Below are 40,466 nucleotides of genomic sequence, written 5' to 3'. Positions count from 1 at the left end.
GACGAGGACGCCACTGACCGGACCGGCCCTGACCAGGACGAACACGCCGCCTAACGATCACTGGCCCCTGTCTCATTTGACTTGACACCTTCCGGACCCGGCCCATCGACTGGGTGATGCCCAGCCGCCGGCAGACGGCCTGGTGGCGGGACGCGGTGTACTCGCTGCCGCGGTCGGAGTGGAAGATCACCCCGTCCACGTCACCGCCGCGCGTCGCCGCCGCCATCTGCAGCGACGCGATCGTCAGGTCCGCGTCATGGTGCTGCGACATCGCGAACCCCAGCAGTCGGCGGGCGAACATGTCCTCCACCGTGGCCAGATACAGCGGCCCCTCGCCGGTGTCGATCTGCGTCACGTCCCCGACCCACAGCAGGTCGGGGGCGACGGCGGTGAAGTTGCGGTGCACCAGGTCCGGGGCCGCCGCCCGCCTGCCCTGGCGGGTCAGCGACCGGCGCCTGCGCGGACCGGGCCGCCCGGCCAGGCCGAGCTCGACCATCCGCGCCGCCACCGTGTTCACCGACACCCGCCAGCCCTCCTCACGCAGATCATCGGTGACCCGCGGGGACCCGTAAGTGCCCCCGGACGCCTCGAAGGACCGGCGGATCGCCTCATCCAGCTCGGCCCGCCGCCGCTGCCGCCCAGTCGGCGCCTGGACCCCGATCCGCTGCCTCCACTTGTAGAACCAGGACTGCGAGACGCCCAGCGCCCGGCAGGCCACGGCGTGGGGGACGTCATGGACGGTCTTCTGGTCGGCGATGAAGGCCGCCACGCTCACCGGCCCTCCGCCTCCTTCACCCAGAGGACCACTGATCGCTTGAGGACATCACGCTCCATCTCCAACTGAGCGCGCTCGGCCTCCCACGCGGCGCGCTCCTCAGCATGCCGCCGGGCCATCTCGGCCTTCTGCCGGCGCAGCCGCGCCAGCTCCTCCCGCTCGGACTCACTCAGCCCCGAGCCCTTGGACGACTTGGACAGGGCGCCGCCTCCGTTCCCGCCAGAACCGGCCAGCCGATCCTTCTTCACCCAGTTGTGCAGCGTGTACTGGTTGATCCCCAGATCACGCGCCACCTGCGCAACCGGCCGGCCGGTCTCCTGCACGATGCGCACCGCTCCGGCTCGAAACTCCGGATCGAACGAGCGTCTCTCGGTATCCAACGACCCAACCTTCTCCCAGGTTCGGTCTCCACGATCTCAGGGGAAGCGCAAGTCCCCGCAGTGCTCGGCGTGCCAGATCCAGCACCGTGCTGCCGCCGCCATGTTGACCTGTCTGTGGAGGCGGCGGCCGGCAACTACGTACCAAGGAGGAGAGACGGGGAGGAAGCGCGTTTCTTAAGGTGTCCGAAGCGGGCCATACCGCTCCTGGTAAATGCGCTGTCCCTAGGATCCCGGTCATGTCCTCCCCGTTTGATCTTGTGGATGAACTCGCTGCGGGCTTGGAGAACGCCGATGCTGCGTTTCGGTTCATATCCCGCTACTGCGCTGCGTGGACGACTCCGTTGGCCAGGCCAGACGCGTACTCCCTGGGGGAGGTACAGGAGGTTGAGCGGAGGTTGGGGATCGCTCTTCCGGCGTCGCTGAGGGAGGCGTTGCTGCTCTTCAGCAGGCGGTATGTCGGATCCGTCGATCCGGACCGCAGCCTCATGCATCGCCTGATAGGGGTCGAGCGCTTCGACATCGATGCGGACCTACGGGCGTTGATGTACCAGGCGGAGAATCAGGGGGTCTGGGAGCGCTATGTGCGCCTGGAAGACATGCATCTGGACGACCCTCCGACGTTCCAGACTACGAACGACTACTCTGAGTTGCGACCGTTCACCGATCGGTTGTCGGTGGCACTCTTAGATCTGGTGCTGCGCGAACACTGGTGGCACGACAAGCGTCTGATCGTTTACGGCGAGCTCCGGCAGGAGCAGATCGCCGATCTGGCCGACCGTTTCGAGGAACTGGCACTGTCCTCGGTCGTGCCCTGCTACGACTGGATCGTCCCCATGTCGCCTGATCGCTGGTTCCTGGCCCCCGAGGTCCTGGTGCATCTCGAACACACCATGGTCACGACAGAGCAGGAGTGGCAGAACGATCCGTGGGGGAGACGACGTCCGGGAACCGCCGCCAACCTCACCTTGCGCGGACGCACCTCGGAATCACTCCATGCCCTGATGCCTACCTTGCCCGAGCAGTGGTTCGCCTGACAGCAGCTCCTTCCCGAGATGCGGGACTCGGGCGACGCCTCGCCCGCTGATTGCCTGCCGGACTGTGCAGGTGCGCCCGAAGCGTTCAGTGCGTCATCCTGTCGCAGGGGAGAGTTGGAGCTGAAAGACGATGCGGTCGACCGTGGGTCCGTCGTAGTCGGCGACGGGGCCGATGACCGTGAAACCCATCGCGGTGTGGAAGGCGATGGAACCGTAGTTCTGCGGGGAGGTGATTGCCTTGACCTTCGTGCGATGCTCGGCCGCAACTAGATCGAAAAACTGCTGGTAAAGGCGACGAGCCAGCCCGTTACCGCGAAGATGGGGTGCGATGCCGACGGCGTGGATGTAGGCGGTGTCAGGCATCGAATGGGACAGGAGCCCGACGAGGAACCCCGCCAGGCCATCGCCGTCTTCAACTACCAGGCTGGTGCGATGGAAGTGGTCCAAGTACAGCCGGGGCAGAATCGACCTGATCGGCCGCCCCCACCAGTCATCCACCACACCGACGATGCGGCCGTAATCATCCGGCTCAGCCAGCCGCAGATGCACCCCCTGGTCCACGACCATGATCGTCCCAGCAACGCCCATCCACTGTCCAGAGTCCTTGGCGACTCATTCCGTTAGGACCTCTTAGCGGGATGGGATCGCGACGCTCCAGAGCGTACACAGAACACTCCATAGTCAGGCGAACACCGCTGGACAGCGCGACGGAGTGGTGACCTCCGACTGGAAATCGCGCTGGACGTGTCCAAAATCAGGCAGGGCGCCGTCCAGTTACTTGGTGAGACAGGGGACCGGGCGACCATCACGGGTCACCCGACATGACCAGCACCAACAAGCCGAACCCGACACCCGCCAGCAGCGCGCGGCAGCTTCTGCCGCTGTCCGTCTGGCTCTGCCCGGACGACACCACCGACCAGCCCGCCCACGACGCGCAGCCCTGCCAGGGCCCCGCCCACCGGGCACCCCGCACCCGCGCCTGCGAACGGCACCAGGGCACCATCAGCTCCGGGCTCGCGCGCCACCTCATCACCACCGCCACCGGCGAAGGCGACGTCATCGCCGAGGCGTTCATCACGAACTCCGCCACCCTGCGCACGGCGGCCGAACTCGACCGGCGCGCCGTCGCCTGCGTCCCGCACTTCCCGCTCGCCCAGCACATCGGCGCGCAGCTACGCGCCCACCTTCCGCACGAACACCTTGCACGTGTTGTGATGCGGCCCTGTCGCGCCGACCAGATGCATCTCGGCCTGGCCGACTACTCCGGGCAAGTCGCGCTGGTCATCGCGGCACCACCCACCGTCGGCAGCCGCACCACCGACGCGAAAGCGACACGGGCCCGGGGTGCGTGCCCGGCGTGCTTGTCGGACGTCTTGACCAACAGTGCCTTCCACGCTCGATCGTTCCTGCCAGCCGCCTACAGGGTGCTGCGGCCCGGTGGCCACCTCGCCGTCGTGACCACCGCCCGACACCACAACGGGCACCTCATCGACCCCGCACCGGCGATCATCCGCGAGGCCCGCAAGGCCGGGTTCCGCTATAGCCAGCACATCATCGCCGTCCGCGTTCCGGTCGAGGGCGACACCCTGCTCATCCAGGCCAGCCCCGACAGCCTCGGGCAACTCCGCGACATCCGCTCCCGGGCCCTGCCACCCGCGGCCCGAGTCCACGCCGACGTCTGCATCCTCACGCGACCGGGCAACAGCGGCCAGGAAGGTGACCGATGAACACCAGCACCCACACCGAGACCCGCAGACTCGCGTCCGTACTCCTCACCGGCCAGCGGCCCTCACGCCTCCAGCGCAAGGGCCGCTACATGCCCGAGTCGATGACGCACCCGGCCAAGATGCTCCCCGCGATCGCCGCCAAGGTCATCGCCACCTACACCGAACCCGGCGACCTGGTGATCGACCCCATGTGCGGCATCGGAACCACCCTGGTCGAAGCCGTCCACCAAGGACGCGACACCACCGGCATGGAGTTCGAAGCGCACTTCGCGCAGATGGCCGCAGGGAACCTACGGCATGCCCGCACTCAAGGAGCCACCGGCACCGGACAGGTCGTCCACGGCGACGCCCGAAACATCGCCACCGCGCTCGCCGACCTCACCGGCACCGCCGCGCTCGTGCTGACCTCCCCGCCCTACGGGGCGACTACCCACGGGCAAGTATGCACCGGCCGAGACAACGGCGGTGGAAAGATCGACAAGTCCCACAACCGATACTCCACCGACCGCCGCAACCTCGCCCACCGCCCGACCGCCGAACTCGTCGCAGGGTTCGGACAGATCCTCACCGGGTGCGCGGCGCTGCTCCGCCCAGGCGGAGTCATCGCGGTCACTGTCCGCCCCTTCCGCGTCGCCGGCGAACTCGTCGACCTGCCGGGCCAGGTCATCACCGTCGCCGAAGACAACGGCCTGGTCCTGGCCGACCGTTTCGCCGCCCTGCTGTGCGGCCTGCGCGACGGGCAGATCGTCACCCGCGCTTCGTTCTTCCAGATGATCGAATCCCGCCGCCTCCGCGAACACGGCATCCCAGCCATGGCCACCGCCCATGAGGACCTGTTGCTGTTCCAGGTACGCACCGAACTGCGTCCCGGAGGCGGTTGGTGAAGCTCCAGCGTGGTTCCGGTGAGGAGCCGGACTGCTCGCCGAGCATATGGTCGCCGCGAAGCCCCACGGGCTTGACATGGCTTGACCTTGCCCAACGAGGTCGGGCTGGATCGACCAGCCGATTCCGGTTCGCCCGCGCCACCGGAACGTGCGGGGCGGTCACTCGATGAGTACCCCGGACAAGAGAAAACGACAGGTCCGGGTCTCGACGCCGGACGAGCCGCCACGGCTCACACCGGACGTGGCTCACGTCCTGCTGCGGATGGTGCTCAACGCACGCTCCCGCCCAGGCCCGGATCCCAAGCGCCAACAGGAGAACAACGAATGACAGTGTCGAATGTGCCGCTGCCGCAGGCGGCTGTCCAGCAGCAGGGGTTGAGGTTCGCCTTCTACGGGCGGGTCTCGACCGAGGACAACCAGGACCCAGCCGCATCACGCGCCTGGCAACTCCGCCGCGCGACGGGCCTCGTCGAGCCCAAGGGCGGAACGATCGTCGCCGAGTACTTCGACGTCGACAAGTCCCGCTCGATCCCGTGGGCCCGCCGCCCGCAAGCCTCCGCGCTGATCGAGGCGCTCAAGAACCCTGTCCGCGACTTCGACGCGGTCGTTGTGGGCGAGCCGCACCGGGCCTTCTACGGCAACCAGTACTCGCTCACGTTCCCGCTGTTCGAGCACTTCCGGGTGCCACTGTGGGTACCGGAGGTCGGGGGCGCGATCGACCCGGCCAACGAAGCCCACGACATGATCATGGGCGTCTTCGGTGGCCTGTCCAAGGGCGAGCGCAACCGCATCAAGATCCGCGTCCGGTCGGCCATGGCCGCGATCACCGCGACCGAGGGACGTTACCTCGGCGGCCGCCCGCCCTACGGGTACGAGCTGATCGACGCCGGACCGCACCCCAACCCGGCCAAGGCGGCGGATGGCAAGCGCCTCCGCCGTCTGGTCGCGCATCCGGCCTACTCGTTGGTGGTGAAGTGGATCTTCACCCAGTTCATCGGCGGGCGGGGCATCTTCGACATCGCCGAGGAACTCACCCGCGAGGGCGTCCCGTCCCCGTCTGCGGCCGACCCGACCCGTAACCAGCACCGGATCCAGGTGGCCTGGTCGAAGTCGGCTGTGCGGGTCATCATCACCAACCCGCGTTACACCGGCCGCCAGGTCTGGAACAAGCAGCGAAAGGACGAGGTCCTGCTCGACGTTGAGGACGTCGCGCTCGGCCACACCACCAAGCTGCGTTGGAACGACCGCGACCAGTGGGTCTGGTCAGAGCAGCAAGCCCATGAAGCGCTCGTGCCGGTCGAGGACTTCGAACGCGCCCAGGCCATCCTGGCCTCACGCGGACGCGGCCCTGCGACGCACAAGCCGCACCGGACCCGGCGCCCCTACGCGTTTCGAGGGTGCCTGCAGTGCGGATACTGCGAACGCAAGATGCAGGGCAACTGGAACAACGACCAGGCGTACTACCGGTGTCGGTTCCCGGCCGAGTACGCGCTCGCCAACAAGGTCGTCCACCCCAAGGTCGTCTACCTGCGCGAGGCCGAGATCATCGAGGACATCGACACCTGGCTCATCACAGCGTTCTCGCCGACCCGCATCAAGGCCACGATCGAGGCGATGACCGCGCAGGCCAGCGGCACCGAGAACACCGCCGCCACTCGGTTCCGCAAGCAACTCGCCACCTGTGACCAGCGCCTCAACCAGTACCGCGCCGCTCTCAACGCGGGCGCTGACGCCGTCCAGGTCGCGGCATGGATCAACGAGACCGAGCAGGAACGCGCTCGGCTGAAGGGCGAGTTGAGCGCCATCCCGGCAGACCAAGCGGTCTCCAGCGACGCGCTGGCCGAGCTGTTGCACCAGACCGGCGAACTCGCCCGCGCGGTCGTCCATGCCTGCCCCGACGACAAGGCGGACCTGTACGCGAAGCTCGGGCTGAAGATGATGTACTACCCGCAGAAACAACTAGTGGAAGCCAGGGTGGTCCCGACTTCCACATGTGCTAATGGTTTGTGTCCGAGGGGGGACTTGAACCCCCATGCCCCGTAAAGGGCACTAGCACCTCAAGCTAGCGCGTCTGCCTATTCCGCCACCCGGACCGGTTGCAGGCCGCAGCGTGGCTGCGGCCGGTTCACCATACCAAAGGAGACGAGTCGCGGCGAAGTCGATCGACGGGGCACCATGGGGGCCGACAGGTGAGGACGCGAGGCGCGAAGGTGATCACTGTGGGCCAGCAGCCGACCGCTGAGGACGAGGTCGTCCGGCTCTGCCAGGAGCTGATCCGGATTGACACGAGCAACCCGGGTGATCACTCGGGGCCGGGGGAGCGGGCGGCGGCCGAGTATGTCGCGGGAAAGCTCGACGAGGTCGGGGTGGAGTCGCGGATCTTCGAGTCGCATCCGGGGCGGGCCAGTCTCGTGGCGCGGATCGAGGGGGAGGACCGCGGGCGGGACGCGTTGCTGCTGCACGGGCATCTCGACGTGGTGCCGGCGCGGGCGGAGGACTGGACGCACGACCCGTTCGGGGGAGAGATCGCGGACGGGTGCGTCTGGGGTCGCGGGGCCGTGGACATGAAGGACATGGACGCGATGATCCTGGCCGTTGTGCGGCAGCGGCTCAGGGAGGGGCGCAGGCCGCCGCGGGACGTGGTGCTGGCCTTCCTGGCCGATGAGGAGGCCGGGGGCAAGTGGGGGGCGCAGTGGCTGGTGAGGGAGCATCCGGAGTTGTTCGAGGGGTGCACCGAGGCCGTGGGAGAGGTCGGCGGGTTCAGTTTGACGGTGCCCGGGGACCGGCGGATGTACCTCATCGAGACGGCGGAGAAGGGCATCGCCTGGATGAACCTGACCGCCAGGGGGACCGCGGGGCACGGGTCGATGGTGCATCCGGACAACGCGGTGACGGCCGTGGCGGCGGCGGTCGCGAGACTGGGGTCGCACGAGTTCCCGGTGCGGTTGACGAAGTCGGTGCGGGCCTTTCTGGAGCGGGCGTGCATGGCGTACGGGGTGGAGTTCGATCCGGAGCGGCCGGAGAAGTGCCTGGAGGAGATCGGGCCGCTGGCGCGGATGATCGGGGCGACGCTCAGGAACACGCTCAACCCGACACGGCTGGACGCCGGATACAAGACGAATGTCATTCCGCAGAGTGCCACCGCACAGGTGGATGGACGGTTCCTTCCCGGATATGAGGAGGAGTTCTTCGCGGTAGTGGACGAACTTCTCGGGCCGGACGTTCAGCGGGATTTCGTTCACCATGACCAGGCGATGGAAACGGACTATGAGGGTGCGCTCGTCGCCGCGATGGAGGCGGCGCTGACCTCCGAGGACGCCGGTGCCTTGCCGGTTCCGTACTGCCTGAGCGGTGGGACGGACGCCAAGTCGTTCGCGCGGCTGGGCATGCGGTGCTTCGGCTTCGCGCCGCTGAAATTGCCCCCAGAGTTGGACTTTTCCGGAATGTTCCATGGGGTCGACGAGCGCGTTCCCGTGGACGGTCTGCGTTTCGGCGTCAGGGTCCTCGACAAATTCCTCGACCGCTCCTGAATTTGCCATTGCCAATGCGCTCCGTGGTGGTATCGTCACCGTTCGTTGAAGATGGTGTGGCGGCAGCGGAGGGTGTCCGGTGGTGGGTGGCGCGGCGCGGCTTCGGGTGGATTCCGTCCAGCTGCGCCGCGTCGTCGCCGGACGGGCCTGCCGGCGGCTGCTCGTCCTCGGCGGGTTGCTGATCGCGGGCTGGCTCCTCGGGTGTGCGGCGCAGTCCGCACATGCCGAGGAGAGGCCCGTCGCGGGGGTCGTCGCGACGACGCCCGTGCTCGGGGACGCGGTCGAGACCGTCCACCGGCACGAACCGGTGCGCCGGGTCGTGCGGGCCGTGGCGGCGAAGACGCCGGAAGACGTGAAGACGCCGGAGGACGAGAAGGCGACGCCGGACGCGTCGCCCCCTCCGGAGGTCCCGGACGTTCGAGAAATCGCGCACAAGGCCCGTCACACGGCCCGTGTTCCGGCGGTTTCCGCGACCGATCCGGTGCCCGTGGCGCGTGAGCGCGCGCGGGCGGTTTCCAAGGTCGCTCAGTCGGCTCCGGCCGTCGGTCACGTGTCGCAGCGGGTCGATCGGCATCAGCCGTTCCAGGCGCACGACCGGCCGGACGGCAATTCGGCGTCCGGCGCTTCCTCCCCGCACGGTGCGACGGCGGGATTCCCGAACGTCGTCGCGTGGGCACCGGCCCCGCCCCGCGCATCGGTTGCGCATGTCTTCGGCGCCGTTCCCCCGGCCGTCCGCACCGCCGCCGACGAGCCGTCCTTCGCGCCTGACTAACACCTGATCACAGGCTCCGGACGCGTGCCCGTGCGGCTCGGGCGCGCTCGTCCGGTCACTCGCCGTGCCCTCCGCACGGCAGATCTCACGACGCACCGGAGAAACCGTGCGTCTCCCCCTTTAATGAACGGAGCATCATGCGAACGCGCGCAAAAGGCACATCACGTGCAGCGGTGTTCGCCGCGGGCTTTGTCGCCCTCGGTGTCACCGCCGTCCCCTCCAACGCCTTCGCCGACGTCACGAGCGGCGCCGGCGGCATCCTGAGCGGCAACCAGGTCAACGCACCGGTCTCCGCTCCCGTCGACGTGAGCGGCAACGGCGCCTCCCTGCTCGGTACCACGTATGCCACGTCCCGCGGCGGCACCGAGATCCGCGAGCGCGACGGTGCCGGGCAGGAGACGTCCGGTGAACACGGCGTCGCCTCCGGAAACCAGGTCGACGCCCCCGTCTCCCTGCCGGTGAACGTCTGCGGCAACGGCGCCGGCGTGCTCGGGTACGCGGACGCGGGCTGCGACGGCGGCGCGAAGGTCAAGGGCGGCGGCAAGAGCGGCCAGGTCACCGACGGGACGGGTGGCGTCATCGCGGGCAACCAGGTCAACGCGCCGGTCTCCGCTCCCGTCAACGTGTGCGGGAACGCGGTGGCGATCGCCGGTGACGCGGTGGCCGGCTGCGAGGGCGGCGCCGGCGTCAAGAACGGCGGCAGCACCGGGGCCGGACAGGAGACGTCCGGCGTGTTCGGCGCCGGCGGCGGCAACCAGGCGAACCTGCCGATCTCCATTCCCGTCGACATCTGCGGGAACGCGGTCGGCGGCGCGGCGGCGGCTGCCTGCGCGGGCGGCGCGTCCGTCCGCAACGGCGGCCACCGGACGGGCGGGCAGGCGACCGGCGGCGACTTCGGCGTCCTCGCGGGCGACCAGGCCAACGCCCCGATCAGCGTCCCGCTGACCGCGTGCGGCAACGCCGCGGCGCTCGTCGGGCAGGCGGGGGCGTTCTGCGAGGGCGGCGCCCACGTCCGCAGCAGCTCGGGCGGCGACCAGCACACGTCCGGGACGGCCGGGATTCTCGCCGGCAACCAGGGCAACGCGCCGGTCACGGCACCCGCGGAGGTGTGCGGCAACGCCGCCGCCGCGGTCGGCCTCGCGTTCGCCCTCTGTCAGGACGGATCGGGCCACGGCGGCTACCACCCCTACTACCGGGCGACCGGCGAGCCCCTCCCCGCCACCGATGGCGCCCCGGTAGTCGGCGGCCTGAACGTGGCCGACGGCCTGTTCACGGTGACCGGCCTGCCCGCGAGGAACGCCCGGCCATCGACGCCGGGTGCGGGTGTGATCGGGCCGGTGCGGCAGGTCGCGGCGGAGGAGACGATCGGCCCTGAGCCCACGGCCGGGACGACGTGGACGTTCGGCCTGGCCGCGTTGCTGGCCTTCGCCGCCGGGGTGTCGCGGCCGGCCCGCGGGATCAGGTTCGGGCGCCGCTGAAGGGCTGAGGCCGCCGCGGCGTGGTGCGGCAGCGGCGCGGCGGTGAGCGAGACGCTTCGCCCGTCCCGGACGGCGCGGTCCCCCGGGACGGGCGAAGCCCTGTCATCCAGGCCAGGTTGTTCGGCCCTGTCACCTGGCCTGTCACCAGGCAATACGTTCACGTTGCGTCATTTGGAACGTACGTAGTGCTACGCTCCGGGCGGCGGGGACGGCGTCAGAACGTTTCAGAACGTGCGGACCGCGCGGATGACCTTGCGGCGGAGCTGAATACGGCGGCGGCCGTCTGGGTAGAGGCGCAACCGATCGATTTCCCAGCCGCCGCGCTCCGCGTGCTCGGTCAAAATCTGCCGGGCGGTATCACGGGTGGTGCCGCGGGGCAGTGACAGGACGAGGTAGGTGTACTCCGCCATTGCGACCATTATTACTTGGTCTACCGGGGGTGCGGCACCGTACGGTGGCGACCCGGTCCGCGCGGCGCCCGGCGGCATGTCATCCTGTCTGGGGCGCGCGGCGGTGAGAATCCCGCCCCCGGGGCGGAACGACGGCGGTGAGGCGGCGGAAATGACCCGCGGGCATGAACGCGCCCTCATCTGACGTTGTAGCAAGCCGGTATGAAAGAGCCCGTGTAAGGCAACAGGACCAAGACAGCGAGGTTGGAGCGACTGTGCCAGCCAAGAACGGCACCGCGAACAGTGGCCGGGGCAACGGCGCCGGTACCCGCCTGGTGATCGTCGAGTCGCCCGCGAAGGCGAAGACGATCGCGGGGTACCTGGGTCGTGGGTACATCGTGGAGTCCAGTATCGGCCATATCCGGGACCTCCCGGGCAGCGCCTCGGAGGTACCGGCCAAGTACAAGGGCGAGTCATGGGCCAAGCTCGGCGTGAACGTCGAGCACGGGTTCGAGCCGCTCTACGTGGTCAACGCCGACAAGCGGCAGCAGGTCCAGAAGCTCAAGAAGCTGCTCGCCGAGGCCGACGAGCTCTACCTCGCGACGGACGAGGACCGGGAGGGCGAGGCGATCGCCTGGCATCTCCAGGACGTCCTGAGGCCGAAGGTCCCCGTGCACCGGATGGTCTTCAACGAGATCACCAAGGACGCGATCCAGCGTGCCGCCGCGAACCCGCGTGAGCTGAACATGCGGCTGGTGGACGCGCAGGAGACGCGCCGCATCCTGGACCGGCTCTACGGGTACGAGGTCAGCCCCGTCCTGTGGAAGAAGGTCATGCCGAAGCTGTCGGCGGGCCGGGTGCAGTCGGTGGCGACGCGGCTGGTCGTGGAGCGGGAGCGGGAGCGGATCGCGTTCGTCCCGGCCCACTACTGGGACATCGCCGCGCAGTTCGACACGGGCAAGGCGGAGGAGCCGAAGGTCTTCAAGGCCGGGCTCCTGTCCGTGGACGGCAAGCGGGTGGCGCAGGGCCGTGACTTCGCGTCGGACGGCACCCTGAAGTCGCGGGACGTGCTGCACCTGGACGAGGAGGCGGCGCGGGGCCTGGCGGAGCGGCTGCGGGGACGGCCGTACGAGGTCAAGTCCGTCGAGCGCAAGCCCTATACGCGCAAGCCGTATCCCCCGTTCCGGACGACGACCCTCCAGCAGGAGGCGAGCCGGAAGCTGAGCTTCTCCGCGAAGTACACGATGTCGGTGGCGCAGAAGCTGTACGAGAACGGCTTCATCACCTACATGCGAACCGACTCGATCACGCTGTCGGAGACGGCGATCACGGCGGCGCGGCGGCAGGCGGCGGCGCTGTTCGGCGGCGAGTACGTCCCGGACAAGCCGCGCGTCTACGCGTCCAAGGTGAAGAACGCGCAGGAGGCGCACGAGGCGATCCGCCCTGCGGGCGACACGTTCCGCACGCCGGGGGAGACGGGCCTGTCCGGTGACCAGTTCCGGTTGTACGAGCTGATCTGGAAGCGGACGATCGCGTCCCAGATGAAGGACGCGGTCGGCCAGTCGGTGTCGATCCGCGTGACGGGCCTGTCGACACGGAACGAGCGGGCCGAGTTCAACGCGACCGGTAAGACGATCACGTTCTACGGGTTCCTGAAGGCGTACGTGGAGTCCGCGGACGACCCGTCCACGGACCGCGACGACCAGGAGCGGCGGCTGCCGAACCTGGCGGAGGGCGACCCGCTGACCGCGAACGCCGTGGACGCGGAGGGCCACTCGACCCGCCCGCCGGCCCGCTACACCGAGGCCAGCCTGGTCAAGGAGCTGGAGGAGCGGGAGATCGGGCGCCCGTCGACGTACGCGTCGATCATCGGGACGATCCTGGCCCGCGAGTACGTGTTCAAGAAGGGCACGGCGCTCGTCCCGTCGTTCCTGGCGTTCGCCGTGGTCAACCTGATGGAGCTGCACTTCGGCAACCTGGTCGACTACGACTTCACCGCCCACATGGAGGACGGTCTCGACGAGATCGCCCGCGGCGAGGCGGAGCGCATCCCCTGGCTGTCCAGGTTCTACTTCGGCGACAACGGCGAGGAGGGCCTGAAGGAGCTGGTCGGCGACATCGGCGACATCGACGCCAAGGGCGTCAGCTCCTTCCCGATCAAGGGCTCCGACATCATGGTCCGGGTCGGCCGGTACGGGTCCTACCTCGACCGGGACGGCGAGCGCGTCAACATCCCCGACGACATCGCGCCGGACGAACTGACCGCCGAGAAGGCCGAGGAGCTGATCGCGCAGCCGTCCGGCGACCGGGAACTCGGCACCGACCCGGAGACCGGGCACACGATCGTGGCCAAGTCGGGACGGTTCGGCCCCTACGTCACCGAACTCCTTCCCGAGGCGGCCCCACCCGCCGAGGGGGAGAAGAAGCGGACGAAGAAGGCCGCCGCCGCCAAGCCGCGGACCGGTTCGCTCCTCAAGTCGATGTCGCTCGACACGATCACGCTGGACGACGCGCTGAAGCTGCTGTCGCTGCCGCGCACGCTCGGTGAGCTGGACGGCGAGCCGGTGACCGCGCAGAACGGGCGGTTCGGCCCGTACATCAAGAGGGGCACCGACAGCCGTTCGCTCGCCTCGGAGGAGGATCTGTTCACCGTCACGCTGGAGCAGGCGAAGGAGCTGTTCGCGCAGCCGAAGCAGCGCGGGCGCCGCGCCGCGGCGGCCGCGCCGCTGCGGGAGCTGGGCAAGGACCCGGCGAGCGGGGAGCCGGTCGTGGTGAAGGAGGGCCGGTTCGGCCCGTACGTCACCGACGGCGAGACGAACGCGAGCCTGCGCAAGGGCGACGAGGTCGAGTCGATCACCATCCAGCGCGCGGCGGAGCTGCTCGCTGAGCGGCGGGAGAAGGTGGCCGCGGGTGGCGGGAAGAAGAAGCCGGCGAAGAAGACCACAACGCGCCGCCGAACCTCCGCAAAGTCCGGCTCATAGGGACATCCACGCCGATACCCTGACCGACATGACCAGAACGGGCGCACCCCGGCCGCACCCCGCAGCGTCACCGCCGCCGGGCGTTTCGTCACATTCGTCGATCGGGCCGTTGCGGCGGCTCCGGTTCGCACTGTCGCTGTCCGGCCTCGGCCTGTGGCTCGCCGTCCCGGCACTGACCGCGACGGCCGTATCTCTGACCAGCGACGACGACGCCGCGACGCGCGCGCAGGCGGTCGGCGGCGTGCTGGCGCTGCTCCTGCTGCCGGCGGTGCTGCTCGCACCGCTCGGCGGCATGCTGGCCGCCCGCGCCGACCGCCGGCTCATGCTGATCATCGCCGATGTGCTGCGGCTGGTGGTCGTCGTGACGGTGCCGCTCGTGGACCTGCTGCCGTGGACGTTCGCCGCCGCGTTCCTCGTCGCCTGCCTGAGCCTGCTGTGGACGCCGGCGGCGCGTGCGGCACTGCCCGCGATGGCGCCGGACGAGGACCAGCGCGCCGCCGCGCGCCGGTCCGCGACCCGTGTCCTGTTCGGCCCGGCGCCGGTCGCGGCGCTGCTGTTCGCCGTCCTCGCGCTGATCGCGGACGGGACGCTCGGCCGCGGCTCCCGCGCCGACCTCGCCCTGTACGTGACCGGCGCCGTGTTCCTCGTCTCCGCCGCCGCCGTCGCGATGATCCCCGAGATCCCGGCGACGTGGCCGAACCCCGTCCCCGCGCCGCTGAAGTCGATCTTCCAGGGGCCGGGGACGGCCGCCGCGCGCGGTCTCGGCATCGCCGTCGCCGCGGTGTCCCTGACGGCGGGCGCGGTCGTCGCCGTCGCCCGGGTGCACACCGGCGGGCTGGGCGGCGGGGACGCCGGCTACGGCAGTGTCCTCGCCGGGCTCACGCTGGGGCTCGGCTTCGGGATGTTCCTCGGGCCGCGCGCCCTCGTCCCGTTCAGCCGCCGCCGGCTGCTCGGCCTCGCGGTGATCGCCGCCGCGCTCACGCTGATCGTCATCGCGCTCGTGCAGAACCTCGTCGTCGTCGTGTTCATGACGGCGTTCCTCGGGATGTTCGCCGGGGCCGCCTGGTCGAACGGCGTCGCCGCGGTCACCGACCCGGACGCGCCGGACGACACCCGCCCGTCCGCCTACCTGCGGTCGGTCGTCCTCGTCACCTCGGTGGTCACGGTCGCCGCCGTCCCGCTGATCGCCGGTGCGGCCGGCTCGCACCGCCTCGAACTCGGCGGCGGCGTCTACGACATCGACGGGCCGGGCATCGCGCTGCTCGGCGCGGCCGTCCTCGCCCTGCTGACGAGCCTCGTCGCGTACCGGCGGCTGGACGACCGGCGCGGCATCCCCCTCGTCCCCGACCTGCGCGCCGCCCTGCACGGCGAGATCTACACGCTGCCGGAGCAGGCCGCGGCGCTTCCGCAGCAGCCCGCCCACCGCGAGCGCGGCGTGTTCATCGCGTTCGAGGGCGGTGAGGGCGCCGGGAAGACCACCCAGGCGCGGCTGGCCGCGATCTGGCTGCGCGACCACGGCTACGACGTCGTCACCACGCACGAGCCCGGCGCCACCAAGATCGGTATGCGGCTGCGCGCGATGCTGCTGGACCGCGACACCACCGGCCTGTCCAACCGCGCCGAGACCCTCCTGTACGCCGCCGACCGCGCCGACCACGTCGCCAACGTGATCAAGCCGGCGATGGAGCGCGGCGCGATCGTGGTCAGCGACCGGTACGTCGACTCGTCCCTCGCCTACCAGGGTTTCGGGCGGCAGCAGGCCGTCGAGGACATCGCCCGCGTCAACGCGTGGGCCACGGGCGGTCTCGTCCCCGACCTGACGGTCCTGCTGGAGGTGCCGCCGCAGACGGGCCTGAACCGGCTGTCGGCCCCCGCCGACCGCATCGAGTCGGAGTCGCAGGACTTCCACGAGCGTGTCCGCGCCGGTTTCCACGCCCTCGCCGAGGCCGACCCGGACCGCTACCTGATCCTGGACGCGAGCCGCGCGCAGGGCGAGCTGAGCCGCGAGATCCAGTACCGCATCCGCGAGATCCTCCCCGACCCCGTGCCCGCCGGCACCGAGGACGCCACGAGCACCTTCCCGGCCATCCGGGACTTCTGACCCGGCTAGCCTCTTTCCCATGAGCGTGTGGGATGACCTGGTCGGGCAGGAACCCGTCGTGGCCGAGCTGTCGTCGGCCGCCGGCGGGACGGGCGGCGGCCTGGCGCACGCGTGGCTGTTCACGGGACCGCCCGGGGTGGGGCGGTCCGCGGCGGCGCGGGCGTTCGCGGCGGCGCTGCAGTGCGAGGAGACGCCGCGCGGCTGCGGGCACTGCGCGTCCTGCCACCAGGTTTTCCAGGGCACGCACGCCGACGTGGAGGTCGTCCGCCCGGCCGGCCTGTCGTACGGGGTGAAGGAGACCCGCGCGCTGGTGCTGCGCGCGGCGTCGTCGCCGAGCATGGGCCGCTGGCAGGTCGTGTTGTTCGAGGACGCCGACCGTGCCACGGAGCAGGCGGCGAACGCGCTGCTGAAGGCGATCGAGGAGCCCCCGGCGCGGACGGTGTGGCTGCTGTGCACGCCGTCGCCGGACGACCTGCTGGTGACGATCAGGTCGCGGTGCCGGCTGGTGACGCTGCGGACACCGCCGATCGCCGCGGTCTCGGACGTCCTCGTCCTGCGGGACGGCGTCGACCGGGAGACCGCGGACGTGGCGGCGCGGGCGGCGCAGGGGCACATCAGCCGGGCGCGGCGCCTCGCGACCGACCCGGAGGCGCGGCGGCGCCGCGCGGAGGTGCTGGCGGTCCCGCGCCGGCTGACGTCGGTGGGCCCGGCGGTCATGGCGGCGGAGGCGCTGGTCAAGGCGGCCGAGGCGGAGGCGAAGACGCAGGCGGAGGAGCTGAACGAGACGGAGACGTCCGCGCTGCGGCAGGCCCTCGGTGAGAGCGCCAAGGGACGGATGCCGCGGGGGACGGCGGGTGCGCTCAAGGAGCTGGAGGACCGGCAGAAGTCGCGCGCGACGCGCGTCAAACGCGATGCGCTCGACCGGACGCTCCTCGATCTGGCGTCCTACTACCGGGACGTGCTGACGCTTCAGCTGGGGGCGGGCAGCGACCTCGTGAACACCGAACTGGGCCCCGAGCTGCGGACGGCGGCGGGCGGCGGGCGTCCCGAGGACACCCTCAGGCGGCTGGACGCGATCATGGCGTGCCGGGAGCGGCTGGACGCGAACGTCAACCCCCTGCTGGCCGTGGAGGCGCTCACCCTCGCGTTGCGCACCGGGTGATAAGGGGCCTTACAGGAGCTCTGCTCATTCGTTACATTCTCGTACACGACTCTCAACAACAACGCGAGTAACGTCGCGTGGCTGATCAACAACCGACCCGGGCTATCCCCCCAACGGCCAGGAGGTCTGCTTTGCGGCGAGCCTTGATTTCCGCCGCGTGCGCCGTCACCACAGTGACGGCCCTCGCGTTCCCAGCGTCAGCGGCACCGAATCCCGAACAACCGAAGGGTGAGGTGTCGGAGTACGTCGTCCTTTACAAGGAGGGCGTCTCACCAGGCAGAGCTCACCACGCGGTGAGAGAGGCCGGAGGCAAGGTCGTCCACGAGAACCGTGACGTGGGCGTCGCGACCGTCCGTTCGGACAATCCGGAGTTCATCCGCGCCGCGATGCGCGAAAGGGCACTGGAGGGCGTCGCGCACAACCGGATCATCGGCAAGGCGCCGAAGAAGCCGAAGAAGAAGGCCGCGAAGGTCGAGGAGACCGTCGGGACCAAGGCGAAGGTGTCCCTCACCGGGAAGCCGTCCAAGGACACCGAGCCGCTCGCCGACCTGCAGTGGGACATGAAGCAGATCCACGCGACGGCGGACGGCTCGTACAAGAAGGAGCCCGGCGACAAGCGCGTGCTGGTCGGCATCCTCGACACGGGCGTGGACGGCGACCACCCCGACATCAAGGCGAACTTCAACCGACGCCTCAGCCGCAACTTCACCAAGGACATCCCGACCGACGCCAACGGCAACGAGGTCGACGGGCCCTGCGAGTTCACGTCGTGCGTCGACCCCAACGACTGGGACGACAACGACCACGGCACGCACGTCGCGTCCACGATCGCGTCGCCCCGCAACGGGATCGGCATGGCGGGCGTCGCCCCGAACGTGTCGCTCGTCAACCTGCGCGTCGGGCAGGACTCCGGCTACTTCTTCCTGCAGCCGACCGTCGACGGCCTCACGTACGCGGCCAAGCACGGCATCGACGTCGTCAACATGTCGTACTACGTGGACCCGTGGCTCTGGAACTGCGGCAACAACCCGGCCGACAGCCCCGAGGCCCAGCTGGAGCAGCGCACCATCATCAAGGCCACGCAGCGCGCGCTGGACTTCGCGCACGAGCGGGGCGTCACGCTGATCTCCGCCGCGGGCAACGACTTCGTCGACTACACGAAGACGAACACCGACTCCGGCAGCCCCGACTTCCCGTCCACGCCGGGTGAGGAGCCGTACGAGCGGACGATCCCGGCGAGCTGCGTGTCGATGCCGTCCGAGGGCGACCACGTCATCCCGGTGTCGTCGACGGGCCCGAGCGGCCGCAAGTCGTACTACAGCAGCTTCGGCGACGGTTACGTCGCGGTGGCCGCGCCCGGCGGCGACAAGGTCGACACGCCGGACCAGCGTCCGGACGACCGCGCCGGCATCTGGGCCGCCTACCCCGAGCGTCTCGCGAAGGCCCGCGGCGAGCTGAACGCCGATGGGACGCCGAAGGTGCCGTACCTCATCCGCAGCTGCGAGGGCGACGACTGCGCCTACTACCAGTCGATCCAGGGCACCTCGATGGCGTCGCCGCACGCCGTCGGCGTCGCCGCGCTCATCGTCAGCAAGTATGGGCACCGGGACCGGCGGCACGGCGGCCTCACCATGAGCCCGCGCCACGTGGAGGGCGTCCTGCGCGGCACCGCGACCGCCAAGGAATGCCCGAGCCCCCGGACCGTCGAGTACGTCTGGTACCGCAATGTGGACGGCGAGTGGGTGAAGCAGACCTCGACGCAGACCTGTGAAGGGTCGAAGGGGCAGAACGGCTTCTTCGGCAACGGCATCGTGGACGCGTTGAACGCCGTCCAGCGCTGACCCACCCCAGGCGCGGCTCCCGACCGGCGACGGTCGGGGGCCGCGTTCTTTCCATCAAGGCCGTGCCGTCGCGGGGTCGGCCATCATGGAGGCATGTCGTACCGAGTCACGTTCGTCTGCACCGGCAACATCTGCCGCTCACCGATGGCCGAATGGGTTCTGCGCCACCACGTCGAGGAAGAGGGCCTGGACGTCGAGGTGGACAGTTCGGGTACCGGAGGCTGGCATGTGGGCGGTGACGCCGACTCCCGGACCGTCGAGACGCTGCGGCGGGCCGGCTACCGGTCCGCGCACATCGCGCGGCAGTTCGAGGAGGGCTGGTTCGGCCGCTACGACCTGATCCTGGCGCTGGACGGGGGGCACCTGCGGGCGCTGCGGTCGATGGCGCCGGACGAGGAGGCCCACGCCAAGATCAGGCTGCTGCGCGAGTTCGACCCGGACGCGGGCCCCGACCTGGACGTCCCCGACCCCTACTACGGCGGCCTCGACGGCTTCGACTTCGTCCTGGAGCAGGTGGAGGCGGCCATGCCGGGCCTCCTGGAGGAGATCCGCACCGCGCTCAAGGGCGGCTGAGCGCGTGCGGGGCAGGCTTGAGCGGCTGCTCGGAACGCGGGTCGACGGCGTGAGCGACCTCGGTTCCAGCCATGCGTGGACGCTGCACCGGGCGTCTCTGGCCGACGGCCGCGAGGTGTTCGTGAAGGCGGCGGCCGGATCGTCCCAGGGAGACGGCGCCCCGGATCCCCGGGTGAGCGCCGCCGAGGCGGGCGTGTTCGCGGCGGAGGCGGCGGGGCTGCGGTGGCTGGCCGAGGCGGGTCCCGGAACGCCCGTCCCCGAGGTGGTGGCGGCCGGCGACGACATGCTCGTCCTGCCGTGGCTGCCGTCCGCGTCGCCGACCCCGTCCGCCGCCGAACGTCTCGGACGCGAGCTGGCCGCCCTGCACACCGGCGGCCGCCCGCCGTCCTACGGGGCGTCCTGGGACGGCTTCATCGCCGACCTCCCGCTCGACAACACGCCGGACGAGCGGGACTGGCCCCGCTGGTACGCCGAGCGCCGCCTCGAACCGTTCCTGCGCCTCGGCGCCCGCCACCTGTCGTCCGGCGACGTCCGGCTGATCGAGCGGGTGATGGCGGACGCCGAGGCGCTCGCCGGCCCGCCGGAGCCGCCGAGCCGCATCCACGGCGACCTGTGGTCGGGCAACGTCCTGTGGACCGGCGGCCGGGCGATGCTCATCGACCCGGCGGCGCACGGCGGCCACCGCGAGACCGACCTGGCGATGATGGCGCTGTTCGGGACGCCGCTTCTGGAACGTGTCCTCGCCGCGTACGACGAGGCCGCGCCGCTGGCGGACGGGTGGCGCACGCGGGTCGCCCTGCACCAGTTGCATCCGCTTCTCGTCCATGTGGCACTCTTCGGTGGGTCGTATCGTGCTTCCCTGGTGGAGGCCGCTCGGACGGCGCTCGGCTGACGCGGACCCGGCTCGCCGCGTGCGGCTCCGCCGGATGCCGGAAACTTCGCATTCAGGGATGTCTGTGCGGTGTGGATGAGGTAGAAACGACTGGTCACGGGTCATGGACAACAGAAGGCAGGTGTAGGGCGACCCCATGGACGACAGGCGCGATGACCCACCCCGCGGGACACGTCTCGGCTCCTGGAGGGGCCTCGTCCCCATCGGCGTCGCCGCGGCCGCCGCGCTGTTCATCGGCGGGGGCGTGGACGTCGTGCACCGCCAGCAGCGCGCCGACGAGAAGCCGCACGAGGCCCAGGCCGCCGCGGAGGCGAAGAAGACCGAGCCCCGGTTCGTCGTGGGCGTCACCACGTCCGGCAGCGCGCTCATCGTCCGCGACATCGAGACCGGCGCCGACGTCGGCCTTCCCGTCGCCGCGCCGCAGGGCGGCCGCTTCCACCGCGTCGCGGCGGTCAAGGACGGCTCGTACATCGCCGCGTCGTACGCCGACCGCAAGGTGACGTTCCAGCGTCTCCTCCTGGAGGACGACGGACGTCCCAAGGACCTTCAAGACCTGCCGAAGGCCACCGTCCCGGGCGTGTCCACCACGTGGTCGGAGCTCGCCGTGAGCCCGGACGGCGACCAGATCGCCTACGTCACCTACAAGGGCGACCGCGGCCGCGTGGACGTCGTCTCCGCCGCCTCCGGGGCCCACAAGGTGTGGACGACGAAGTCGCCGGGCCGTGTCGGCAGCCTCTCGTGGTCCGGCGCCACGCTCGGGTTCGTGTGGAGCCCCGTCCGCTCGGGGGGCGGCGACGTCAGGGAGACCGGTCACCAGGTCCGGACGCTCGACACCGGCGGCGCCGCAGGCGACCTGAAGCTGAGCAAGGCCGTCCTGGCCCTTCCCAAGGGCAGTACCACCGCGATCCTCACCGGCAGGACGATCGTCGCCGGAGTCGTGAAGGACTCCCAGCTGTCCCTCCAGGCGTACACCCTGGCGGGCAAGCCCACCAAGGTCCTGTGGCGGCAGAAGGTGAAGGGCGAACTGACCGGCCTCGACGCCGCCCACACGGGCAAGGGACTCCTGGCGACCGCCGGCGACCTCTACGCGAAGGACGGTCCCACCGTCCCCGGAGAGGATCTCGCCGACGCCGCCTGGTGAGCCACCCCACCCGGACGGCCTAGAGTGGACCGTACAAAACCGGGCGAACGGAGCGAAACCGTGGGCATGGTGATGGCAGTCAGCTTCACCCGGTACGGCCGCCTCTACTATCTCGACCCAGGTCCGCACACGCCGCAGGTCGGCGACAAGGTCCTCGTCCCCACCGACACCGAGCCCGAAGTCGCCGAGTGCGTGTGGGCGCCCCAGTGGGTGTCCGACGACATCGGCGGACTTCCCGAATGCGCCGGCCCCGCCACCGACGAGCACCTCGCCCGCGACGAGGCCAACCGCCGCCGCCGCGCCGAGGGCCGCTCGATCGCCAAGCGCCTCATCCGCAAGCACGAACTCCCGATGAAGGTCATCGGCGTCGACTACCTCGACACCGACAACGTCTTCAAGATCTACTTCACGGCTCCGCACCGGGTCGACTTCCGTGCCCTCGTCCGCGACCTCGCCCGCGGCATCAAGGCGCGCGTCGAACTGCGCCAGGTCGGGCCCCGCGACGAGGCCCGCCTCCAGGGCGGCATCGGCCCGTGCGGCCGCGACCTGTGCTGCGCCACGTTCCTCAAGGACTTCGAGCCCGTCTCCGTCCGCATGGCGAAGGACCAGGACCTCCCCGTCAACCCGCTCCGCATCGCCGGCGCCTGCGGCCGCCTGATGTGCTGCCTCAAGTACGAGCACCCGCTCTACGTCAAGGCGCACGAGAGGATGCCGGCCCTGGGCTCCCGCGTGGACACCCCGAACGGCCCCGGCCAGGTCGTGGGACGCAACGTCCCCTCGGACAAGGTCACCGTCCGCCTCAACGGCGGCGGCCGGTGCTCCTGCCCGTCCGCATCGGTCTGCTCTCCCCGCCGCCAGCACGACGCCCTGTACAACGACGGCCCGGACGACGACGGCTGAACCGCCGCGGCCGCCGCACGCGGCGAACGCCGCACGCGGCGGCGATGCCCCGCCGAGAAGGAGCGGGGAATGAGCGGAGCTAGCGAGGCAGCAGACCCCGGGTGATGAACCCGTACATCTGCTCGAACACCTCGGGCGGGACCTCGCGCGGTTCCGGCCCGTTCCACAGGATCCAGCGCATCCCGATCAGCTCGCCGACCCCCATCAGCGCCCAGGCGAGCACCTCCGGATCGGCCTCGACCACGTCGCCTGCGTCCATGGCCTCGCGCAGCCCCGCGATGTAGCCCTCGGCGATCTTGGCGTAGTGGTCGTGCAGCGCGGCGGGGGAGACGAACTCGGCCTGCCTGATGATCCGGTACAGGGCCGGATGTTCGGCGGTGAACCGGAAGAACGCCGCGAAGCCGAGCCGTTCGCTCTCAGCCCGGGTGGTGCCCTGCGCGGACGCCTCGTGCATCGCGTGCCGGACCCGGCGGTTCAGGTCGCCGACCAGCTCGTCGAAGATCTCCTGCTTGCTCTCGAAGTAGATGTAGAAGGTGCCCTGCGAGACCTGGGCGGCCTCGGTGAGCTTGACGATCGAGGCGTCGTAGTAGCCCAGCTCGGCGAAGACCCGCTCGGCGGCGTCGAGCAACTTGCGGCGGGTGCGCTCGCCCCGGCTGGACAGCGGCGTGCCCCGGGCGCTGGTGGGTGTCTCGACGGCGCTCATGACGTCAAGATAACAGGTGAATCACCTCTCATTCCACCCTTGACGGGCTGACCCGGGGCTGCGTACCTTCCAGGTGACTCAGGTCTCATGTTCGCCACGGAAAGGCAGGTCGATGCTGGTCAGAACGGAGTCGGCCGCCGGCGTGGCGACCCTCACCCTGGACCGCCCGCGGCGCCACAACAGCCTCGTCCCGCGGCTGCTGACCGATCTCCTCACGGCGGTCGAGGGCCTCCCGGACGAGACGCGCGCGGTGGTGCTGGCGGCCGAGGGCCGCTCATTCTCCACCGGCGGCGACGTCCGCGCCTTCGCCGAACGCGCCGGGCTGCCCGTGGAGGGGCGTCCCCGCGCACCCCTCGGAACGCCTCGCTCCGACGAGGCGGGCGACAACGCGGGCGATGAGGCGGGCGACAAGGCCCTCGCCGAGTACGCCGACGAGATCGTCGGCCTCCTCAACCGGGCCGTCCTCGCGCTCCTGCGCCTGGAGGTCCCCACGGTCGCGGCCGTGCACGGCCCCGTGACCGGCGGCTCCCTCGGCCTGGTCCTGGCCGCCGACATCGTGCTGGCCGGCCCTGAGGCGTCCTTCGCACCCTGGTACACGGTGGTCGGCTTCGGCCCGGACGGCGGCTGGACCGCCCTGCTTCCCGAACGCATCGGACGCGCCCGCGCCACCGCCGTCCAGCTCCTCAACGAGACGATCGACGCCCCCACCGCCGTCGCCTGGGGCCTGGCCCACGGCCTCCACGACGACGTCCGCCGGGCCGCCCGCGACACCGCCGCCGAACTGACCGGGCGCCGCGCCGTCGCCGTTGCCAAGCGCCTCCTCACCCCCGACCTGGACACGGTGGCGGCCCGCCTGGAAGCCGAACGCCGCGCCTTCGTCCGCCAGGTCACCACACCCGAAGCCCGCGAAGGCATGATCGCCTTCCTCAGCGGAGGCGACTCCAGTGAGGACCGGAAACGACCATGAGAGTGCCCGACCTGATCGCGGCCCGCGCCGGTCTCGACCCCGACGCGATCGCCCTCGTCGACACGTTGAGCGCCCGCGAGTTCTCCTACGGCGAGGCGGCCGGCAGGGTGTCCCGGACGGCCTGGCGGTTGCGCGACGACCTCGGTGTGCGCGCCGGGGACCGGGTCGCGGTGCTGTCGGGCAACCGGGTCGAGATCATCGAGCTGCTGCTGGCGTGCGGCCGGATCGGTGCGCTGCTCGTCCCGCTGAACTGGCGGCTCCCGGTTCCCGAACTGGCCCGGATCGCCGCCGACTGCTCGCCGTCCCTCGTCGTCGGCGACGATGTGCACGCGCCCGCCGCGCGGGAGCTCGACCCCAGGGCGGTCGCGATCGACACCTTCGCCGACGCGCCCGGCGAGGTAGGGCCCGAGGGCTTCCGCGACGAGACCGACCCCTGGTACCTGCTCTACACGTCCGGGACCACCGGACGGCCCAAGGGCGTGATCCAGACCTTCGGGATGGCGGTCGTCAACCACCTCAACATCGGCACCGCGATCGGCCTCACCGGCGCCGACACGACGCTCAACGCGCTGCCGTTCTTCCACACCGGCGGCATCAACCTCCACACCCTGCCCACCCTGCTGGCCGGCGGTACCGCGATGATCCAGCACGAGTTCGACCCCGGGCAGGTGCTGCGGACCCTCTCCACACGGGTGACGGCGTTCTTCGGCGTCCCCACCATGTACCAGCTCCTTCATCAGCACGAGGACTTCGGACGCACCGACCTGTCCGGGGTCCGCTCGTGGGCCTGCGGCGGCGCCGCGATGCCGGTGCCGCTGCTCACCGCCCTCGCCGAACGCGGCATCACGGTCCGGCAGGGCATGGGCATGACGGAGACGGGCCCGACCGTGTTCCTGGTCGACGAACGCAACGCGCTCAGCAAGGCGGGGACGGTCGGCCGCCCGCAGGCGTTCGTCGAGGTCGCTCTCGACGGCGGGGACCGCGGAGCCGGCGCGGACGAGGGGGAGCTGCTGATCCGCGGTCCGGGCGTCACCCCCGGCTACTGGAACCAGCCGGAGCTGACCCGCCGGTCCTTCACCGAGGACGGCTGGCTGCGGTCGGGCGACGTCGCCCGCCGCGACGCCGACGGCGACTACACGATCGTCGACCGGGTCAAGGACATGTACATCTCCGGCGGCGAGAACGTCTACCCGGCCGAGGTCGAGGCGGTCCTGTACGGGCACCCGGCCGTCTCCGAGGCAGCCGTCGTGGGCGTCCCCGACGAACGCTGGGGCGAGGTGGGCAAGGCCGTCATCGTCGTCCCGGGCGGTGACGTGGCCGCGGCCGGAGCAACGGCCCCGGACGCCGACGAGATCCGCGCGTACTGCCGTGAGCGCCTCGCCGGATACAAGGTCCCCAAGCACGTCGAGTTCGTGGCCGCACTCCCGCGCAACGCCACCGGGAAGATCGTCAAGAGCCGCCTGCGCCCGGTGGCGTGGCGCGAGGAGTTCACCGTCACCCAGGACGACTTCACCCGCTTCGCCGAGCTGAGCGGCGACGACAACCCGATCCACGTGGACCCGGTCTACGCCGCGACGACCGCGTTCGGCGGCACGGTCGCGCACGGCATGTACCTGTACTCCCTGATCCGCACGGCGATCCGGCGCCACCACCCGGAGGCCGCGTTCGCCACCACCTCACTCGTCTTCCCCGCACCCACCCGGGCCGGTGAGCGCGTCACCGTCTCCGCCACCGCGCTGGACGGGGCGATCACCCTCGGCGTGACCAGGACCGACGGCACCACCGTCTGCAAGTTCCAGGGAGAGCTGACGTGACGACCTGGTGGGACACCGCCATCGGCCGCCGGGCCGAGATCAGCCGCGTCTTCACCGAGGCCGACCTGGCCGGATACACCGAGCTGACCGGCGGGACGCCCGAGACCGGCACCGTCCCCGAACCGCTGATCGCGGGCCTGTTCTCCACGCTGCTCGGCACCGACCTGCCGGGCAACGGAACCATGTACCTCAAGCAGGATCTGCGTTTCGCGTCCCCGGCGAGGCCCGGCGAGCGGATCCGCGCCACCGTGACGATCAGCGCCGTCCGCCCTGAGAAGGCGCTGGTCGACCTCCGCACCGTCGCCACCGCCGGCGGCCGTGTCCTGTGCGAAGGCGAGGCGCTCGTGATGGCCCGCCAATTCCCCCCGAAATGAATCCCGGCACGAAGGAGCCCACCCCCATGAGAAGGCGTGGAACAGCGCTTGCCGCCGTGGCGGCGATGATGTTGACCGGAACCCTGGCCGGCTGCGCGAGCGGCACCTCCGGTACGTCCGCCGAGTCCGGCGGCGCGGTCAAGGTCGGGGTGGTGACCTCCACCAGCGGGCTGGTCGCCGCCTACGGCAAGCAGTTCACCGAGGGCTTCAAGGCCGGGCTGAGCTACGCGACGAAGGGCACCGGCGAGGCCGGCGGCACCAAGATCGAGGTCACCTACCATGACGACGCGAGCGACCCGGCGAAGGCGACCGCCACCGCCACCGACCTGATCGGCAAGGGATACAAGATCCTCACCGGGTCGGTGTCGTCCGGTGTCGCGACCCAGCTCGCCCCGCTCGCCGACCAGAACAAGGTCCTGTTCATCAGCGGCGCGGCCGCCGCCGACACCATCACCGGCGCCAACGACCACACCTTCCGGTCCGGCCGGCAGACCTGGCAGGACGTGAAGGCCGCCGAGTCCTTCCTCGGCACGGTCAAGGGCAAGACGGTCATGGTCTTCGCCCAGGACTACGCGTTCGGCAAGGCCAACGTCGCCGCCGTCGAGGCCGTGCTCGGCAAGGCCGGCGGCGCGACCGTCAAGCCGGTCCTGGTGCCGCTGAAGACCACCGACTTCACCCCGTTCGCCCGGCAGGTCATCGACGCCGAGCCGGACCTGCTGTTCGTCGCCTGGGCCGGTGACACCGCCGCCAACATGTGGCGCACCCTCGCGCAGCAGAAGGTCTTCGACTCCACCAAGGTCGTCACCGGGCTGGCCGACCGCGCCACGTTCGACACCTTCGGCCCCGCCGCCGGAAAGATCAACTTCCTGGCGCACTACTTCGCCGAGGCCTCCGGCAACGAGCCCGCCAAGGCGATGGCGAAGGAACTCGGCACCACGCCCGACATCTTCCACACCGACGGCTTCACCGCCGCGCAGATGGTCGTCCGCGCGGTCGAGCAGGGCGGCGACACGGCGAAGATGATCAAGGGTCTGGAGGGCTGGTCGTTCACCGGGCCCAAGGGCGAGATGACCGTCCGTCCCGAAGACCACGCACTGCTCCAGCCGATGTTCCTCGCGGGGCTGGAGGGCACCACGCCCAAGCTGAACGGCGTCCTGCCGCAGGAGAAGGTGGCCCCGCCCGTCTCGGAGGGCAAGTGAGCGTCCTGCGGACTCATGGGCTGGGCGTCGCGATCGGCGGCGTCCAGATCCTGCGGGACGTCTCGCTGGAGGTCAGGCCAAAGGAGATCATGGCCGTCCTGGGGCCCAACGGCGCCGGCAAGACGACCCTGTTCAACCTCCTCACCGGCCTGCGCAAACCCACCGCGGGACGGGTCGAGCTGGACGGCCGGGACGTCACGGGCGTCCCGGTCTTCCGGCGGGCCCGGCTCGGCCTGGCCCGCAGCTTCCAGATCACCAGCCTGTTCCCCACCCTGACCGTGCTGGAGAACGTGCGGCTCGCCGCCCAGGCGCACCGCGGCGGCAGCCTCGCCCTGTGGCGCCGCGTCACCGCCGCCGACGCCGCGGTGGACGAGGCGCGCGAGGCGCTGGAGCTGGTCGGCATCGCCGACCGGGCCGGTGACCTCGCCGCGTCCCTGTCCCACGGCGGCAAGCGCAAGCTGGAGGTCGCGCTGGCCATCGTCGGCAAGCCGCTGGTGCTGCTGCTGGACGAGCCGACCGCCGGGATGAGCGCCGAGGACGTCCCCGAGCTGACCGCCGTCATCGGCTCGGTCCGCGACACCCTCGGCACCACGATCGTGCTGGTCGAGCACCGGATGGACGTCGTCGTCGGGCTCGCCGACCGGATGGCCGTGATGCACCACGGCACCCTGCTGGCCTGCGACGAGCCGGGCGCCGTGATGGCCGACCCCCTCGTCCAGTCCGCCTACCTGGGGGAGGAGCTGTGATGCTGCAGGTGAAGGACCTCGATGTGCACCTGGGCGAGTCGCATGTCCTGCAGGGCGTCTCGTTCGGCGTCCGCGAAGGCGGCGTCACCGCGCTGCTGGGCCGCAACGGCGTCGGCAAGACCACCACGATGCGCGGGCTCCTCGGCCTCGTCCCGCGCCGGGGCTCGGTGTCGCTGGAAGGCGTGGAGACGGTCGCGCTGCCGACCCACGAGGTCGTCCAGCGCGGCGTCGGCTACGTCCCCGAGGACCGCGAGGTGTTCGCCGGCCTCACCGTCGCCGAGAACCTCCGCCTCGCCGCACGATCCGGCTCCGCGCACCACTACGACCTGGTGTACGAGCTCTTCCCGCGGCTGCGCGAACGCCTCGCCCAGCGCGCCGGGACGATGTCGGGCGGCGAGCAGCAGATGCTCGCGCTGGCCCGCGCGCTGCTCAACGACAACCGGCTGCTGCTGGTCGACGAGCCCAGCCAGGGGCTGGCCCCGCACCTGGTCACCGAACTGGCCGAGGCCCTCACCAAGGCCGCCGAGCTGGTCACGATCCTGCTCGTCGAGCAGAACCTCACGCTGGTGCGGCGGCTCGCCCGCGACGCCGTCGTCCTCGACCAGGGCCGGGTCGTGTGGTCCGGGGAAGCGGCCGAACTGCTGGGCGATCCCGACCGTACGCGCGCCTACCTGGGTGTGGGGGTGGCCCACTGATGTCCACGTTCGTGCTCCTGACCATCACCGGCCTCGGCCTGGCCGCGCTGTACTTCCTGGTCGCCTCCGGGCTGTCGCTGATCTTCGGCCTGATGGACGTGCTGAACTTCGCGCACGGCGCGTTCCTCACCCTCGGCGGCTACGCGGCCTGGGTCGTCGTGGACGCCACCGGAAGCTTCACCCTCGGTGTGCTGGTGTCGATGGTGTTCTGCGCGCTGCTCGCCGCCGTCATGGAGATCACCCTGCTTCGCAGGCTGTACGGCTCGCACGTCCCGCAGGTCCTGCTCACCGTCGGCATCCTGCTGGCCGTCACCGCACTGGTCCGCTCCGCCTTCGGCTCCGACGCCCGCAAGCTGACGACGCCGCACTGGATGAACCAGGTCACCGAGGTGTTCGGCGCGCCCGTCCCCAACAACCGGTTCCTCATCATCGCCGTCGCGGTCGGCGTCTACGCCGGCATGTCGGCGTTCCTCGCCCGCACCCGCTACGGCCTGGTGATCCGGGCCGGGGTGGAGAACCGCGCGATGGTGACCGCGCTCGGCATCGACGTCCGCCGCTCGTTCACCCTCGTGTTCGCGTTCGGCGGCGCGCTCGCCGCGCTCGCGGGCGCGTTCACCGGCGCGATCAACAACGTGGTGTCGCCGGGCCAGGGCACCGAGCTGCTGATCTTCGCGTTCATCGTCGTGATCATCGGCGGGCTCGGCTCGTTCCGCGGCTGCGCGCTGGCCGCCGTGCTGGTGGGCCTGCTCCAGCAGTACGCCAACTTCTACGGCCTCGTCGGCGCCGGCGACCTGATCGTGGTGCTGCTGCTGGCCGGCGTGCTCCTCATCCGCCCGCAGGGCCTGCTCGGGAGGGCCGCCGCATGAACGACACAGGTATGAAGGAACTCATGACCAGGGTCCGCCCGCAGGCGACGGCCGGTCCCGGGCCCGTCCGCGGCAGGCGGCCCCTGGTCATCGTCGCCGTGCTCGTGCTGGCGGCCTCCCTGCCGAGGCTCAGGATCGAGATCCCCTTCCTGTTCGACGGCGGCTTCAACTCGCCCGGCGTGCTGCACCTGCTCTCGCTGATGTTCGTGATGGCCACCGTCGCGATCACCTACGACCTGCTGTTCGGCTACACCGGGCTGCTGTCCTTCGGGCACGGCCTGTACGTCGCGCTCGGCATGTACACCACCGCGATCGTGCTGGCCGAGACCGAACTGGGCCTCGCCGGCGTCCTCGCCTGGACGGTCGTCGCGGGCCTGGTCCTGCCGCTCGTCCTGTCGGCGATCTGCCTGCGCGTCGGCGGAATCGCGTTCGCGATGGCCACACTCGCGTTCGCGCAGGCGGGCGCCATCTTCGTCGTACGCGACCCGCTGGACGTCACCGGCGGCGAACTGGGTCTCGCCCTCGCCTACGACCCACTCCCCGACTCGCTCGTCGGCGTCGTCAACGCCCCCAACCGGTACTGGATGGCCCTCGGCCTGCTCGTCGTGACCGCCGCCGCCCTCCGCTGGGCGCTCGCGTCCCGTCCGGGGAAGGTCTGGCAGGCGATCCGCGACAACGAGAACCGGGTGGCGGTCCTGGGCCTGCGCCCCTACACCTACAAGCTGATGGCGTGCGTGCTGGCCTCGTTCTTCGCCACCCTCGCCGGGATGGCCTACGCGCTGATCTCCGGTGGCGCCCACGCCGAGGTCACCGACGCCACCTTCACCCTCGGCCTGCTGGTGATGGTGGTGCTGGGCGGCACGGGACGGCCGCACGGCGCGCTCATCGGCGGCCTCGCCTACACCTACCTCGACCACCGGCTCGGCGAACTGTCCACGGGCCTCGGCGGGCCGCTGAGCGAACCGATGTTCGTCCTCGGCACCATCTTCGTGGTGCTGGTCCTGTTCCTCCCCGGCGGCCTGGCGTCCCTCACCGTCCCGGCCCGCCTGACCCGTAAGAAGGGCGCAGCGTGACGATCGGCATCGCGGGCACCGCGAGCTACCTGCCCGAACGCTGGATGTCCGCGGCCGAGATCGCCGCCGCGAGCGCCATCCCGGAAGAGGTGATCACCGGACGGTTCGGGCTGCGCGGCAAGCACATCGCGGCGCCCGGCGAGCATGTCAGCGACATGGCCGCCACGGTGGGCGCCCGCGTCCTGGAGGAGACCGGCACCGACCCCGCCGACGTCGACGCGGTCGTCTACTTCGGCTCCACCTGGAAGGACCATCCCGTCTGGCACGCCGCACCCCGCATCGCCCACCTCCTCGGGACGAACCGCGCGTTCGCCCTGGAACTGGACTACGTCTCCTGCGGTACCCCGGTCGCGCTGCGCGTCTGCCGCGCCCTCATGCTCGCCGAGCCGCGCCTCGCGAAGGTGCTGGCGGTCGCCGCGTCCCGCGAGTCGTCCCTGCTCGACTACGCCAACGAACGCTCCCGCTTCGCGTTCGGCTTCGGCGACGGCGCCGCCGCCGTGCTGCTCACCCGGGACGGCGGCGTCGCCGACATCCTGGAGACCGAGATGATCACCGACGGCTCGTTCGCCGGGCAGGTCCGCGTCCCCGCCGGCGGCAGCGCCGAACCCGCCAGCCACGCGACGGTCCGCGCCGGCCGCCACATGCTCGACGTCGCCGACCCCGCGGCGATGAAGGAGGGCCTGGACAGGGTCTCCCTTCCCAACTTCCTCCAGGTCGCCGAGGGTGCCCTCAAACGCTCCGGGTATGCGCTGCACGACATCGCCCAGCTCTGCGTCCTGCACATGAAGCGCTCCATGCACGAGGGCCTGCTCTCGGTTCTGGGCGTCCCTCTGGACCACGCCCCCTACCTGGACGACACCGGCCACATGAGCGGCGTCGACTCGCTCCTGTCCCTGGACCGGGCATCCCGCGCGGGCCGCCTCAAGCCCGGCGACATCGCCCTCCTCCTGGCCGCCGGCACCGGCTACACCTGGGCCGCCACCACCGTCCGCTGGACGGGCTGACCCCGAGGGCGTCCGCTTGCGCCGCGCGAAATCCGCTTGTGGGGCGGCAGGGGGCGATCTAGCGTCGCGTCCCATGGACGGGGACGTGCGGTTGCTCGGCATCAACGACCTCGGCGCCTGCCAGCGGCTCGCCGAGGACCGCGAGTGGGGCCGGGAGGATCACAAGTGGCGGTTCCTGTTCTCGGTCGGCGACGTCTACGGCGTCGAGGACGGGGACGGTGAACTCGCCGGGACGGTCGTGTGCACGTCCTACGGGAAGGACGTCGCGGCCATCAGCATGGTGCTGGTCGCCAAGCGTTTCGAACGGCGTGGCCTGGGTGCGCGGCTGATGCGGCACGCTATGGACAACTGCCGGACGGCAAGCATCTGCCTCACCGCCACGGAGTACGGACGTCCCTTGTATGAGCGCCTGGGTTTCCGTTCTGTGGGCCTGTGCACCACGTACACGGGCGTGTCGGATGGCCCGTCCGGGCGTGGAGTGACCGTGCCGGTAGAGGCAGCCGACATGGCCGCCGTTCACGCACTCGATACCGAGGTGTTCGGTGCCGACCGCTCGCAGTTGGTCGACGGCCTGCCTTCGTTCTGCGAGACGCTACGGGTCGTCCGAGGCGAGACCGGCATCCTGGGTTACGGCGGTGCATGGAGGAACGACGCCAGGGTCATCGTCGGCCCCGTCATGGCGCAGGACGCGGAGACCGCGCTCACGCTCGTGGAGGAGGTCGTCCCAGAAGGACCGGTACGGCTCGACGTCGACCACCGGCATCCCGAGCTGATCGCCTGGGCGGAGGAGCACGGCCTCCGGCCCGCGTTCACCACGACGATCATGGAATACGGCGACCCCGTCGCGAACGACCCGTCGCGCCTCTTCCTCCCCGTGGCCCAGGCCCTCGGCTGACCGGTGTCCGGGCCGCTCAGGCGGTCTTCGAACCGGGCGTCCCGCCGGGCAGCGCGTACCGGAAGATCTTCTTCCAGGTGCCGGTGACCTGCCTGGACAGTGAACCAGTGTGGTACGGCAGGTCGTACTTCTCGCACAGCGCCCGGATGCGCGGGGCGATCTCGGCGTAGCGGTTGCTCGGCAGGTCCGGGAAGAGATGGTGTTCGATCTGGTGGCTGAGGTTGCCGGTCATCAGGTGGAACAGGCCCCCGCCGGAGATGTTGGCCGAACCGCGGAGCTGCCGGACGTACCACTCGCCCCTCGTCTCACCGTCCAGGAGCTCCTCCTCGAACACCTCGACGTCCCCGGGGAAGTGCCCGCAGAAGATGATCATGTGGGCCCAGATGTTGCGGACGACGTTCGCGGTGAAGTTCGCGGTCAGCGTGGAGAAGAACTGCGGGCCGGTGAGCAGCGGGAACGCCAGGTAGTCCTTGCCCCACTGGCGGCGGATCTTGCGTCCGATCGCGCGCAGCTTCTCCTTGGTCACCTCCTCGTCGTGCTCGCCCGCCCGGATCTTGTCGATCTCAAGGTCGTGCACCGCGACGCCGTACTCGAAGAACATCGCGAGCAGCAGGTTGTAGAGCGGCTGCCCGATCTGGGCGGGGCTCCAAGGCTGCTCGGGCGCGACGCGCAGGATGCCGTACCCGACGTCGTTGTCCTTGCCGATCACGTTGGTGAACGTGTGGTGGATGAAGTTGTGCGAGTGTTTCCACTGCTCGGCCGGGGACACGTTGTCCCACTCCCACGTCGTCGAGTGGATCTTCGGGTCGCGCATCCAGTCCCACTGGCCGTGCATGACGTTGTGCCCGATCTCCATGTTCTCCAGGATCTTCGCGACGGCGAGCGTCGCTGTCCCGGCGACCCAGGCGGGCGGCAGCGACGACGCCATCAGCAGTGCCCGGCCACCGATCTCCAGGCCGCGCTGCCAGCGGATCACCCGGTGGATGTAGGACGCGTCGTGTTCGCCGAGCCCGGCGGTGATCTCGTCGCGGAGCGCATCCAGCTCGCGGGCGATGGCCTCGTGGTCGTCGGCCGTCAGGCCCTCGGTCGTCATCGTGATCGTCATCGTCGTGCTCCCCTCAGAGTTCGATTTCCACGGGGCCGGCGGCGGCCGAGACACAGGTCTGGACGATCTCGCCCTCCTCGCCGTGCACCTCGCCGGTGCGCAGGTCACGGACCTTGCCGGAGCACAGGCGGCCGACGCAGCTGTAGCAGATGCCCATCCGGCAGCCGCTCGGCAGCAGCGCCCCCGCGTCCTCCCCGGCCACCAGAAGCGGCGTGGCCCCGTCCGCGTCGGCCTCGACACCGCTTCTGGTGAACGTCACGTGCCCGCCTTCGCCCGCGGGCCCCTGCAGCACGGTCCGGAAACGCTCGACGCGCAGCCGCTCCCCGGCCCCGGAGGCGCGCCAGTGCTCCCCGAGATCGTCCAGCATCGCTCCGGGACCGCACGCCCACGCCTCGCGCTCCGCCCAGTCGGGACAGACCTCGGACAGCTCCGACGGCCCGAACCTGCCGTCCGACGCCGTGTGGCGTTCATGCAGGCGCAGACCCGACATCGCGCGGAGTTCGGCGCCGAAGATGACGTCCCCCGCCGTCCGGTCCGAATGGACGAGCACGACGTCGGACACGCCGCCCAGGTGCCGCAGCATGGCCATGACCGGCGTGATCCCGCTGCCCGCCGTCACGAACAGCAGCTTGCCGGGAACGGGCGACGGCAGCACGAAGTCACCCTCCGCCTGCGCCAGCCGCACGATCGCGCCGGGCCGGATCTCGTTGACGAGATGCGCGGACACGAACCCGTCCGGTGCGGCCTTGACGGTCACGGTGATGCGCCCGTCCGGTCGCGGCGGGGACGACAGGGAGAACGTCCGCCAGTGCCGGACACCGCCGATGTCCACGCCGACCTTGACCCACTGGCCCGGCCGATGCCCCTGCCACGCCCGCCCCGGCTTGATCACCAGGGTCGCCGCGGCCGGAGCCTCATGCCGGACGGCCTCGACCCGGCCCCGGAGCTCGGCCGTGGACCACAGCGGGTTCAGCAGACCGAGGTAGTCCTCCGGCAGCAGCGGTGTGGTGAGGTACCGGACACCCCCGGCGATCCGTGCCGCTTTGCGTGCCCGGCCCGGTGCGGGGCGGGCCTGCGGCGCGGTGGTCCGCGTCGTCTCCCCGGCGCGCGGTGCGGTGGTCATGTTGCCTCCCTGAAGACGCGCTAACTTACGGTTCCGTAAGCTACGGATGCGTAGGGAGCTGTTTCAAGACTTCGGGTGGCAAAGCGACAGGCATCACACCATCGAGTGATGTTCCATTCGATGATGTGATGCCTGGCTGACAAGAACGCGAACGAGGATTGTCGGATACGGCTAGTTCTTCCACGCCCGGGTGATGAACGCCCGTCCTTAGAAGTGGGTCTTCGGCCGCTCCTGCCGGACGCCATCGACGTAGATGTCGACCTTCTCGCTGTAGAAGCAGACCAGCCCCGCGACCTTGCGGCTCTCATCCAGCGGAACCGGATACGACCAGGCGAGATCCCGGTGAACGTCGCCCCCCGCACGCACCGACCAGTACTCCGCGGTGCCCTTGTACGGGCAGTGCGTCGCCGTGTCGGTGTGTTCGAGCAGGTCCATCCGGACATGCGTCTTCGGCAGGTAGTACCGCACCGGCAGGCCCGTCTCGAACAGCAGCCGCGGGCTGGACGACTCCGCGACCGTCACCCCGTCCACCTCCACCCGCACATGCCGCGACGACGCCAGGACGTCGACGCGCGTGTACGGGCTGCGCGGATGGACGAAGACCTCCTCGTCCTCCTCGAACCAGCCGTCCATCGCGTCCCACTCCAGACGCACCAGGCCGCGCAACTCCTCGATGGGCGACTCGACGTACCGGAGCGCGGCGCCCTCGGCCTGGGCGCCGTCCACCTTCACCGTGTACGCGGTCGCGTCGCCCCGGCTCGGCGAACGCTTGCCCGGCCCGTCCTCGACGAGTTCGGCCCGCACGTCCGCGGCGGGGAAGTAATAGGTCGGGTAGTAGGGGATCTCCCAGACGAGGGACGCCCCCGTCGTATCGGCCACCAGATGGCCGCCGAGATAGGCCCTGACGCGCTTGCCGCTCTCCTCGATCCTGACGCCGGTCTTCCGCGATGTGCTCATGCCTGGGCAACCACCCGGCCACCACCCCTATTTCGATGCACACGCCCAGATCCGGCCACGCCGACCGAACTTCGAGCAGGGCCTCGACTGGCTGCTCGACGGCATCGAACACGAATACGGAGGGAAGTAGCCCCGGGCCACCGCACCGACGTAGCGTAGGCGGCGGCGTACGTGCCGCTACGACGAGACGGGGTCCAGGTGCGGGCAGCAAGGTTCATCAGCGTGGCCACCGTGCTGGCGTTCGCGACGGCCACCGGATGCAGCGACAGCCCAGAGAAAGAGGAGACGGCCCCGCCCGCCGCCCCCGCAGGGCTCGAACCGTTCTACAGCCAGAAACCGTCCTGGAAGGGCTGCGAGGACGGTTTCGAATGCACGACCGTCCAGGTGCCTCTGGACTACGCCAAGCCGTCCGGTGACAAGGTCGGCATCGCCGTCATCAGGCTCCCGGCCGAGGACGGATCGAACCGGATCGGCTCACTGTTCACCAATCCCGGTGGCCCCGGCGGTTCCGGGGTCGACTTCGTCCGCCAGGCGGCCCGCGCCTTCGGCGACGACCTGCGCGGCCGCTTCGACATCGTCGGCTTCGACCCCCGCGGCGTGGCCGACAGCGCCCCCGTCCGCTGCAACACAGGCCCCCAGTTGGACGACTTCTTCGCCACCGACGCCTCCCCGGACAGCGAGAGCGAGACCAGCGCTCTAGGCGCCGAAGGCAAGGAGTTCGCCCAGAACTGCGAGACCAAGGCCGCGGCCGAACTCCCCCACGTGGGCACCGTCAACGCCGCCCGCGACATGGACGTCCTCCGTGCCGCCCTGGGAGACCGGAAGCTCACCTACTACGGCGCCTCCTACGGCACCTACCTGGGCGCCTTCTACGCCGAACAGTTCCCCAAGAACGTCCGGGCCCTCGCTCTGGACGGCGCCGTCGACCCCAAGCTGTCCTCAACCGAACTACTGACCGAGCAGGCCAAGGGCTTCGAGACGGCCCTGCGCGCGTTCGCCGACGACTGCGTCAAGACAGGCGGCTGCCCCTTCGGCGATTCCGCCGACGCGGTCATAGCCAAAATCGCCTCCTTCCTTGCGGCGACGGACAAGAAGCCGCTCAGCAGCACCCGGGACTCCCGCAAGGTCACCGAGTCCCTGGCCGTGATGGGCATAGCCAGATCCCTCTACGTCAAGGAGTACTGGCCCGTCCTCCGCCAAGCCCTCACCCAGGCCATCCAGGACGCCGACGGCACGACCCTCCTCACCCTCGCGGACGAGATGGTCGAGCGCGAACCCAACGGCACCTACAGCAACCAGACCGACGCCAACATGGCCGTCAACTGCGTTGACAAACCCAACCCCCCGGACCTCGCCACCTACGGCAAGGCCGCCGCCGAAGCCGAGAAGGCCGCCCCCCTCTTCGGCCCCTTCGTCGTCTGGGGCGGCCTCCCATGCGTCTACTGGCCCGTCCAGACCAAGGAGGAGCCGAAACCCATCGCCGCCAAGGGCGCCGCCCCCATCGTCGTCATCGGAACCACCCGCGACCCGGCCACGCCCTACAAGTGGGCCGAAAGCCTCGCAGACCAGCTCTCCAGCGGCGTCCTCCTCACCTACGACGGCGACGGCCACACCGCCTACTTGCAAGGCAACCCCTGCATCACCAAGGCCACCGACAACTACCTGATCACCACCGACCCACCCAAGGACGGCACCACCTGCCCCTGAATAACCGGTGCGCACCCACTCCCGCGGACCCGGTAGACTGCTTCCCGCCGTGCCCGCACGGCACGCCGCCTTAGCTCAGTCGGCAGAGCGATTCACTCGTAATGAATAGGTCAACGGTTCGATTCCGTTAGGCGGCTCCCACGTCAGAAGCCCCTTCCGATCTTGGAAGGGGCTTCTTTGCTGCCAGGCTTGCTAACAGCAGGGTCTGGGCGACCTCGTCCATGACGCGTGCGAACACGTCCGCAGCAGCCACCGGTTTCTCGGTGTCAGCAGCGGCCTCCGCCCCATCTCAGGACCGGGTTCGTGTCACGGTGCGCTGCGGGCCTGCCATGACTGCGCCGCCGGGCCCTTGACCATGTCGGTGAAGTAGCTGTCGTGGTGGACGAAGAAGGCGATCCGTTCCTCGTCGCTCATGCCGGCGAGGTGGCCGACCCCTTCGAAGTAGCCTTCCCGGGCCGCACCGGGGGCGAACAGCCTCAGGAAGTCGACCGGCTTGCCGGACTGGTTCCCAAAGGAGGGCAGGCCGCCCGGCGGCACGTGGAAGAAGTCTCCCGCCGATGCGTCGACCCATCGTCGGCCGTCGTAGACCCGCAGGGTGCCGGCTATGACGTAGAACGATTCGGTCATCGTTTTGTGGAAGTGGGTGCTCGTGTCGGCGGCTTCGGGGCTCATGCGGACCCGGTAGAGGCCGAACTCGCCGCTGGTCGATGCCTTGGTGGCGAGATAGTCGGTCCGTCCGCCGGACGGTGTGATGGGGGCGGCCGGTGTGCCGGCGGAGCGGAAAGGCCGCTGATCTCACCGTGGTCTTGGTGATAGCGAGGGGGTGGGTAGTCGCCGTCCAGCCAGGACAATGTCATCTCCTTTGTGCCCGGGGGTGATCGTTGGAGCGTTCAAAACCGGCTCAGGCCCCGAGCCCGGCCAGGAGCGGTGCGGGGGCGTTGAGGAAGACGTCCAGGCCGAGCAGTCGGCCTTCCTTGACGTGCCAGACGTGCAGTTCCCGGACGGTGGTCGCCGTCCCGGTGCCGCGGGGGGTGATGCGGGCGTTGCCGACGACGACGATGTGCTCCCGGCCTTCGATGAACTGGGCCGGTTCGTAGGTGGCATCGGCATGTTCGGCGACCTTGCCGAACATCTCCCGCACGCCTTCATGTCCCCGGTAGGTGCCGCGCCAGGGGACTGCCGCCGACTGCCGGGAGACGAAGCCGGGGTCGAGTGACTCGACGAACCGGTCGAGGTCGCCGTCAGCGAACGTCTGGTAAGCGGCCCGGGCCGCTTCCATGTTGCGGGACATGAACACCTTCCCTCATATCTCTTCTTGGTAAGATACCGATAAGAGACTAGCAAGAGGGGGCGTGAGATGGGTGACGCCGTAGACGCGGTGATGGACGCCTGGCGCCGGGAGCGTCCCGACGTGGACATCTGGCCGGTCGGGGTGGTGGGCCGAATCCAACGGCTTGCCCGGCTGCTGGAGGCGGAGATCCAGGGCTTCTTCCGCCGGCACGGCCTGGACAACAGCGAGGCCGACGTTCTGACCACGCTCCGGCGTTCGGGCGAACCCTACGAGCTGACCCCCGGCCAGCTCGTCAAGGCGTCCATGGTCACCTCGGGCGCCATCACCAAGCGCATCGACCGCATGGTGACCAAGAACCTCGTCGAACGGGTCCCCGACGCCGTCGACCGCCGCACGGTGCGGATCCGACTCACCCCCCACGGCCGCCAGACCATCGACGACCTGTTCGCCCTGCACATCGCTAACGAGACACGCCTGCTCCAGGCCCTCGATCGCGACCAGGCGGACGGTCTAGCCGACGCGCTGCGCACCCTGCTGCAGTCGCTCGGCGACACCTCCCTCACCTGACCGGAGGCCAACGGTCCCGACGTCACCAGCAAGGGGATCACCCCCGCGCCCACACTCGCCGGCACCACCCACGTCCACGGACTCCTCGACCAACGCCACATGGACCCAGCATCAGGCGAGGTCAAAGACACCGCCATGGAACAGGCCGACAAGGTCGGCGATGGCCACAGTCGGACCCGCGGTACCAGGCGGGAACAATCGGGGCCGGCTCGCTCGCGTTCAGTTCAGGCCGGTACTCCTGGAAACGCGTATTGCCGATCCTGCTCGGGGTCAATCGCGGCATCCTGCCCGTTGTCCCTGCCATGCCGGTCTGTGGCGTAGGCCGGCTCGGGGGCTCGGTCGTCGATGGTCGGCTCCGGGTGAGGGGCGGTGGTTCGGCGCTGGCAGGTGATGCCGATCGCCAAGGCGAATACGCCGACCGTGAGCCCGAGCATCAGCCAGAAGACGACTTCGGCGGACCGCGTCGGGCCGCAGGCGGAGACGATGTATCCGGCGCAGAGGGCGCCGGCGGCGGCAGAGCTGCGGCTGATGAGATTGCTGGCGCTTGCGACCCTGGCGAGAAGGTGCTGCTCGATCTCACTCGCCTGGTAGAGGTTCAGCGCGACGTTCACGTTTGCGCCGACGAAGCCGATGCCGCCCCAGGCGGTGACCATGGCGACGGGTTGATGGGTGAAGGCGATGACGGCGGTCAGGACTAGCCACGCTCCGGAGCAGGCCACAAGGACGCTGAGTTTCCGGTCGACGGTGATCAGCCACCGGGCCGAGAACGCGCCGATCAGGCCGCCGATGCCGGAGGCGGCCAGGATGACTCCGATGAAGA

38 protein-coding genes and 2 tRNA genes (1 of these 40 cut by a window edge) are annotated in these 40,466 nt (G+C 70.2%); 28 read left to right on the top strand and 12 right to left on the bottom strand.

The features are described 5' to 3' along the window. Together ACGFIS_RS17280 and ACGFIS_RS17275 are read right to left on the bottom strand one after the other, a co-directional pair. A partial coding sequence (locus ACGFIS_RS17280) for an IS3 family transposase (RefSeq protein ID WP_392971577.1) occupies positions 1-775 on the bottom strand: 775 nt, incomplete at its 3' end. Continuing rightward, a complete protein-coding gene (locus ACGFIS_RS17275) occupies positions 772-1,155 on the bottom strand; it encodes a transposase (protein WP_392971574.1) in 384 nt (127 codons plus the stop codon). The genes ACGFIS_RS17280 and ACGFIS_RS17275, both read right to left, overlap by 4 nt. Positions 1,156-1,586: 431 nt before the next feature. Here ACGFIS_RS17275 and ACGFIS_RS17270 point away from each other — a divergent pair, with 431 nt between their 5' ends. Then, on the top strand, positions 1,587-2,189 hold the full coding sequence (locus tag ACGFIS_RS17270) for a hypothetical protein (protein ID WP_392971571.1): 603 nt from the start codon (positions 1,587-1,589) through the stop codon (positions 2,187-2,189). Between the two features lie 93 nt (positions 2,190-2,282). Here ACGFIS_RS17270 and ACGFIS_RS17265 read toward each other — a convergent pair whose 3' ends face one another. Next, complete coding sequence (locus tag ACGFIS_RS17265; protein WP_392971568.1) at positions 2,283-2,756, bottom strand: GNAT family N-acetyltransferase; 474 nt, start codon at positions 2,754-2,756, stop codon at positions 2,283-2,285. A 254-nt stretch (positions 2,757-3,010) separates the two neighbouring features. Between ACGFIS_RS17265 and ACGFIS_RS17260 the strand changes: the two genes are divergently transcribed. The 3 genes from ACGFIS_RS17260 to ACGFIS_RS17250 all read left to right on the top strand — a co-directional run bounded on the left by ACGFIS_RS17260 (position 3,011) and on the right by ACGFIS_RS17250 (position 6,843). Continuing rightward, entirely contained in the window at positions 3,011-3,916 is a 906-nt protein-coding gene (locus ACGFIS_RS17260; RefSeq protein ID WP_392971565.1) for a hypothetical protein, read from the top strand. Then, entirely contained in the window at positions 3,913-4,800 is an 888-nt protein-coding gene (locus tag ACGFIS_RS17255; protein WP_392971562.1) for a TRM11 family SAM-dependent methyltransferase, read from the top strand. The genes ACGFIS_RS17260 and ACGFIS_RS17255 overlap by 4 nt, the downstream gene beginning before the upstream one ends. Positions 4,801-5,124: 324 nt before the next feature. Then, positions 5,125-6,843, top strand: coding sequence for a recombinase family protein (locus tag ACGFIS_RS17250; RefSeq protein WP_392971559.1), 1,719 nt, complete (start codon positions 5,125-5,127; stop codon positions 6,841-6,843). Here the strand turns inward: ACGFIS_RS17250 and ACGFIS_RS17245 are convergent. Continuing rightward, a tRNA-Leu gene (locus ACGFIS_RS17245) sits at positions 6,808-6,893 on the bottom strand. The two genes, ACGFIS_RS17250 and ACGFIS_RS17245, sit on opposite strands and share 36 nt — an antisense overlap. A 117-nt stretch (positions 6,894-7,010) precedes the next feature. On the opposite strand from ACGFIS_RS17245, the gene ACGFIS_RS17240 reads away from it, so the two are divergent. The 3 genes from ACGFIS_RS17240 to ACGFIS_RS17230 all read left to right on the top strand — a co-directional run bounded on the left by ACGFIS_RS17240 (position 7,011) and on the right by ACGFIS_RS17230 (position 10,580). After that, entirely contained in the window at positions 7,011-8,330 is a 1,320-nt protein-coding gene (locus ACGFIS_RS17240; protein ID WP_392971556.1) for a M20/M25/M40 family metallo-hydrolase, read from the top strand. A gap of 82 nt (positions 8,331-8,412) precedes the next feature. Next, a complete protein-coding gene (locus ACGFIS_RS17235; protein WP_392971553.1) occupies positions 8,413-9,102 on the top strand; it encodes a hypothetical protein in 690 nt (229 codons plus the stop codon). A gap of 137 nt (positions 9,103-9,239) precedes the next feature. Further along, positions 9,240-10,580, top strand: coding sequence for a chaplin family protein (locus ACGFIS_RS17230; RefSeq protein ID WP_392971550.1), 1,341 nt, complete (start codon positions 9,240-9,242; stop codon positions 10,578-10,580). Between the two features lie 224 nt (positions 10,581-10,804). Here the strand turns inward: ACGFIS_RS17230 and ACGFIS_RS17225 are convergent, their stop codons facing one another. Then, the gene (locus ACGFIS_RS17225; RefSeq protein WP_021596264.1) at positions 10,805-10,990 is read right to left on the bottom strand and encodes a DUF5703 family protein; all 186 of its coding nucleotides are present in this window, start codon (positions 10,988-10,990) and stop codon (positions 10,805-10,807) included. A gap of 254 nt (positions 10,991-11,244) precedes the next feature. Here ACGFIS_RS17225 and topA point away from each other — a divergent pair, with 254 nt between their 5' ends. From topA to ACGFIS_RS17185, 8 genes are all read left to right on the top strand, one after another. Continuing rightward, entirely contained in the window at positions 11,245-13,950 is a 2,706-nt protein-coding gene (gene topA / locus ACGFIS_RS17220) for a type I DNA topoisomerase (RefSeq protein WP_392905931.1), read from the top strand. A 28-nt stretch (positions 13,951-13,978) separates the two neighbouring features. Then, on the top strand, positions 13,979-16,051 hold the full coding sequence (tmk, locus tag ACGFIS_RS17215) for a dTMP kinase (protein ID WP_392905930.1): 2,073 nt from the start codon (positions 13,979-13,981) through the stop codon (positions 16,049-16,051). 19 nt (positions 16,052-16,070) lie between these two features. Further along, on the top strand, positions 16,071-17,213 hold the full coding sequence (locus tag ACGFIS_RS17210; RefSeq protein WP_392905929.1) for a DNA polymerase III subunit delta': 1,143 nt from the start codon (positions 16,071-16,073) through the stop codon (positions 17,211-17,213). 233 nt (positions 17,214-17,446) lie between these two features. Beyond that, a complete protein-coding gene (locus ACGFIS_RS17205; RefSeq protein WP_392905928.1) occupies positions 17,447-19,054 on the top strand; it encodes a S8 family serine peptidase in 1,608 nt (535 codons plus the stop codon). A gap of 93 nt (positions 19,055-19,147) precedes the next feature. Further along, positions 19,148-19,627, top strand: a complete 480-nt coding sequence (locus ACGFIS_RS17200) for a low molecular weight protein-tyrosine-phosphatase (protein WP_392905926.1) — start codon at positions 19,148-19,150, stop codon at positions 19,625-19,627. A 4-nt stretch (positions 19,628-19,631) separates the two neighbouring features. Continuing rightward, positions 19,632-20,519, top strand: a complete 888-nt coding sequence (locus tag ACGFIS_RS17195; RefSeq protein ID WP_392905925.1) for a fructosamine kinase family protein — start codon at positions 19,632-19,634, stop codon at positions 20,517-20,519. A gap of 136 nt (positions 20,520-20,655) precedes the next feature. Then, on the top strand, positions 20,656-21,660 hold the full coding sequence (locus tag ACGFIS_RS17190) for a hypothetical protein (protein WP_392905924.1): 1,005 nt from the start codon (positions 20,656-20,658) through the stop codon (positions 21,658-21,660). A gap of 66 nt (positions 21,661-21,726) precedes the next feature. Continuing rightward, the gene (locus ACGFIS_RS17185) at positions 21,727-22,560 is read left to right on the top strand and encodes a stage 0 sporulation family protein (protein WP_392905923.1); all 834 of its coding nucleotides are present in this window, start codon (positions 21,727-21,729) and stop codon (positions 22,558-22,560) included. 79 nt (positions 22,561-22,639) lie between these two features. On the opposite strand, the gene ACGFIS_RS17180 is transcribed toward ACGFIS_RS17185, so the two are convergent. Continuing rightward, a complete protein-coding gene (locus ACGFIS_RS17180) occupies positions 22,640-23,263 on the bottom strand; it encodes a TetR/AcrR family transcriptional regulator (protein WP_392905921.1) in 624 nt (207 codons plus the stop codon). Between the two features lie 112 nt (positions 23,264-23,375). On the opposite strand from ACGFIS_RS17180, the gene ACGFIS_RS17175 reads away from it, so the two are divergent. The 10 genes from ACGFIS_RS17175 to ACGFIS_RS17130 all read left to right on the top strand — a co-directional run bounded on the left by ACGFIS_RS17175 (position 23,376) and on the right by ACGFIS_RS17130 (position 32,896). After that, positions 23,376-24,230, top strand: coding sequence for an enoyl-CoA hydratase/isomerase family protein (locus ACGFIS_RS17175; RefSeq protein ID WP_392905920.1), 855 nt, complete (start codon positions 23,376-23,378; stop codon positions 24,228-24,230). Continuing rightward, positions 24,227-26,044, top strand: coding sequence for an AMP-binding protein (locus ACGFIS_RS17170; protein WP_392905918.1), 1,818 nt, complete (start codon positions 24,227-24,229; stop codon positions 26,042-26,044). The genes ACGFIS_RS17175 and ACGFIS_RS17170 overlap by 4 nt, the downstream gene beginning before the upstream one ends. Further along, entirely contained in the window at positions 26,041-26,418 is a 378-nt protein-coding gene (locus tag ACGFIS_RS17165; protein ID WP_392905917.1) for a hypothetical protein, read from the top strand. The genes ACGFIS_RS17170 and ACGFIS_RS17165 overlap by 4 nt, the downstream gene beginning before the upstream one ends. A gap of 26 nt (positions 26,419-26,444) precedes the next feature. Beyond that, positions 26,445-27,617, top strand: coding sequence for a substrate-binding domain-containing protein (locus ACGFIS_RS17160; protein WP_392905916.1), 1,173 nt, complete (start codon positions 26,445-26,447; stop codon positions 27,615-27,617). Beyond that, the gene (locus tag ACGFIS_RS17155) at positions 27,614-28,363 is read left to right on the top strand and encodes an ABC transporter ATP-binding protein (RefSeq protein ID WP_358449407.1); all 750 of its coding nucleotides are present in this window, start codon (positions 27,614-27,616) and stop codon (positions 28,361-28,363) included. The genes ACGFIS_RS17160 and ACGFIS_RS17155 overlap by 4 nt, the downstream gene beginning before the upstream one ends. Beyond that, positions 28,363-29,058: an ABC transporter ATP-binding protein gene (locus ACGFIS_RS17150; protein WP_392905915.1), complete on the top strand. Its 696-nt coding sequence runs from the start codon at positions 28,363-28,365 to the stop codon at positions 29,056-29,058. The genes ACGFIS_RS17155 and ACGFIS_RS17150 overlap by 1 nt, the downstream gene beginning before the upstream one ends. Continuing rightward, positions 29,058-29,924, top strand: a complete 867-nt coding sequence (locus ACGFIS_RS17145; RefSeq protein ID WP_392905914.1) for a branched-chain amino acid ABC transporter permease — start codon at positions 29,058-29,060, stop codon at positions 29,922-29,924. Before ACGFIS_RS17150 ends, ACGFIS_RS17145 begins: the two co-directional genes overlap by 1 nt. Beyond that, on the top strand, positions 29,921-30,997 hold the full coding sequence (locus tag ACGFIS_RS17140; RefSeq protein ID WP_392905913.1) for a branched-chain amino acid ABC transporter permease: 1,077 nt from the start codon (positions 29,921-29,923) through the stop codon (positions 30,995-30,997). Before ACGFIS_RS17145 ends, ACGFIS_RS17140 begins: the two co-directional genes overlap by 4 nt. After that, a complete protein-coding gene (locus ACGFIS_RS17135) occupies positions 30,994-32,001 on the top strand; it encodes a 3-oxoacyl-ACP synthase (RefSeq protein WP_392905911.1) in 1,008 nt (335 codons plus the stop codon). The genes ACGFIS_RS17140 and ACGFIS_RS17135 overlap by 4 nt, the downstream gene beginning before the upstream one ends. Positions 32,002-32,074: 73 nt before the next feature. After that, the gene (locus ACGFIS_RS17130) at positions 32,075-32,896 is read left to right on the top strand and encodes a GNAT family N-acetyltransferase (protein ID WP_392905910.1); all 822 of its coding nucleotides are present in this window, start codon (positions 32,075-32,077) and stop codon (positions 32,894-32,896) included. A 16-nt stretch (positions 32,897-32,912) separates the two neighbouring features. On the opposite strand, the gene ACGFIS_RS17125 is transcribed toward ACGFIS_RS17130, so the two are convergent. The 3 genes from ACGFIS_RS17125 to ACGFIS_RS17115 form a co-directional block, all read right to left on the bottom strand. Beyond that, positions 32,913-34,001, bottom strand: a complete 1,089-nt coding sequence (locus ACGFIS_RS17125; RefSeq protein WP_392905909.1) for a fatty acid desaturase family protein — start codon at positions 33,999-34,001, stop codon at positions 32,913-32,915. Between the two features lie 13 nt (positions 34,002-34,014). Then, the gene (locus ACGFIS_RS17120; RefSeq protein ID WP_392905908.1) at positions 34,015-35,124 is read right to left on the bottom strand and encodes a ferredoxin reductase; all 1,110 of its coding nucleotides are present in this window, start codon (positions 35,122-35,124) and stop codon (positions 34,015-34,017) included. Positions 35,125-35,331: 207 nt separating this feature from the next. Continuing rightward, a complete protein-coding gene (locus ACGFIS_RS17115) occupies positions 35,332-36,081 on the bottom strand; it encodes a DUF427 domain-containing protein (protein ID WP_392905907.1) in 750 nt (249 codons plus the stop codon). 222 nt (positions 36,082-36,303) lie between these two features. Here ACGFIS_RS17115 and ACGFIS_RS17110 point away from each other — a divergent pair, with 222 nt between their 5' ends. Next, on the top strand, positions 36,304-37,788 hold the full coding sequence (locus tag ACGFIS_RS17110; RefSeq protein ID WP_392905906.1) for an alpha/beta hydrolase: 1,485 nt from the start codon (positions 36,304-36,306) through the stop codon (positions 37,786-37,788). 64 nt (positions 37,789-37,852) lie between these two features. Beyond that, positions 37,853-37,925 (top strand) — tRNA-Thr (locus tag ACGFIS_RS17105). Between the two features lie 169 nt (positions 37,926-38,094). On the opposite strand, the gene ACGFIS_RS17100 is transcribed toward ACGFIS_RS17105, so the two are convergent. Together ACGFIS_RS17100 and ACGFIS_RS17095 are read right to left on the bottom strand one after the other, a co-directional pair. Further along, entirely contained in the window at positions 38,095-38,460 is a 366-nt protein-coding gene (locus ACGFIS_RS17100) for a cupin domain-containing protein (RefSeq protein WP_392905905.1), read from the bottom strand. A 229-nt stretch (positions 38,461-38,689) separates the two neighbouring features. Next, entirely contained in the window at positions 38,690-39,079 is a 390-nt protein-coding gene (locus ACGFIS_RS17095) for a nuclear transport factor 2 family protein (RefSeq protein ID WP_392905904.1), read from the bottom strand. Between the two features lie 66 nt (positions 39,080-39,145). Here ACGFIS_RS17095 and ACGFIS_RS17090 point away from each other — a divergent pair, with 66 nt between their 5' ends. After that, positions 39,146-39,646, top strand: a complete 501-nt coding sequence (locus ACGFIS_RS17090) for a MarR family winged helix-turn-helix transcriptional regulator (RefSeq protein WP_392905903.1) — start codon at positions 39,146-39,148, stop codon at positions 39,644-39,646. A gap of 224 nt (positions 39,647-39,870) precedes the next feature. Here the strand turns inward: ACGFIS_RS17090 and ACGFIS_RS17085 are convergent, their stop codons facing one another. After that, a protein-coding gene (locus ACGFIS_RS17085) for an MFS transporter (RefSeq protein ID WP_392905902.1) crosses the window boundary here: on the bottom strand, positions 39,871-40,466 show its 3' end. The gene runs 787 nt beyond the window's last position; only the last 596 of its 1,383 coding nucleotides appear in the window; its start codon lies off the right edge, out of view; it ends in the stop codon at positions 39,871-39,873.

The sequence above is a fragment of the Spirillospora sp. NPDC048824 genome, from assembly GCF_043198455.1.
In the GTDB taxonomy this organism is placed as follows: Bacteria; Actinomycetota; Actinomycetes; order Streptosporangiales; family Streptosporangiaceae; genus Spirillospora.
This window is presented reverse-complemented; position numbering and strand designations above follow the sequence as displayed.

What these genes read in the sequence shown, in the direction of transcription:
- ACGFIS_RS17145 (WP_392905914.1), top strand. Translation starts at nt 29,058, where the DNA reads ATGTCCACGTTCGTGCTCCTGACCATCACCGGCCTCGGCCTGGCCGCG.
- ACGFIS_RS17120 (WP_392905908.1), bottom strand. Translation starts at nt 35,124, where the DNA reads ATGACCACCGCACCGCGCGCCGGGGAGACGACGCGGACCACCGCGCCG.
- ACGFIS_RS17170 (WP_392905918.1), top strand. Translation starts at nt 24,227, where the DNA reads ATGAGAGTGCCCGACCTGATCGCGGCCCGCGCCGGTCTCGACCCCGAC.
- ACGFIS_RS17250 (WP_392971559.1), top strand. Translation starts at nt 5,125, where the DNA reads ATGACAGTGTCGAATGTGCCGCTGCCGCAGGCGGCTGTCCAGCAGCAG.
- ACGFIS_RS17260 (WP_392971565.1), top strand. Translation starts at nt 3,011, where the DNA reads ATGACCAGCACCAACAAGCCGAACCCGACACCCGCCAGCAGCGCGCGG.
- ACGFIS_RS17210 (WP_392905929.1), top strand. Translation starts at nt 16,071, where the DNA reads ATGAGCGTGTGGGATGACCTGGTCGGGCAGGAACCCGTCGTGGCCGAG.
- ACGFIS_RS17265 (WP_392971568.1), bottom strand. Translation starts at nt 2,756, where the DNA reads ATGGTCGTGGACCAGGGGGTGCATCTGCGGCTGGCTGAGCCGGATGAT.
- ACGFIS_RS17185 (WP_392905923.1), top strand. Translation starts at nt 21,727, where the DNA reads ATGGTGATGGCAGTCAGCTTCACCCGGTACGGCCGCCTCTACTATCTC.
- ACGFIS_RS17130 (WP_392905910.1), top strand. Translation starts at nt 32,075, where the DNA reads ATGGACGGGGACGTGCGGTTGCTCGGCATCAACGACCTCGGCGCCTGC.
- ACGFIS_RS17200 (WP_392905926.1), top strand. Translation starts at nt 19,148, where the DNA reads ATGTCGTACCGAGTCACGTTCGTCTGCACCGGCAACATCTGCCGCTCA.
- ACGFIS_RS17115 (WP_392905907.1), bottom strand. Translation starts at nt 36,081, where the DNA reads ATGAGCACATCGCGGAAGACCGGCGTCAGGATCGAGGAGAGCGGCAAG.
- ACGFIS_RS17140 (WP_392905913.1), top strand. Translation starts at nt 29,921, where the DNA reads ATGAACGACACAGGTATGAAGGAACTCATGACCAGGGTCCGCCCGCAG.
- ACGFIS_RS17100 (WP_392905905.1), bottom strand. Translation starts at nt 38,460, where the DNA reads ATGAGCCCCGAAGCCGCCGACACGAGCACCCACTTCCACAAAACGATG.
- tmk (WP_392905930.1), top strand. Translation starts at nt 13,979, where the DNA reads ATGACCAGAACGGGCGCACCCCGGCCGCACCCCGCAGCGTCACCGCCG.
- ACGFIS_RS17090 (WP_392905903.1), top strand. Translation starts at nt 39,146, where the DNA reads ATGGGTGACGCCGTAGACGCGGTGATGGACGCCTGGCGCCGGGAGCGT.
- ACGFIS_RS17150 (WP_392905915.1), top strand. Translation starts at nt 28,363, where the DNA reads ATGCTGCAGGTGAAGGACCTCGATGTGCACCTGGGCGAGTCGCATGTC.
- ACGFIS_RS17175 (WP_392905920.1), top strand. Translation starts at nt 23,376, where the DNA reads ATGCTGGTCAGAACGGAGTCGGCCGCCGGCGTGGCGACCCTCACCCTG.
- ACGFIS_RS17255 (WP_392971562.1), top strand. Translation starts at nt 3,913, where the DNA reads ATGAACACCAGCACCCACACCGAGACCCGCAGACTCGCGTCCGTACTC.
- ACGFIS_RS17125 (WP_392905909.1), bottom strand. Translation starts at nt 34,001, where the DNA reads ATGACGATCACGATGACGACCGAGGGCCTGACGGCCGACGACCACGAG.
- ACGFIS_RS17230 (WP_392971550.1), top strand. Translation starts at nt 9,240, where the DNA reads ATGCGAACGCGCGCAAAAGGCACATCACGTGCAGCGGTGTTCGCCGCG.
- ACGFIS_RS17225 (WP_021596264.1), bottom strand. Translation starts at nt 10,990, where the DNA reads ATGGCGGAGTACACCTACCTCGTCCTGTCACTGCCCCGCGGCACCACC.
- ACGFIS_RS17190 (WP_392905924.1), top strand. Translation starts at nt 20,656, where the DNA reads ATGGACGACAGGCGCGATGACCCACCCCGCGGGACACGTCTCGGCTCC.
- ACGFIS_RS17160 (WP_392905916.1), top strand. Translation starts at nt 26,445, where the DNA reads ATGAGAAGGCGTGGAACAGCGCTTGCCGCCGTGGCGGCGATGATGTTG.
- ACGFIS_RS17180 (WP_392905921.1), bottom strand. Translation starts at nt 23,263, where the DNA reads ATGAGCGCCGTCGAGACACCCACCAGCGCCCGGGGCACGCCGCTGTCC.
- ACGFIS_RS17095 (WP_392905904.1), bottom strand. Translation starts at nt 39,079, where the DNA reads ATGTCCCGCAACATGGAAGCGGCCCGGGCCGCTTACCAGACGTTCGCT.